Source organism: Pseudomonas sp. GW822-FHT06B12 (assembly GCF_058799675.1).
In genome coordinates this window covers 1-57671 of sequence record NZ_JBXALR010000009.1, presented here as the reverse complement: position 1 = coordinate 57671, position 57671 = coordinate 1, and the positions used below count along the sequence as shown (strand labels likewise).

Here is a 57671-nt window from a genome sequence, read left to right as displayed (position 1 = left end):
AAGTAAGGAAAACCACAAACAGGCATGGACGACTTATCAACAGGCAACTTCCTACACGTCCTACAGACGTACGTTGCCCGTGATGTTAGTCCCTGATGGAAAGACGGCTGACCGCGCGTGTTGCAGTCAGCCGTTGTCACTCAGAAAGTAGCTGGATCGATCTGCGAGAAGCTGCTGACGCTCAGATGCCCGGCGAGCTCACCACCTTCGCGTACCAGTCCGCAAGTGGCCATACCGGCCTCACGGGCGGCATCCAGCTCCTGAACGATGTCGGACAGAAACAGAATCTGCGCAGACTCGCAGCCAATCGCTTGAGTAATGCGCTGATAGGACTGCGCCTCGCGCTTGGGCCCCGAGGTGGTGTCGAAGTAGCCGCTGAACAATGGCGTCAGGTCACCGGCCTCGGAACAACCGAAGATCAGCTTCTGGGCCTGGATCGAACCGGACGAGTAAACAAACAGTTGATAACCGGCCTGATGCCAGTGTTTCAACGCGTCGACTGCGTCCGGATAAACATGGCCCTTCAACTGCCCGGCCTGATAACCCTGCTCCCAGACCATCCCTTGCAGGGCCTTGAGTGGCGTGGCCTTGCGGTCTTCGGCAATCCAGCCCAGGAGGATTTCAATCACCCGTTCAACGTCAGCGCCAGGTTCGGCGCTGTCCTGGCGAACCGCGTCGATCTGCCGGGCAACGTCGGCCCGTTGCGCCTGCTGACGGACAAAGTCCGGCAGATGTTGGGCGGCGTAGGGAAACAGCACGTCGAACACAAAACTCACCGCGCTGGTGGTGCCTTCAATGTCGGTGAGAATGGCTTTGATGGTCATGCCCTCAATCCTCAAGACGCGGGAAGTGGCTGGCGATGTCTTCGCCGGTGAAGTTGGCCACCCAGCCTTCTGGATTGTTGAACAGTCGGATCGCCACAAAGTGTGGATGCTCACCCATGTCAAACCAGTGTGCCGTACCCGCCGGCACCGAAATCAGGTCGTTTTTCTCGCAGAGCACGGCGTATACGTAGTCGTCGATATGCAAGGTAAACAGGCCACGCCCAGCGACGAAAAATCGTACTTCGTCTTCAGCGTGACGGTGCTCATCGAGGAACTTGGCGCGCAATTCGGCTTTTTGCGGGTGATCGCTGTTGAGGCTGACCACGTCGACGGTGATGTAACCGCGCTCGGTCATCAACTGGTCGATCTGCACCTGATAAGCGGCAATCACTTCTTCCTGACTGGCGCCTGGCTGGATCTTCGCCGCCGCTTGCCAACGGTCGAAGCGCACACCTTTTTCGGCCAGGGTCGAGGCAATATCCTCGAAGTGGGTCAGGACCTTGTTTGGCAGGTCCGGGCTTGAAACGTGGTAAACGGACAGGCTGCTCATGTTGGCAATTCCTCGTTAGCGGCGGCGCCGTCCGGCTTTTACAGGCCGGTCAGGCAACGCGTTTCATCAGGCGGTTGGCGACTTCAGGTGAAGTAAGCCTTAACGGTTAATCAACGCGCGCATTTTCAGCTCGCATTCGAACAGGAACTCAAACGCTTCGATCTGCCGCAGTGCATCGCTCATCTTCGGGCCCCAGGTGTAGAGACCATGGCCACGAATCAGATAACCGACACAGTCAGGATGGCTGTCGAGCCATGGCTGCACTTTGGACGCCAGACGCTCGATGTCCTGATCGTTGTCGAAGATCGGTACCCGCACCTTGGACTCATGGGTCGAGATCCCGCTGAAGGCTTTTTGCAGCTCGTAGTCTTCGAACGTGATGACCGGACTCTGCAGCAGCCGCGACAACACCGTGGCATTCACCGAATGGGTGTGCAACACCGCACCGATGTCGGCCCGCCAATTATATAACTGGGTGTGCAGCAGGGTTTCGGCAGACGGCTTCTTGCCCGGCTCCAGGCTGTTGCCCGACATATCCGTGGCCAGCACGTCATCAATCCCCAACTGACCTTTGTGTTTACCGGAAACGGTCAACAAGGCTTCGGTGGCCGACAGTCGCGCCGAATAGTTGCTGCTGGTGGCGGGCGACCAGCCACGGCCATACAAAAAACGCCCGGCGTCGATGATTTGCTGGGCGAGCTGTTCACGGGTAAGGCTCATGGCCTGTCCTCTTGCATACGTGTGGCAATGATAACGGCTGCAGCAAAAGCTGCGAGGCTGGCAATACTAAAGGTCAATGTAGCGCCCAGGGCATTCCAGCTGTAGCCGGAATACAACGCGCCCAACGCGCCGCCGGTGCCGGCCAGTGCTGCGTACAACGCCTGGCCCTGCCCTTGCTGGCGTGCGCCGAAGCTACGTTGCACGAAATGGATGGCAGCGGCGTGAAAGCTGCCGAAGGTCGCCGCGTGCAGAATCTGCGCGAACAGCAGCACCCACAGGAATTCGGCAAACGAGCCGAGCAGCAACCAGCGCAACGCTGCCAGCAGGAAGCTCGCCATCAACACCCGGCGCACCGAGAAGCGCGCAAGGATCTTGCTCATGAGCAAAAACATCACCACTTCAGCCACCACCCCCAACGCCCAGAGCATGCCGATCACGCCGCGGCTATAACCCAGGCGCTCAAGGTGCAGGGTCAGAAAGGTGTAATACGGCCCATGGCTCATCTGCATCAGTGCCACGCAGGCGTAAAACGCCAATACCCCGGGGCTACGCAGTTGCTTGAGAAAGCCCTCGCCCGCCAGCCGATTGCCTTGCGCCGGCTGGGCGTTCGGCACCCAGAGACTGCTGATGACTATTCCGCCCATGATCACCACCAGCGTCACCGGGTAAATGTCCAGGCTCAACCATTCGAACAACCGCCCCAAGGCAACCACGGTGATGATGAAGCCGATCGATCCCCACAAGCGGATCTGGCTGTAGCGCGAAGTCTGACCCTGTAAATGCGCGAGGGTGATGACCTCGAACTGCGGCAAGACCGCGTGCCAGAAAAACGCGTGCAGCGCCATGACCATCGCCAGCCAGGCGTAGCTTTTGCTGACGAAAATCAGCGAAAAGGTCAGCAGCGTGCAGATCGCGCCGAAGCGCACGATGGCCAGGCGCCGGCCGGTGTAGTCACCGAGCCAGCCCCAGATATTCGGTGCGACGCAACGCATCAGCATCGGGATCGCCACCAGTTCGCCAATGCGCGCGCTGGAAAAACCCAAGTGATCGAAATACAGCGCCAGGAACGGCGCGGTCGAACCGAGCAAGGCGAAATAGAACAGATAGAAGCTGGATAACCGCCAGTACGGTAGCGCCGCCACGGCCGTCAGACCGCAGCGACATCAGAGCATGACTTCACAGCTGGCCCAGCACCGGGGTACTGACGCGCACGTCGGCATTTTGCCCACGATTGCGCAGCAGATGATCCATCAACACGATGGCCATCATCGCTTCGGCAATCGGCGTGGCGCGGATGCCGACGCAAGGGTCATGACGGCCCTTGGTAATGACCTCCACCGGATTGCCGTGGATATCGATCGAACGGCCCGGAGTGGTGATGCTCGACGTCGGCTTGAGAGCCAGGTGCGCAATGATCGGTTGACCCGAGGAGATGCCGCCCAGAATGCCGCCAGCGTTGTTGCTGAGGAAACCTTCTGGAGTCATTTCGTCACGGTGCTCGGTACCGCGTTGGGCGACGCTGGCGAAACCGGCGCCGATTTCCACGCCTTTCACCGCGTTGATGCTCATCAGCGCATGTGCCAGTTCCGCATCAAGGCGGTCGAAGATCGGCTCGCCAAGACCCGGTTTCACGCCTTCGGCGACCACGGTGATCTTCGCGCCGACCGAATCCTGATCGCGACGCAGCTGATCCATGTAGGCCTCAAGCTCTGGCACTTTGTCCGGATCCGGGCTGAAGAAGGCGTTTTGCTCGACCGAGTCCCAAGTCTTAAACGGGATTTCGATAGGGCCAAGCTGGCTCATGTAACCGCGAATGACGATGCCCTGAGTGGCCAGGTACTTTTTCGCAATCGCCCCGGCCGCCACGCGCATGGCAGTTTCCCGCGCCGAGCTGCGACCACCGCCGCGGTAATCGCGCTCACCGTATTTGTGGTGATAGGTGTAATCGGCGTGGGCCGGGCGGAACAGGTCCTTGATTGCCGAGTAGTCCTTGGACTTCTGGTCGGTATTGCGAATCAGCAGACCAATCGCGCAACCGGTAGTGCGGCCTTCGAACACGCCCGAGAGGATTTCGACTTCGTCGGCTTCCTGACGCTGGGTGGTGTGGCGACTGGTGCCGGGCTTGCGGCGGTCCAGATCACGCTGCAAGTCTTCCAGAGACAGCTCAAGGCCCGGCGGGCAGCCGTCGACAATGGCGACCAACGCCGGACCATGGCTTTCGCCCGCGGTGGTGACAGTGAACAGCTTGCCGTAGGTATTGCCGGACATGCAGGGCGCTCCGTGAATTCGCTGAGTGACTCAACCTGAAAATGTAATGCGGCGAGTATACGCAGGCTATCCAACTAGTTCATCCTCGAACCTTATCGGTGCCTGCTAGTCCAACCGACACCTTGTGAATGATGGCGTGATGATGCTGCGAGTTATTGCCTTGAGCCTTACCCTGTTTACCGGCCTGCTTTCGAATATGGTCCAGGCCTCTGTTCTGCAACGTCCGGTCAGTCTGGATACCGGCAGCGGCGAGCTTTTTGGCTCGATGTTGCTGCCAAAGTCCGACAGCCCGGTGCCGGTAGTGCTGATCATTTCTGGCTCGGGTCCTACGGATCGCAACGGCAATAACCCGGACGGCGGCAACAACGACAGCCTCAAGCGCCTGGCGTGGGTACTGGCCAAACACAACATCGCCAGCGTGCGTTACGACAAACGCGGCGTGGCGGCCAGCCTCGCGGCGACTCCGGATGAACGCAATCTGACCCTTGAGGCCTACGTTGCCGATGCGGTGGCCTGGGGCCAGAAGCTCAAATCCGACCCGCGTATGGGGCCATTGATTTTGCTCGGCCATAGCGAAGGTGCGCTGGTGGCTACGCTCGCCGCCCCGCAAGTCGATGCTGCCGCGGTGATTTCCCTGTCTGGCACCGCGCGCCCGGTGGATCAGGTCTTGCGTCAACAATTGAGCAATCGAATGCCACCCGATCTGCTGCTGCGCAGCAATGAGCTTCTGGACAGTCTCAAGGCCGGGCATGTCGACGAAAACGTCCCGACACCGTTGCAGGTGATCTTCCGTCCCAGCGTGCAGCCGTATCTGATTAGCCTGTTTCGCCAGGACCCGGCAGCGGCCTTCGCCAAGTTGAAAATGCCGGCGCTGATCATCCAGGGCAGCAACGACATGCAGGTCGGTGTCGGTGATGCGCGGATGCTCAAAGCCGCGAAACCGGATGCCCAGCTGGCGCTGATCGAAGGCATGAACCACGTGATGCGCATCGTGCCCAACGACATCAAGCGTCAAATGGCCTCCTACAAAGACCCGCAACTGCCCCTCGCTGCTGAACTCGGTTCCAGGATACTGAGCTTTATTGACGGACTTAGCCCCAGTTAAGCCGGTGTTACCCTCCAGTCCTGGAAAAAACGGCCGATAAGCCTGTGTCGGCAGCCCATTGGCTGCCGCCAAGCAGGGCTTGGACAGGATCTCGCCGTTATGACTGATACCCAGAATTCACCCGACACCGCGCCAGAAACCACCGCCACGGAAGCGGTCGATCTGCCGTGGGCGGACGTCACTGCCGAGCACCACAAGATGCTTCGCCTGGCGCCGCTGAAAACCGATCGAGCGACCGGCGGACGGCCATTGCGTTTTGTCGAGTTCGGCTATGCCGAGCGCAACAACAAAGAACGCAGCCTGCTGCGCATGAGCATTTCGCTGCCCGGCCAACGGGTGCGCAAAGAACAGAACCACCTGGATGTCTGGGTCGACCATGAGACCCGTCGCGTGCACTTCGGACCCGACAGCGGTTTGCAGATTGAACCGATGAACCGTGGTATTGGCCGTTTTCTGGCCGCTCAAGGCATTACGTGGGCGAAGAAAAAGTGGTCGAGCTACACCGTCGACGGCGCGGACCTGAACAACAAGGACGCCCTCAACGAAGACACCCGCCTGCGCCGCGATCACTTCCTGCGGGTGCATGGTTTTGACGTGGTCTACGCCGACGCCCAGCATTTGAAGGGCAGCGTCAAAGAAGTAAAGGTCGGCGATCTGCTGGGCGACTGGAACAGCGAAAAGCTGCAGTTCGTGGAAATCCTCGAAGCCGCGCAGATGCTGCAGCAAGCCGAGCAGAATCTGGCAGAGCAGGAAGTCAAACTGCAAAAGCAGGAAGAGAAAGTCAGCCAATACAAACGTGAGGACACCGGGCTACGCTTCACCATCAGTTGTCTGGTGGCGTTTGCGGTGTTCCAGGCGGGGCTGCTGATCTGGATCGCTACGCACCGCTGAGGCTCTTGTGGCGAGGGAGCTTGCTCCCGCTGGGCTGCGCAGCAGCCCCCCGACCTTTTATCTCAACAATGAGGTAACAGGATTGCGACCGCTTCGCGCTCGAGCGGGAGCAAGCTCCCTCGCCACGTTGACCGCATTAAACCCTGGCAGCAAACAACACCTGATGCTGACGGCATTGCTCGGCGCTCAGCATGAACACGCCGTGACCGCCGCGCTCGAACTCCAGCCAGGCGAAATCGACTTCCGGGTACAACGCCTCGACGTGCACCTGGCTGTTGCCGACTTCAATGATCAGCAAGCCCTTCTCGGTCAGGTGATCCGCCGCTTGCGCGAGCATCCGCCGTACCAGGTTCAATCCATCCTCACCACAGGCCAGGCCCAGCTCCGGTTCATGCTGGTACTCGTCCGGCATGTCGGCAAAATCTTCGGCGTCCACGTAAGGCGGGTTGGACACGATCAAGTCGAAACGCTGCCCCGGCAAACCGTCGAAGCCATCGCCCTGAACGGTGAACACCCGCTCATCGACGCCATGGCGCTCGATGTTCTGATTGGCCACTTCCAGCGCTTCAAAGGACAGATCAGCCAACACTACCTCAGCGTTCTGGAACTCGTAGGCGCAGGCAATACCGATGCAACCGGAACCGGTGCACAGGTCAAGAATCCGTGCAGGCTCGGTGCCGAGCCACGGTGCGAAACGTTTTTCGATCAGTTCGCCAATCGGTGAGCGCGGGATCAATACACGCTCGTCAACGATGAACGACAGGCCACAAAACCAGGCTTCGCCCAACAGGTAAGCCGTCGGGATGCGCTCCTCGATTCGACGCTTGAGCAAGCGCTGCAAGTTCACCAGTTCGTCGTCTTCAAGACGGCAGTCCAGGTAGCTATCAGCGATTTCCCACGGCAGGTGCAACGCCCCCAACACCAGTTGGCGGGCTTCGTCCCAGGCGTTGTCGGTCCCATGGCCGAAAAACAGATCCTCCCCATGAAAACGGCTGACAGCCCAACGAATGTGGTCGCGCAAGGTGCGCAGGCGGGAAGTGATCACGGGGCAAACTCCTGAAAAATCGACTGGCGATTCTAACAGCCTAAACCCGCCCCGACGACGCAAGAAAAATCACCGGACGAACGTAGGAATGATCCTGATTTTCAGCTTTTGATTGAACATCTGCTCAGCTCTTGACAGGCTGCAGGCCAGCAACGACGGTGCCTACGATGGTAGCGATTCACAGAAGCGCTCAGCCAGAGGACAATGTCGCAAAAGCCCCACTCGAAGGAGCCCCAGAATGTCCGTTCCAAAAACGATGTTTCAACTCAGCGGTCGTGGTTACGCGCCGGCCAATCTGGCCCATGCGACGCTGGTGATCATCGATGCCCAGAAAGAATACTTGAGCGGCCCCCTGGCCCTTTCCGGCATGGACGCCGCCGTCGACAACATCAAGCAATTGCTCACGGCTGCCCGCAAGGCTGGCCGGCCGATCGTCCATGTACGCCACCTCGGCACCGTCGGTGGCCTGTTCGACCCACAAGGCGAACGCGGTGAATTCATCCCGGGCCTTGAGCCACTGGCTGACGAAACCATCATTGGCAAATTGCTGCCCAGCGCTTTCCACGGCACCCCGTTGGAAAAACGCCTGCAAGACCTCGGCTCGCTGGACCTGATCGTCTGCGGTTTCATGAGTCACTCCAGCGTCAGCACCACCGTGCGCGCCGCGAAGAACCTGGGCTTTCGCTGCACCCTGGTCGAAGACGCCTGCGCCACGCGGGACCTGCCTTACAAAGGTGGAATCCTTAGCGCCGAACACGTCCAGCAGACTGAAATGGCGATCATGGCCGACAACTTCGCCACCCTCGCCCAGACCCAGGAACTGATCTGATCGAGCGCTTGATGAGCGGCCAATGCAGCCGCTCATCCGCAAAAACCTCTCATTCCCCGCAATTGCCTTAGCCTCAGGAACCACCCGGTCAACTCCCGGTCGAAGGGCCGATACCCATTGAGGAAGGTCGGAATGAAGATATCCGATGGTTTTGACGCTCGCCGCTTGCGGCCCAAAGGCCCACGCAACTGGCGTTATCGCTTTGGCGCGGCATTTTCCGCGCTGCTGGCGGCCCTCGGCGTGCTGCTGGCGATGGCCGGTGCCGCCAGCCTGTTGGGCCACCCGCCGGCTCTCGGCGAGCTGAACGCCAGCCCGGCTGGCGCGGCGGTGGTCCTGGCGATTGGCCTGTTGCTGCTGTATGTCGGTGTTTCACTATGGCGTCGCTGCCGCCGCCGGATGCGCCAACCCCGCGAGCTGAACCTGGCTCCGCATTTGATGAAAAAACATGACTGAGTGGCGCGCGTTGCGTTTTGACGCGCCCGATTCACCTCGACTTGGGTAAACTGGCCGCCCTTCGCGGAGGCTGACATGCAAGACGACGATTTTTCCCTGTTCAAAAGCGCGATCCAAGGCGTCAAGCCGATCAAGCACGATCGCGCTGAAACCGGCAAACCCAAAGCTGACCGCGCGCACATCGCCAAGCTGCGTCAGGCCGCCACCGTGCGCACCGATGCCACCACCGTTGATGGTCTGTCCGATCAGTTCGTGATCGATGTCGGTCCGGAAGACGAGTTGATGTGGGCGCGTGACGGTGTGCAGGAAAGCCAGATGCGCAAGCTGAAGATCGGGCAGATCCCGTTCGAAGGCAGCCTCGACCTGCACGGCATGAACGTCGAAAAAGCCCGCGAGACGCTGTGGGCTTTTCTCGCCGAAGCGACAAAATTCGAAATCCGCTGCGTACGCGTGACTCATGGCAAGGCTGTGCGCCTGGACGGCAAGCGGCCGATGATCAAGAGTCACGTCAACACGTGGCTGCGTCAGCATCCACAGGTGCTCGGCTTCACCTCGTGCCAGCCAAAACATGGCGGCGCCGGAGCGGTTTACGTGATGCTCAAACGGACCATGATGGAAGGTCGCGACGAGTAAAGCTGATGCGCTACGCTTGCAGCGCCGTGTCCGCCACCGTACCCTTGTCCTTTGCGTAAAATCCCACAGGTAGTTTCATGTCCCTGGAACAGAATTACACGGCGATCCTCGGCCAGCTTGGCGAAGACGCCACCCGCGAAGGTCTGCTCGACACGCCAAAGCGTGCCGCCAAAGCCATGCAGTACCTTTGCCGCGGTTATGAACAGACGCTCGAAGAAGTCACCAACGGTGCCTTGTTCAGCTCCGACAACAGCGAAATGGTGCTGGTCAAGAACATCGAGCTCTACTCGTTGTGCGAACACCATTTGCTGCCGTTCATCGGCAAGGCCCACGTGGCCTATATCCCGAGCGGCAAGGTGCTGGGGTTGTCGAAAGTCGCGCGGATCGTCGATATGTACGCCCGCCGCCTGCAGATCCAGGAAAACCTCAGCCGGCAGATCGCCGAAGCGGTCCAGCAAGTGACTGGCGCTCTGGGCGTGGCCGTGGTGATCGAAGCCCAGCACATGTGCATGATGATGCGCGGTGTAGAGAAACAGAACTCGTCGATGATCACCTCGGTGATGCTCGGTGAGTTCCGCGAAAACGCGGCAACCCGCAGCGAGTTTCTCAGCCTGATCAAGTAATCTGCTGCACGAAGAAAACCGGCATTCATCGCCGGTTTTTTTTCGCCTGCGAAAAATCAGGTAAGCTGCGCGCCTTTCTTCATTCGCCCGTGAGGCTTATACCGTGTTAGTAAAAGCGCTTCGTGTCGGCCTCGGCCAGCTGATCATCTTCATCGATTTCATCACCCGCCCGAGCAAAAAGAAGCGCCCCGCTGCCGCTCAGGCCCAGGTCGAAAACGCAGCGAAAGGCCTGACGCTGTATCAGTTCCACGCCTGCCCGTTCTGCGTGAAAACCCGCCGCACCCTGCGCCGCCTGAATGTGCCCGTGGCCCTGCGTGATGCGAAGAACAGCGAACAGGATCGCCAAGCCCTGCTGGAGCAAGGCGGCAAAATCAAAGTGCCGTGCCTGCGCATCGAAGAGAATGGCCAGACCACCTGGATGTATGAGTCCAAGGTGATCATCGATTATCTGGACAAGCGTTTTGCCGCGGCCTGATGGTTTTGTGGTGTTCTGACTGACGCCATCGCGAGCAGGCTCGCTCCCACAGTGGTTTTGTGTTGTGGATAAGATTTGTGTCCAAAACAAATCCCAGTGTAGGAGCGAGCCTGCTCGCGATCAGGCCAGCACAATCAGCGCAAAACCCAGACAAAAATAAACCGGCCCATTCGCCGGTTTATTAGTTTTTACCCTTCCCTCACACCGCCTTCGCTGCCTGAGCCTGACACACGACGCCGGCACACAGTTCGAGGAGTCGCTACGGCGTGAGCAGATGTCCGGGCGACGATCCAACGATGGCGTCTAAAACGGCGATATATCCCAATTGCCGATCCTTTCGTCTACAAAACCAAAAACATTATTTGCTTTATTTGTATACAAAAGCATAATTCGCTTCGTGCGAGTTCCTGACCAACAGGTCAACAAACTCGCAAGTACCTCAAAGAGCCGCTGCCCACCTCATGTGTCCGGCTCTGGAAATAACAATAAAACTCTTGAGGAGTACTCGCTGTGGAAAGCCGCAAATCCGAAGCCTCGACGCTGGAACTCTCGCCGCCATTACGCAATGGCTGGCTGGAGCGCATTTTTAAACTCAGCTTGCATGGCACCACGGTGAGGACCGAGCTGATTGCAGGTATTACAACCTTCATCACCATGGCCTACATCATCTTCGTCAACCCCAACATCATGGCGGACGCCGGGATCGATCACGGCGCAGCGTTCGTTGCGACCTGCATCGCCGCGGCACTCGGTTGCCTGTTGATGGGTCTGTACGCCAACTGGCCGGTTGGCCTCGCGCCAGGCATGGGCCTGAACGCCTTCTTTACCTACACCGTGGTCGGCACCATGGGCTACCACTGGGAAGCAGCGCTGGGTGCGGTGTTCATTTCCGGCGTGCTGTTCATGTTCCTGACCCTGTCACGCGTTCGGGAATGGCTACTCAACAGCATTCCAGTGAGTTTGCGCTTCGCCATGGGCGCAGGCGTTGGCTTGTTCCTGGGGATCATCGGTCTGAAAACCGCCGGCATCATCGTCGCCAGCCCAGCCACGCTGATCAAACTGGGCAATCTGCGTGACCCTGGTCCGCTGTTGGCCGCCGTCTGCTTCCTGATGATTGCGGTACTCAGTTACCACCGCGTGTTCGGCGCGATCCTGATCAGCATCATCACCGTGACCCTCGCCGGTTGGGGCCTGGGCCTGGTGCACTACAGCGGCATCATGTCGACACCGCCGAGCCTGGCACCGACCTGGATGGCCATGGACATCGCCGGCGTGTTCAACATCAGCATGATCAGCGTGGTGCTGGCGTTCCTCTTCGTGCACATGTTCGACACCGCCGGGACCCTGATGGGCGTGGCGCAACGGGCAGGTCTGGTCGGCGAAGACGGGAAGATCGAAAACCTCTCCCGCGCACTGAAAGCCGACAGTGCTTCGAGCGTGTTCGGTGCGATGGTCGGTGTACCGCCCGTCACCAGTTATGTGGAAAGTGCTGCCGGCGTGGCCGCCGGCGGTCGTACCGGTCTTACCGCAGTGACCGTAGGTGTGCTATTTATTGCCGCGATGTTCTTCGCCCCGCTGGCTGGCATGATCCCCGCTTACGCCACTGCCGGTGCGCTGATTTATGTGGCCATGCTGATGATGAGCGGCCTGGAGCACATCAAATGGAGCGAAGCCACTGACAGCATTCCGGCGATCGTCACGGCCATCATGATGCCGCTGACCTTCTCGGTTGCCGACGGCATCGCACTGGGCTTTATCACCTACGTGGTGCTCAAGGCCGGTACGGGTAAACACAAGGAAATTTCCATCAGTCTTTGGGTGCTGTGCGCGATCTTTATCGCCAAGTTCATTTTCTTGTAAGCGATTCAAGCGTCACCCAGCCTCACCCCGTCGGGTGGGGCTTTTGCACATTAGGAGGAAAGTGATGAGTCTGGAAACCTGGCTGCTGTTCAGCGGCGCTGCCCTGGTGGTCATCCTGATCCCGGGCCCCTTGTCGTTGTTGATGATCAGCAACAGCCTGAACTACGGTTTGCGCCGTTCGTACCCAGCGTTTCTCGGCGGAGTGACTGCCTCGATCTGCCTGTTGAGCGCTTCGGCATTGGGTCTGGGCGCCCTGCTGCTGGCTTCGGAGCAACTCTTCAGCGCGCTGAAGATTGTCGGCGCGCTGTACCTGTTCTACCTCGCCTGGCAAAGCTGGCAGCAATCGCGTCAGCCATCGGTAGGCGCCGAAGTGCCCCAGGCCGCGCCGGTACCACGCTTTCGTGCTCTGTTCGGGCGCGCGTTCGTTCTGGGTGCCAGCAACCCGAAAGACATTCTGTTCTTCGCCGCCTTCCTGCCGCAATTTTTGAGCGCACAGCAACCCTTTCTGCCGCAGCTGCTGATCATGATCGCCACCTGGACCCTGCTCGACCTGTGCTGCAAGCTGGCTTACGGCCTCGGCGCGCATGGTGCTGCGCGTTACCTGCGCAGCGGCAAGGGTCAGAGCTGGTTCAACCGGATCAGCGCCGGGTTGTTCGGTGGCGCGGGTGCAGCATCGCTGTTGAGCCGCTAAGAGCATCGCGAGCAAGCTCGCTCCCACATTTAATCTTCGTTGCACTGAAGACCAGTGTGGGAGCGAGCTTGCTCGCGATGGCGTCGGCACAGACACCACATTTCTCAAGACGAAAAAAAGCCCGCAGTGTGAGCGGGCGAAAGACCAAAGAAGCTATATGCGCAGTCGCTTCTGAGAAAGATAGCTTGGGGGAGTCCTAGCTTCCTCTGTAGGTCGAATAGCTGTAGGGCGAAATCAACAACGGCACATGGTAGTGATCCTGCTCTGCCGAGATACCGAACCGCAGCACCACCACATCCAGAAAGGCCGGCTCCGGCAGCTGTACACCGCGCGCACGGTAGTAATCGCCGGCATGAAACTGCAGCTGATAAACCCCGGAGCGGTAGTCATCGCCTTGCAACAAGGGCGCGTCGCAACGGCCGTCGCTGTTGGTCAGTGCACTGGCAACCAATTCCAGTTGCGAACCCTCAACGCGGTACAACTCGACCTTGATCGAGCTGCCCGGGCAACCGTGTGCTGCGTCCAAAACGTGTGTAGTCAAACGTCCCATTGATTCTGCGCGCCTGCCTGCGTTTGCAGCAGTCAGGCCTCGCGCCTCCCGGAGTCAGTTAAAAAGGAGACCGCACCTTTTCGGAGCACGAAAAGCGGCGGCGAGCGACTGATTAAGACACTTTTCAAAAAAATTGTACACAATAAAAACGACATTTTTACCACTACCTCTGCCACTCAACGATTCTCGGCGAATCTGACGCCGAACCATAAGATCAGTGGACCTTCCATCCATTAGCTGACCACTCAGGCAGGTTTCTTGCAGTCCCCTCGAAAGATGACAGTTGATGAAAAATGCAAAAAATCAGGCTTACAAAGTGAATATAAAGTTGTATACAATCAGTCCATCGCTGTGACGCCAGCCTGTCACCTCACCTTCAGGCCGCCACACCACCCTTATCGCGAATAAGTAACCCCGAATAAGAAGGAAGACTGCAGTGAGCGCTGACTACCCACGCGACCTGATCGGTTACGGCAGTAACCCTCCCCACCCACACTGGCCGGGCAATGCCCGCATCGCCTTGTCCTTCGTGCTCAATTACGAGGAAGGCGGCGAGCGCAACATCCTGCACGGCGATAAGGAGTCGGAAGCCTTCCTCTCGGAAATGGTCTCGGCGCAGCCGCTGCAAGGCGAGCGCAACATGAGCATGGAATCGCTGTACGAGTATGGCAGCCGTGCCGGCGTCTGGCGGATCCTCAAGCTGTTCAAGGAATTCGACATCCCGCTGACCATCTTCGCCGTGGCCATGGCCGCCCAGCGCCATCCGGACGTGATCCGCGCCATGGTTCAAGCCGGCCACGAGATTTGCAGCCACGGCTATCGCTGGATCGACTACCAGCACATGGACGAAGCGCAAGAGCGCGAGCACATGCTCGAAGCCATCCGCATCCTCACCGAAATCAGCGGCGAGCGCCCACTGGGCTGGTACACCGGCCGCACCGGACCGAACACTCGTCGGCTGGTGATGGAAGAAGGCGGTTTCCTGTACGACTGCGACACCTACGACGACGACCTACCGTACTGGGAACCGAACAACCCGACCGGCAAACCGCACCTGGTGATCCCGTACACTCTGGACACCAACGACATGCGCTTCACCCAGGTTCAGGGGTTCAACAAGGGCGACGATTTCTACCAGTACCTCAAGGACGCGTTCGACGTGCTCTACGCCGAAGGTGCCGAATCGCCAAAAATGCTTTCCATCGGTTTGCACTGCCGCCTGATCGGCCGCCCTGCCCGTCTGGCCGCACTGAAGCGTTTTATCGAATACGCTAAAAGTCATGAACAGGTCTGGTTCAGCCGTCGCGTCGACATCGCCCGCCACTGGCATGAAACCCACCCATACCAAGGGGCGTCGAAATGACTACCTTCCAGACCTTGACGCCATCGACCTTGAGCCGCGACGCCTTCGTCAAAGCCTTTGCCGACATCTACGAACATTCGCCATGGGTCGCCGAAAAGGCTTTTGACCTGGGCCAGGACGCAGCGATCAACGAGATCGCAACCCTGCACCAGCGCATGAGCGACATCCTGTTGAGTGCCGATCACGAAAGCCAACTGGCCCTGATCAACGCTCACCCGGACCTGGCCGGCAAAGCCGCCGTCCAGGGCCAACTGACCGAAGCCAGCACGAATGAGCAGGCTGGCGCCGGTATTCACCAATGCTCGAGCGAAGAGTTTCAGCGCTTCACCGAGCTGAACGACGCCTACAAAGCCAAGTTCAAGTTTCCCTTCATCATGGCGGTAAAAGGCAGCAACCGGCATCAGATCCTCGCAGCGTTCGAAACGCGCATTCACCACTCGGTAGACACCGAATTCAAATGCGCGCTGGCGGAGATCAACAAGATCGCCCTGTTCCGATTACTGACTCTTTAGCGAACCTGGCTCGAGCGTAAATGAACGTAAAAAACGCCCAGGGCCCTGCAAGCATCCCAAGCCACTTTATTAAAGGCAGACTAGAAGAATGAAAGCTTACGCCGTACCTTTCGAGAAGTTCGTCAACCTGGCCGATGCCCGTCTGGGCACCAAAATCATCTCGGTCACCGATGACTGGTTCGCTGATGCCAACCGCCTGTTCCAGCCGACCCCGGCCGTCTGGAAAGAAGGCGTGTTCGATGACAACGGCAAGTGGATGGATGGCTGGGAGTCGCGCCGCAAGCGCTTCGAAGGCTACGACAGTGCGGTGATCCGTCTGGGCGTGCCTGGCTCGATCAAAGGCGTGGACATCGACACCTCATTCTTCACCGGCAACTTCCCGCCGTCTGCGTCCCTGGAAGCCTGCTTCGTGGCCTCCGGCGAGCCAACTGAAAACACCCAGTGGGTTGAAGTGCTGTCGGCCGTCGAGCTGCAAGGCAACAGCCACCACTTCCACGAAATCAATAACGACCAGGCCTTCAGCCACCTGCGTTTCAACATCTACCCGGACGGCGGTGTTGCCCGTCTGCGCGTGTACGGCATTCCGTTCCGCGACTGGTCGGCGGTTGGCGACAACGAGCAAGTTGACCTGGCCGCAGCCCTGAACGGCGGTCGCGCCCTGGCCTGCTCCGACGAACACTTCGGTCGCATGAGCAACATCCTCAACCCGGGCCGTGGCATCAACATGGGCGACGGCTGGGAAACCGCACGTCGTCGCACCCCGGGCAATGACTGGGTGATCGTCGCGCTGGGTCACCCGGGCGTGATCGAAAAAGTCATCGTCGACACCCTGCACTTCAAAGGCAACTACCCGGATACCTGCTCGATCCAGGGCGCGTTCGTCAAGGGCGGCACCGATAGCCAGATCGAAACCCAATCGCTGTTCTGGCGCGAACTGCTGCCAGCCCAGAAACTGGAAATGCACGCCGAACACACCTTCGCCGAGCAAATCAAAGCCCTGGGCCCGATCACCCACATCCGTCTGAACGTGTTCCCGGACGGTGGCGTGAGCCGCTTGCGTGTATTGGGCAAGGTCGCGAAATAAGCGGTGAGGCCAATCGCGAGCAGGCTCGCTCCCACATTGAATTGTGGCGTTCACAAAACCTGTGGGAGCGAGCTTGCTCGCGATAGCAATAGACCAGACAACAACGAACTCGAGATAAGAAGACCAGCATGCGCACATTGACGATTGAACCGCTGACCAAAGAAGCCTTCGCCCCTTTCGGTGACGTGATCGAAACCGATGGCAGCGATCACTTCATGATCAACAACGGTTCGACCATGCGCTTTCACAAACTGGCGACGGTGGAAACCGCCACGCCAGAAGACAAGGCGATCATCAGCATCTTCCGCGCCGACGCGCAGGACATGCCGCTGACCGTCAGCATGCTGGAGCGCCATCCGCTGGGCAGCCAGGCTTTCATTCCGCTGCTCGGCAACCCCTTTCTGATCGTGGTCGCGCCACTTGGCGATGAACCTGTATCAGGCTTGGTCCGCGCCTTCGTCACCAACGGCAGGCAGGGCATTAATTACCATCGCGGCGTTTGGCACCACCCGGTGCTGACGATCGAAAAGCGGGATGACTTCCTGGTGGTTGATCGCAGTGGCACAGGCAATAACTGCGATGAGCATTTTTTCAAAGAGGATGAGCGTTTGATCCTCGCCCCCCACCAATAAGAGAAGGTCTGATCACTCGACAACAGAGTGACAGGCGAGAGGTAAAGACTGTGGAAGCACATCTGTTGGAATGGCTGAACCTGAGCATACGCTGGGTTCATATGATCACTGGCGTGGCCTGGATCGGCGCGTCGTTCTACTTTGTCTGGCTGGAAAACAACCTCAATCGGGTCAACCCGAAAAACGGTCTGGCCGGCGATCTCTGGGCGATTCACGGTGGCGGGATCTACCACCTGGAGAAATACAAACTGGCCCCACCGACCATGCCGGACAACCTGCACTGGTTCAAATGGGAAGCCTACTTCACCTGGATGTCGGGGATCGCGCTGCTGTGCGTGGTGTTCTACTCCAACCCGACGCTGTACCTGCTGGCACCGGGCAGCACCCTGAGCGGACCTGAAGGCGTGGCCATCGGTCTCGGATCGCTGTTCATCGGCTGGTTCATCTACTCATTCCTGTGCGACTCGGCCCTGGGCAAACGCCCCGCCCTGCTCGGCGTCATCCTGTTCGTGCTGATCATTGGCGCCGCTTACGGCTTCAGTAAAGTGTTCAGCGGTCGCGGTGCTTACCTGCACGTGGGCGCCATCATCGGCACCATCATGGTCGGTAACGTGTTCCGCATCATCATGCCGGCCCAACGGGCACTGGTAGCGGCCATCGCCGAGAACCGCACGCCGGATCCGGCGCTGCCAGCCAAGGGCTTGCTGCGTTCGCGTCACAACAACTACTTCACCTTACCGGTGCTGTTCATCATGATCAGCAACCACTTCCCGAGCACCTACGGCAGCCAGTACAACTGGTTGATCCTGGCCGGGATCGCGGTACTGGCGGTATTGGTGCGTCACTACTTCAACACCCGTCACGAAAGCCACAAGTTCGCCTGGACCTTGCCCGTCGCGGCAGTGGGCATGATCTGCCTGGCCTACGTCACCGGCCCGGCACCGATGAACACCCCGGAAGTGGCCAAGGCTCCGGCGAAGATCGAGTACCAACCGTTGCCGGAAACCGCCCTCGGTGGTGGCGCCAAACCCGCTGAAGCAGCGCCTGCTGCCCCAGTCGCCCCTGCTGCACCGGCGCAAGCCTCGACAGCCAGTGGTCCGGACTTCAGCAAGGTGCACAGCGTGATTCAGGAACGTTGCGCGGTCTGCCATTCGGCCAAACCGACCAGCCCCCTGTTCAGCGCAGCACCCGCCGGCGTGATGTTCGATACCCCCGAACAGATCCGCCAAAACGCCCCGCGCATCCAGGCTCAAGCCGTCGCCAGCCAGATCATGCCCTTGGGCAACATCACGCAGATGACCCAGCAGGAACGTGACCTGATCGGCGCCTGGATTGTTCAGGGAGCCCGGACCAATTAAGTAGTTGAAAGCATCGTCGGAACGCCGCCCGGAGCAAGCTCGCTCCCACAGGATTTGTGTTGCCTGTGTGGGAGCGAGCTTGCTCGCGATCAACCGCGAAGCGGTTGCCTGATGTAAAAAATCACAAGAATAAAAAAGATCCGAGGTGTTGCATGTCCGTGTCATCCGAAACACGCATCCCCGACGCACCCGCGATTCAACGACTGCCGCTGTTGCAACTGATTCTGGTCGGTCTGCAACACGTTCTGCTGATGTACGGCGGGGCCATTGCGGTGCCGCTGATCATCGGACAGGCCGCCGGCCTGAGTCGTGAAGAAATCGCCTTCCTGATCAACGCCGACCTGCTGGTCGCCGGCATTGCAACCGTCGTGCAATCACTGGGCATCGGTCCCATGGGCATTCGCATGCCGGTGATGATGGGCGCCAGTTTCGCGGCGGTCGGCAGCATGGTGGCCATGGCTGGAATGCCCGGCATCGGCCTGCAAGGGATTTTCGGCGCAACTATCGCCGCCGGGTTCTTCGGCATGCTCATCGCGCCGTTCATGTCCAAGGTGGTGCGCTTCTTCCCGCCGCTGGTGACCGGCACTGTCATCACCTCGATCGGCTTGTCGCTGTTTCCCGTGGCCGTGAACTGGGCCGGCGGTGGCAACGGCGCGGCACAATTCGGATCACCTGTTTACCTGACCATCGCCGCTCTGGTGCTCGGCACCATCCTGCTGATCCACCGCTTCATGCGCGGTTTCTGGGTCAATATTTCGGTGCTGATCGGCATGGGCCTGGGTTACATCCTGTGTGGCCTGATCGGCATGGTCGACCTCAGCGGCATGGCGCAGGCGCCGTGGGTGCAAATCGTCACCCCGCTGCACTTCGGCATGCCGCAATTCCATCTCGCGCCGATCCTTTCAATGTGCCTGGTGGTGGTGATTATCTTCGTCGAGTCCACCGGAATGTTTCTCGCCCTGGGCAAGATCACCGGCCAGGAAGTCTGCCCACGGATGCTCCGTCGCGGTTTGTTGTGTGATGCCGGCGCATCGTTTTTCGCCGGGTTCTTCAACACCTTCACCCATTCCTCGTTTGCCCAGAACATCGGTCTGGTGCAGATGACCGGCGTGCGCTGCCGCTCGGTGACTATCGTTGCCGGCGGTTTGCTGGTGGTGTTGAGCCTGCTGCCCAAAGCGGCCTTTCTGGTGGCCTCGATTCCACCGGCGGTACTCGGCGGCGCGGCGATTGCCATGTTCGGGATGGTCGCGGCCACCGGGATCAAGATACTCCAGGAAGCCGACATCGCCGACCGGCGCAACCAGTTGCTGGTCGCGGTGAGTATCGGCATGGGTCTGATCCCGGTGGTTCGTCCGGAATTTTTTGCCCACCTGCCGTTGTGGATGAGCCCGATCACCCACAGCGGCATTGCCATGGCGACCCTCAGCGCCCTCTCGTTGAACCTGCTGTTCAACATTCTCGGCGGCGCAGAACGGGCCGCCAACAATGACTGCCACGCTCATCAGCACTGACGGATAAGCGGACGGTCCGCCCGTCCTTCCATCGTTATCCGGTTTCACCCGTGACACGAAATACCCGTATGACAGGCCGACCGGCGATACGACCGGTCGCTGTCAGCGGCTGTCTGCGCCTTAACAATAAGAACAATCGAGGAGCAATACGATGACTGACTTGATAGCAGCGCTCCATTGCGGGGCGCTTGAGCCATGGCGCGGGAGCCAGTATTCTCCGCGGCCGCCTGAATCGGGTCTAAAAAAAAGCCCGGATTTAATTCCTGACCAGATAGCCAACTTATCCCGGCTCTGGACGGTCACAAGGCACACCCCAATAAAAACCGAATGGACGCTTGATCGACTGTTTTCCAGCAGCCGAATGGGCGTTTTTTTGCTTTTTAAAAGCCTTGGCTCTGCTTGCTGGAGCTCTGGAACTGACCGGTTGGATGATTTTTACAGCAACGAAAAAAGGCGCCACACCAGAGCGCCGACTCAAAAAAAACGTGGAACCACTTACTTTGGGAGCAACCGAATGAAACGTACGTGCACTAGCCTGATGCTCGCTGGATCCTTGCTGGCGGGGGGCCAGGCAATGGCCGGCGATCTGCTGCAATGGCAAAACAACAGCCTGACCTATCTCTACGGCAAAGACTTTAAAGTCAACCCGAGCATCCAGCAAACCGTGACCTTCGAGCACGCCGATGCCTGGAAATACGGGGACAACTTCCTGTTCATCGACAAGACGTTCTACAACGGCAAACCTGACGCCTTCGTCGGCAAAAACACTTACTACGGTGAATTCAGCCCGCGTCTGTCGTTCGGCAAGATCTTCGACCAGAAACTCGAATTCGGCCCGATCAAGGACGTCCTCCTGGCCATGACCTACGAGACCGGTGAAGGCGATGTCAACTCCTACCTGATCGGTCCGGGCTTCGACCTGGCCATTCCCGGTTTCGATTACTTCCAGCTGAACTTCTACAATCGCCACACCGACGACAAACGACCGGGTAACAACATCTGGCAGATCACTCCGGTCTGGTCTTACACCATCCCGGTGGGCAGCTCCAGCGTGCTGATCGACGGTTACATGGACTGGGTGGTCGACAACGACAAGAACAGCCAAGGCACCTACCACGCCAACCTGCACTTCAACCCACAGATCAAGTACGACTTGGGCAAAGCCTTGCACTGGGGCGAGAAGCAGCTGTACGTCGGTGTCGAGTACGATTACTGGAAGAACAAGTACGCCATCGAAGACACGCGGGAATTCACCACCAATCAAAGCGCCACGAGCTTGCTGGTGAAGTACCACTTCTGATCCAAAGTCAAAAGATCGCAGCCTGCGGCAGCTCCTACGGGCGTACACAATCTCGGCGTAGGAGCTGCAGGCTGCGATCCCTTGATCGTCAGCCAACACATCGAACATCCCGATTAAACCCCCGCAAAATTCGCAACCATTGATCAATCCGTCTGGCATAGGATGGCGCCATTCCACTCTGATCAAGGAGTTGCACCAATGACTCAATTTCGCAAAGTGCTGAGCCTGCATACCGGCCAACCTGCGTCCGATGGCGCCGGAGTCAAGCTGACCCGGGTATTTGGTGGCGCAGGTGTCGAACGCTTCGACCCGTTCCTGATGCTCGACGAGTTTGGTTCGGAAAATCCCGACGACTACATCGCCGGCTTCCCGCCACACCCGCACCGCGGCTTCGAAACCGTGACCTACATGCTCGAAGGCCGCATGCGCCATGAAGACCATCTGGGTAACGTCGGTTTGCTGGAGGGCGGTGGTGTGCAATGGATGACCGCCGCCAAGGGCATCATCCACAGCGAAATGCCGGAGCAGGAAGAAGGCGTGATGCGCGGCTTCCAGCTGTGGCTGAACCTGCCGGGCAAGCACAAACTCGATCCGGCCAGTTATCGGGACATTCAGCCAGCGGACATTCCACGACTGAAAACCGCTCAAGGCGTCGAGGTGGTGGTGATTGCCGGTCTATTCGATGACGGCATGGTTAAACAGGTTGGCGCAGTGCAACGGCCGGATACCGAACCGCATTACTTCGACTTCCATCTGCCGGCCGGCACTAGCATCACGCCGTTACTGCCGGACGGACATCGGGCACTACTCTACGTGTATGACGGCAGCGTGGAGTTGCCGGGGCAGACCCAGAGCGTCGGCAGCAGCAAACTGGTCCGTTTGTCGGATGAAGGTGAGCTGCAGCTGAGCAGCGAGTCCGGGGCCAGGGTGTTGTTGATCGCTGGTAAACCGCTGGGTGAGCCGATCGTGCAGTACGGGCCGTTCGTGATGAACACCCGGGAGGAGATCGAACAGGCATTGCGTGATTTTCGCGATGATCGGTTGACGGCGTAGTTGTTTATCGCCTGAACGTACGCCATCGCGAGCAAGCTCGCTCCCACACTCGATTTGTGTAACGCCGCAAATAATCGGCACGACATAGATTAAATGTGGGAGCGAGCTTGCTCGCGATGGCCGCGCCACAGTCCTCAAGCCAGGACTGCAGGCTCTTCCAACCCCAGAAACCGGCACAACTCTTCGCGCTTGGCCAACGCATCGCGACGGCCAAGCTCGATCAACTCGCTGCAGTACCCCGCCTCGAACAGCAAATAACTCAACACCCCGGCACCGCTGGTCTTGGTTGCACCCGGCCCGCGCAGGAACAGTCGCAATGCTGCCGGTAGCTCTTGCCGATGCCGCGCGGCGATTTCGTCGATCGGCTGACTCGGCGCAATCACCAACACCTCCACTGGCGCCACGCCCAGGCTGCGAGCCATGGTACTGGCCGGCAACAAGTGACTGAACTGGTTCAAGCGTTGCAACAGCTCGATGTCGCTCTCCAGGCTGTCAATGAACGTACTGTTGAGCATGTGCCCGCCGATCTGGGCGAGCGACGGCTGCTGACCGGTGTAGGTGCGCTGCAAAGGGTTCTCGGGATCAACACCGCGCGGGTTGCCGCTGACGCCCACCACCAGCACCCGGCTCGCCCCCAGGTGCAGGGCCGGGCTGATCGGCGCTGACTGTCGCACTGCGCCATCACCGAAGTACTCGTTGTCGATCTTCACCGGCGCAAACAACAGCGGGATCGCCGAACTGGCGAGCAAATGGTCGACCGTCAATTGAGTCGGCACGCCAATACGTCGATGGCGCAGCCAGGCATCGATGCTGCGGCCGCCCTGATAGAAGGTCACGGCTTGCCCGGACTCATAACCGAATGCGGTGACGGCCACGGCGTGCAGTTGTTTTTGCGCAATGGCTTCATTGATTCCGGACAGGTGCAGCTTGTCGCTCAACAGATCGCGCAACGGTGAGCTGTTCAGCAGCGCCACTGGCACTTTGGCGCCTATCCCCAACAGGCTGTGGCTGACAAACCGAGTGGCCTGGCTGATGACTCCCGGCCAATCGCTGCGTAACACCAGGTCGCTGCGAAAGCCCTGCCAGAACGCGGTCAACCGCTGGATGGCGGCGGTAAAGTCCATCGCTCCGCTGGCCAGGCTCACCGCATTGATCGCCCCGGCCGAGGTACCGACGATCACCGGAAACGGATTGGCAGAACCTGCCGGCAGCAGCTCGGCAATCGCCGCCAGTACCCCGACCTGATACGCCGCCCGAGCCCCGCCGCCGGAAAGAATCAAACCTGTAACCGGCTCAGCTGAACTCATCGCAACGCTCCATGGTGCTTGGGCCTTCAATCTAGTCTGACGAAATGGATTCAACCACGCTTGGGATACAATTTCGGCTCGCCGGGTGGACGGCTCTTGAAGCGGCGATGGGTCCAGAGGTACTGCTCAGGGCAATCGCGCACGCATTCTTCGACCCACTGGTTGATCCGCAGACAGTCAACCTCGTCGCTTTCACCCGGGAAATCGCTCAGCGGCGCATGGATCACCAGACGGTAGCCACTGCCATCGGCCAGGCGTTGCTGGGTGAACGGCACCACCAGCGCCTTACCCAACTTGGCAAACTTGCTGGTAGCGGGCACGGTCGCGGCCAGAATGCCGAACAACGGCACGAAGATACTTTGCTTGGCGCCGTAGTCCTGATCCGGTGCGTACCAGATCGCCCGGCCTGCACGCAGCAACTTGAGCATGCCGCGTACGTCGTCGCGCTCCACCGCCAGCGAATCGAGGTTATGCCGCTCACGACCGCGCCGCTGTATGTAATCGAACAGCTGGTTTTTGTGTTCGCGGTACATGCCGTCGATGGTGTGCTGCTGGCCGAGCAACGCCGCGCCGATTTCCAGCGTGGTGAAGTGCAATGCCATCAGGATCACGCCCTTGCCGTCGCGCTGAGCCTGTTTGAGGTGCTCCAGCCCTTCGACATGGGCCAGGCGCGCCAGACGCGCCCGGGACCACCACCAGCTCATGGCCATCTCGAAGAAGGCAATACCGGTCGAGGCGAAGTTTTCCTTGAGCAGACGCTTGCGCTCGGCAGGCGTTTTTTCCGGAAAACACAATTCCAGGTTGCGCTTGGCAATGCGCCGACGGTCGGTGGCGACCCGATACATGCCAGCACCCAGCGCACGACCAATGCGCAGCAGCACCGGATACGGCAACTGAACGACCAGCCACAGCAGCCCTAGACCGCACCATAGCGGCCAAAACCGTGGAAGAAAAAATGCAGCTCTGAATTGCGGGCGATCCATTAACGATTCCGGACAGACAACAAGGCCGCGCATTCTACATCGGTTCGACCCGGCTTGCGGCTCGCGAGCGTTCTCGTTATAAGTCTCGGCACTTTTAGTGACAAGCCGCTTTATGCCGACCATGAGCCAAACCGAACCGCTAGACCAAGATCCCGTGTTCCAGTTGAAGGGCAGCATGCTCGCCATTACGGTGCTGGAACTGGCGCGCAATGACCTCGAAAACCTCGACCGACAACTGGCTGCGAAGGTCGCCCTGGCACCTAATTTTTTCAGCAATGCACCGCTGGTGCTGGCCCTGGACAAACTTCCGGCCACTGAAGGCGCGGTCGACCTGCCTGCACTGATGCGCGTTTGCCGCCACCATGGCTTGCGCACGCTGGCCATCCGCGCCAGCCGCATCGAAGACATTGCCGCCGCTATTGCCGTCGATCTGCCGGTGCTGCCGCCTTCTGGCGCGCGTGAGCGGGCAATCGACCCGCACGAAGGCGAAGTCAGGAAAAAACCGGAAAAACCGCCTGAACCGACCATCAAACCGACCCGGATAATCACTTCGCCCATTCGCGGTGGCCAACAGATTTATGCCCAAGGTGGCGATTTGGTAGTAGTTTCCTCGGTCAGTCCGGGGGCGGAACTTCTCGCCGATGGCAACATCCATGTATACGGGCCGATGCGCGGTCGTGCGTTGGCCGGCGTAAAAGGTGACACCAAGGCACGGATTTTCTGTCAGCAATTGAGCGCTGAACTACTCTCCATCGCCGGTCATTACAAGGTTTCCGAGGATTTGCGCCGCGACCCACTGTGGGGTTCTGGCGTACAAGTCAGCCTGTCGGGCGACGTGTTGAACATCATTCGGCTTTAACGGATACTGCCGCATTTTCCAAGCATCTCTAAAACGTAGCGAAAACGGCTCAAACGAAGTAGGAAAAAGGCACAAGGCAGTGTTTACCCGAGGTAAACCCCGCCCAAAGCCGGATTCCAGCCAAGGCTGTCCGACTGCAGTAGTTTTCAAGAGATGTTTTTCAGGGGCTAAAAGTCCTTTTTCCTTAGGGGTGAAACACCTTGGCCAAGATTCTCGTGGTTACATCCGGCAAGGGTGGTGTGGGTAAGACCACCACCAGCGCCGCTATCGGTACCGGCCTCGCTTTGCGCGGTCACAAAACAGTCATCGTCGACTTCGACGTCGGCCTGCGTAACCTCGACCTGATCATGGGTTGCGAGCGTCGCGTGGTGTATGACTTCGTCAACGTGGTCAACGGCGAAGCCAACCTGCAGCAAGCCCTGATCAAAGACAAGCGCCTGGAAAACCTCTACGTCCTGGCCGCCAGTCAGACGCGCGATAAAGACGCACTGACCGTAGAAGGCGTGGAAAAAGTGCTCATGGCACTTAAAGAAGACTTCGAGTTCGTGGTCTGCGACTCTCCGGCGGGCATCGAGAAAGGCGCTCACCTGGCCATGTACTTCGCTGACGAAGCGATCGTCGTGACCAACCCGGAAGTCTCCTCGGTACGTGACTCGGACCGCATGCTGGGCCTGCTGGCGAGCAAGTCGCGTCGCGCCGAAAACGGCGAAGACCCGATCAAGGAACACCTGCTGCTGACCCGCTACAACCCAGAGCGCGTAAGCAACGGCGAAATGCTCGGCGTCGAAGACGTCAAAGAGATTCTGGCGGTCACCCTGCTGGGCGTGATTCCGGAATCGCAAGCCGTACTCAAGGCTTCCAACCAAGGCGTACCAGTGATTCTCGACGACCAGAGCGACGCCGGTCAGGCGTACAGCGATGCCGTCGATCGTCTGCTGGGCAAAACCGTGCAGCACCGGTTCCTTGACGTTGAGAAGAAGGGATTCTTCGAGCGCCTGTTTGGAGGTAGATAATGAATCTTTTTGACTTCTTTCGTGCCAACAAAAAAGTAAGCACCGCGTCGGTAGCGAAAGAGCGTCTACAGATCATCGTGGCGCATGAACGCGGCCAGCGCAGTACCCCTGATTACCTGCCAGCCTTGCAGAAGGAACTGGTCGAGGTGATCCGCAAGTACGTCAATATCGGGTCCGATGACGTGCACGTCGCACTGGAAAACCAGGGCAGCTGCTCGATTCTGGAACTCAATATCACCCTGCCAGATCGCTGAGTCGATCCGGCTGGAGCCACGGCGGCTCAGGTCCTTCAGTCTCCTACATTGGACATTGAGGGTTCTGAGTCGCCGTTGGCGTTTGTTACGAGGCTGTTTAATGCCGCTGTCGAATATCCGCATCATCCACCAGGACGCCGCCGTACTGGTGGTGGACAAGCCCACCCTGCTGCTCTCCGTGCCCGGTCGCGCCGATGACAACAAGGACTGCCTGATCACCCGGCTGCAAGAAAATGGCTACCCGGAAGCCCGCATCGTCCATCGACTGGACTGGGAAACCTCCGGGATCATCCTGCTGGCTCGCGACCCGGATACCCATCGCGAACTGTCTCGGCAGTTTCACGACCGCGAAACCGAAAAAGCCTACACCGCACTGTGCTGGGGCCAGCCGGAACTGGACAGCGGCAGCATCGACTTACCGCTGCGCTACGACCCGCCGACCAAACCCCGCCACGTGGTGGACCATGAATTCGGCAAACATGCGCTGACCTTCTGGCGCGTACTGGAACGTTGCGGCGACTGGTGCCGGGTCGAACTGACACCGATCACCGGTCGCTCGCACCAGTTGCGCGTGCACATGTTGTCCATCGGTCATCCGCTGCTGGGCGACGGGCTTTACGCTCACCCGCAAGCCCTGGCCGCCTGGCCACGCTTGTGCCTGCACGCCAGCATGCTCAGCTTCACCCACCCACAGAGTGGCGAACGCCTGCGCTTCGAGTGCCCGGCACCGTTCTGAGCCATCCTCCGTACCTGTACCGGGAGCTGCCAAAGGCTGCGATCTTTACCCTCGGCACTTCGATTCTCTGTGGCTGCCTGAAAGCGCAAGATCAACAGATCGTCCGAACGCGGCCCGAACCTTCGGCAGCTCCTACAAATTTCCGTGCAACGCCAAACCTGCGATCAATACGTTAAACTCGCGGCACTGCTGTCTGGAGCTACTTATGCGCGAAGAGTTGAACCAAGGCCTGATCGACTTCCTCAAGGCCTCCCCTACCCCATTCCATGCCACCGCCAGCCTTGTTCAGCGTCTGGAAGCGGCGGGTTATCAGCGCCTTGACGAGCGCGAGCCCTGGACCACCGAAGCCAACGGTCGCTACTACGTCACGCGCAACGACTCCTCGATCGTCGCCATCAAGATGGGGCGCAACTCCCCATTGCACGACGGCATCCGTCTGGTCGGCGCCCATACCGACAGTCCGTGCCTGCGGGTCAAGCCACAACCTGAACTGCAACGTCAGGGTTTCTGGCAGTTGGGCGTCGAAGTCTATGGCGGCGCACTGCTCGCCCCCTGGTTTGACCGTGACCTGTCGCTGGCGGGCCGCGTGACCTTCCGTCGCGACGGCAAGGTCGAAAGCCAACTGATCGACTTCAAGGCACCGATCGCCACCATTCCCAACCTGGCCATTCACCTCAACCGTGAAGCCAACATGGGCTGGGCGATCAATGCACAGACCGAGCTGCCACCGATCCTTGCGCAATTTGCCGGTGACGAGCGCGTGGACTTCCGCGCCGTGCTCACTGATCAGCTGGCCCGGGAACACGGCTTGAATGCCGACGTGGTACTCGATTACGAGTTGAGCTTCTACGACACCCAAAGCGCCGCCATCATCGGCCTGCACGGCGACTTCATTGCCGGTGCGCGCCTGGACAATCTGCTGTCGTGCTACGCCGGCCTGCAAGCCTTGTTGACGGCTGAAACCGATGAAACCTGCGTGCTGGTGTGCAACGACCACGAAGAAGTCGGCTCATGTTCGGCGTGCGGTGCCGACGGCCCGATGCTTGAGCAGACCCTGCGTCGTCTGCTGCCTGAAGGTGACGAGTTCGTCCGCACCATTCAGAAGTCGCTGCTGGTCTCGGCCGACAACGCCCACGGCGTGCACCCCAACTACGCCGACAAGCACGACGCCAACCACGGCCCGAAACTCAATGCCGGCCCGGTGATCAAGGTCAACAGCAACCAGCGCTACGCCACCAATAGCGAAACCGCCGGGTTCTTCCGTCATCTGTGCATGGCCGAAGAAGTCCCGGTGCAAAGCTTTGTGGTGCGCAGCGACATGGGCTGTGGCTCGACCATCGGCCCGATCACCGCCAGCCATCTGGGCGTGCGCACCGTGGACATCGGCCTGCCAACATTTGCCATGCACTCGATCCGTGAACTGTGCGGCAGCCATGACCTGGCGCACCTGGTCAAAGTGTTGAGCGCGTTCTACGCCTGCCGCGAGTTGCCGTGACCGTTTAAAAGATCGCAGCCTGCGGCAGCTCCTACGAAAACAAGCCCCGCAGGCTGCGATCTTTTCAAAATCACCACCAAGTCATTTCTGATACACATCAACCCGGTTCGCCCAAAAGCCACCTAGACTTACATCACCTCTGCGGACAAGGCTGTCGCCATGATCTCGATGTCGGTTTTCAACTCCATGCTCATTCCAATACTCTCGGGAATGATCCTGCTGGCCATCGGCTTCAACTTTCGCGACAAGAACGCCGGGGTGTTCTCGATGTGGATCGGCATGCTGCTGATCCTCGCTACCGTGATTTACAAAATCCTCGCAAAACTGAACGAATAAAAGCGCTGACTACGCTCGCATTGGTTTTGCCCCGCTCGTACACTCGCTCGACCTGCACCTGTTGAGGTTGACCGCCTAGTGTTCGCTCGTCTTTTCGCCCTGCCGTCTACGTTGTTCATCTGCCTGTTGATGCTGCTTCCCATGGCCCCTGCTCAGGCCGTCGGCCTGCCGAGCCTGCTCAACGGCTCATCAAAAGCCCAGCCGGAAGCGACCGAACCGCTGGGGCAATCGCTGGACGAAGTGATCAAATCGCTGGAAAACGATCAGCAACGAGGCAGGTTGCTGGCCGATCTGAAGAAACTGCGCGACGTCAGCAAAAAAGCCCAGACGCCCACCGAAGAAGGCGTGCTCGGCTTGATCGGCGGCACCCTGGCCAGCCTGGAAAAACAGTTTTCCGGTGTCGACAGTCCGCTCACTCGCTGGTCCGACGAGTTCGACCTGGCCAAGGACGAACTGCGCGCGCTGATGCTGCCGGTCAGCGAATGGCTGCCGATGCTCTTTGCCTTCGCCTTGATTCTGATGCTCTGGAGCCTGCTCGCCGCCGCGCTGATCTGGCTCGGTCATCGCGTACGAACGCGCTTCGGCCTTACTGAAGAATTGCCGCAACACCCCAAGACCTGGGACATGTTGCGCTTTGCCCTGCGCAAACTCGGCCCCTGGCTGATCGCCCTGCTGATTACCGTCTACATGAGCTATGCCCTGCCGTCATCGCTGGGTAAATACCTGGCCATGGTGCTGGCTTATGCACTGGTGGTCGGCACCTGCTTCTCGGCGATCTGCGTGATCGCGTTTTCCGTGCTCGACGGTCCGCATCGGCATCGCGCCCTGTACATCCTGCGGCACCAGGCCTTCCGCCCGCTGTGGCTGATCGGCAGTTTTGCAGCCTTCGGTGAAGGCTTGAACGACCCACGACTGGTCGCCGGTCTCGGCATTCACCTGGCCCACACCACCGCGACCATCGCCAATGTGCTGGCAGCGATTTTCACCGGCCTGTTCATCCTGCGATTCCGTCGGCCCATCGCCCACCTGATCCGCAACCAGCCATTGTCACGGCGTCTGACCCGTCGTGCACTGAGCGACACCATCGAAATTCTCGGGACCTTCTGGTATTTGCCGGCATTGGTGCTGGTAGCGATCTCGCTGTTCGCCACCTTCGTCTCCGCCGGCGACACCAGCACCGCACTGCGCCAATCGTTGATCTGCACCGTGCTGCTGGTGTTGTGCATGGTCATCAACGGACTGGTCCGCCGCCATGCACTCAAACCGCAACGCGGGGCAAAGCGTCACGCGCTGTATTCGGACCGCCTCAAGAGCTTCTTCTATACCCTTGCGCACCTGACGGTGTGGCTGGCGTTCATCGAACTCGGCTTGCGGGTCTGGGGCATGTCGATGATCCGCTTCACCGAAGGCGAAGGCCATGAAGTCAGCGTCAAACTGTTCAGCCTGGGCGGTACGCTGATCTTCGCCTGGCTGATCTGGATCCTCAGCGACACCGCCGTGCACCACGCCCTCACCCGCTCACGCAAAGGCCTGGCCAACGCGCGCGCGCAGACCATGATGCCGCTTATCCGCAATGTGCTGTTCGTGGCGATTTTCATCATTGCGCTGATTGTCGCCCTGGCCAACATGGGCATGAACGTCACGCCGCTGCTGGCAGGTGCCGGCGTGATCGGTCTGGCCATCGGTTTCGGTGCACAGTCGCTGGTCTCCGACCTGATCACCGGGCTGTTCATCATCATCGAAGACTCCCTGGCCATCGACGACTACGTGGATGTCGGCGGCCACCTGGGTACCGTCGAGGGCCTGACCATCCGCACCGTGCGGCTACGGGACATTGACGGCATCGTGCACACCATCCCGTTCAGTGAAATAAAAAGCATCAAGAACTACTCGCGGGAATTCGGCTACGCGATCTTCCGGGTGGCGGTGCCGTACAACATGGAAATCGATGACGCGATCAAACTGATGCGCGAAGTCGGCCAGAAAATGCGCACCGACCCAATACAACGCCGCAACATCTGGTCGCCACTGGAGATTCAGGGCGTTGAAAGTTTTGAATCCGGCAGCGCAATCCTTCGCGCCCGGTTCAAGACCGCACCGATCAAGCAATGGGAGGTCTCAAGAGCGTTCAACCTGTCGCTCAAACGCCATCTGGATGAAGCCGGACTGGATCTGGCGACACCGAGGATGAGTATTCAGGTGGTGACGGCAGGTGGTGGGTTGGAGAAGGAATAACGGACCAAGGCAGCTCGGGAGGTGCCCGAACTGCCTTGACTTCAAAATTGGTTGATGTCAGAAACGCAGATTGCGATGAAAAACCCGACTACCTGCTTTAACGATTACTGGATATTCAATTTGATCCGCACTGGCGTGGCTGAATAAGGCTCATCGGCTGGATATGCCACCCATCCCCCATCCCCCGCCGGCACTAAATAAACATTATCATCACGATACTTATTCTCACGCTTAACTTTCCGCGCGACCATCAAGTAGTTATAGACCTGTTCCACATCGTCAGGCTTGTCATCCTCAAACTGTATAACCGCCGCCCTATCGGTTGCAAACATACGAACGTCCACCTCGTGCCGCAGATTATACCTCCGCGAGAACCATTCTTCTTTGAAATCCAACAGCAAGAACACTTCAGGCCTATCCTTAATACAAAGGAACCCTCTTTTGTCCAAACCAATATATTGCCTGCCCTCTAGTTCTCCAGCAGTGATAATAAAACCTTCTCCATTCCCACTCCAGTAAAAACCGAACTCCAGCGGTTCACCGCGCCCCCGCCGAGTGCAAATCCGACCCGATGAGACTGTAATCGGGCGCCCTGAAATAGTCATCTTCGCATAAAACGCAATATCGTAATCAGACATACTAATTTCCTTATATAAGCTATAGTCCAAAGCCGTAAAAACGACTTGCGACAACCTTACATAAGACTCAAAGAGCAAGCCAGAGAAATAGCAACCCAACCATTTCACTGTATTTAGTTCACCCACTTAACTGTTGCACCTTCTTTATCAGCTATTGCTCATTGCAAACCAATCTCAGGCCACATCCACCCGACATGACACGATCAAACTGATGCGCGACTTCGGCCAGAAAACGCACACTGACCCAATACAACGCCGCAACATCTGATCGCCACTGGAAATTCAGGGCGTTGAAAGTTTCGAGTCCGGTCGCCCGATTCTTCGGGCCCGGTTCAAGACCGCACCGATCAAGCAATGGGAAGTTTCAAGAGCGTTCAACCTCTCACTCAAACGCTATCTGGATGAAGCCGGGCTGGATCTGGCGACACCGAGGATGAGTATTCAGGTGGTGACGGCAGGTGGTGGGTTGGAGAAGGAATAACGCAAGAAAGCAGACGCGAAGCGTGGGACCAATCAAAAGCCATACAAGTCCCAACCACTCAGGCCGCCGTGCTTTGCTTTTGATCTACCCGCCCCTATATCGGGAGGCCGAGCGCAGGTGTTCAGCAGGGGGTTGGCGCGCAGCGCCGTACGGCGCAGCCGGACACATCGAGAGGAGGTCGTCGCGAAGCAGACCGTAGGCGATGCCCCCTGATGGACACCGGAGCGAGGTGCCGTACGCTTGGGGCGAAGACCTTTGCTTCCTTTGGGGCGTTTGCCAAAGGGAGTCGCCGTCAGGGCGAAACCGCCAGCCGCCGTTACCGCAGCAACGGATATGTACACCTGCAAAAGACGGGTCGACTGTCAGGCCGCCATCGCGAGCAGGCTCGCTCCCACAGTTGAACTGTGTACATCTGCGAAAGACAGGTCGGCTATCAGGCCGCCATCGCGAGCAAGCTCAGCGCCTACAAGACATCCACCCCGACATGAATCGCATCATGCCGCCAGAACTCCAGGTCACAATCGATCAGCCGCTCGTGCTGATCATAATTGACCCGGGCAATCCGCAGGCCCGGGCTACCAACAGACACCCGTAAAGCCGCCGCCGCATCCACCGACAACGAAGTCGGCACAATCTCGAACCGCACCCGCCCGTAGTGCAAATCGTAATGCCGCGCATACAACTCGGTAATCGACTGATTGAGATCGAACTCCAGAATCCCCGGGAAAAACTGCGGATTCAAATAGTGCTCGACATACAAAACCAACCGCCCATCGATGCGTCGCGAACGGCGGATCTGAATCACACTCGACAACGCCGGCAACTGCAACCATGCGCAAACCGCCGCAGACGCCGGTTGCAACCGTGCCGAAATCACCTCGGTCGACGGCACCCGCCCTTGCGCACTGACCATCGCGTGAAAGTGACTGCGCTGCATCAGGTTGTAGGCCAGGCGCGGTGGCGAGACGAACCAGCCGCGCCGCTCTTCGCGGTAAATCTGCCCCTGGGCTTCGAGCTGCAACAACGCCTCACGCACGGTGATCCGTGTGGTATTGAACAGCTCACTGAGTTTGCGCTCGGCCGGCAGCTTGCTCGCGGGCGCCAGCAGACCGTGGTCGATCTGCTCCTGCAGCACTTGACCGATGGCTGTCACCGCCTTGATTGCCTCATCGCGCATCAATGTTACCTATCTGGACTAGGCCAGCACTGTTTCGGGGCAGGATCGCGCCAAAAAACGCGTCCTGATACGTATTGCAAGCCTAGGCAATCCATATGACTGATCGATGACAAAGGCGCCGAACGGTTGATCCAGACCTTTGCAAATAAGCGGCCAAGTCCTTGCAAACCGGCCATCTGCCCATGGTCTACGCTTACCTCGCAGCCCTCACTACCGAGCGAAATAAATGCGAGCGCGCCTGATACCGACATCAAAGTGTCATCCAGCTCACCTAAATTGGCTCAGGTATTGCTGACCTAGACCAACCCAACCGCAAACGTAGATAAAAGCGCAGCGTTGAATACGCCCAAAGGAGCTTCGGATGAAACAGCTTTTCCTGGCATCACTGTTAGGCTCGACCATTGCCATGTGCACCGCAGCCATGGCGGCTGATACCGATTTAAAAGCCTTGGAAGCCGCTGCGAAAGCGGAAGGTGCCGTCAACAGTGTCGGCATGCCCGATGACTGGGCCAACTGGAAAGGTACCTGGGAAGACCTGGCCAAGAACTACGGCCTCAAGCACATCGACACCGACATGAGCTCGGCCCAGGAAGTGGCCAAGTTCGCCGCCGAAAAAGACAACGCCAGTGCTGATATCGGCGACGTCGGCGCCGCCTTCGGCCCGATCGCGGTCAAGCAAGGCGTGGTGCAACCGTACAAGCCAAGCACCTGGGCGCAGGTTCCGGACTGGGCCAAGGACAAGGACGGTAACTGGGCGCTGGCCTACACCGGCACCATCGCGTTCATCGTCAACAAGAAGCTGCTGCACGGTTCCCAAGCCCCGACAAAGTGGGCTGACCTGAAAACCGGTAAATACAAGGTGTCCATCGGTGACGTGAGCACCGCCGCCCAAGCCGCCAACGGTGTATTGGCCGCCGCCATCGCCAACGGTGGCGATGAAAAGAACATTCAGCCATCACTGCTGATGTTCGCCGAAATCGCCAAGCAAGGTCGCCTGTCGCTGGCCAACCCGACGATCTCCACCATGGAAAAAGGTGAAGTCGAAGTCGGTGTGGTCTGGGACTTCAACGGTCTGAGCTATAAAGCCAAGATGGCCAACCCGGATGACTACGTCGTACTGATCCCGTCCGATGGTTCGGTGAAGTCCGGTTACACCACCATCATCAACAAATACGCCAAGCACCCGAACGCCGCCAAACTGGCCCGCGAGTACATCTTCAGCGATGCCGGCCAAATCAACCTGGCGCGCGGTAACGCCCGTCCGATTCGTGCTGAAACGGGTCTGAAACTGCCGGCTGATGTCGCGAAAAACCTGATCCCGGCAGCGCAATACGAAGCCGCCAAACCCAAACCGATCACAGATGCCGACGCATGGGAAAAAACCTCCAAGGCTCTGCCGCAGAAGTGGCAGGAAGAAGTCATCATCAATATGCAATAACGCTGTAGCTCCCACATTGGATCTCTGATGGAAATCCCTGTGGGAGCGAGCTTGCTCGCGATAGCGCAAGGTCAATCAACATCACTGTTGAAGGTAAGTCCGCCATCGCGAGCAAGCTCGCTCCCACACTGGTTCGAGTTGAGTTTGAGTTTTCTGAATTCCTGTTTTTCGGAGTCCCCTCCCCCATGAAGCACAACGTCATCCTTGTCGTGCTCGACGGCCTCAATTACGAGGTCGCCCGCCACGCCATGGGGCATCTTCAGGCTTACGTCGGTGCAGAACGCGCCGCCCTCTACAAACTCGAATGCGAACTGCCGTCGCTGTCGCGCCCGCTCTACGAATGCATTCTGACCGGCGTAACGCCGATCGACAGCGGCATCGTCCACAACAACGTGTCGCGCCTGTCCAACCAGCGCAGCGTGTTCCACTACGCCAGCGCCGCCGGGCTCAGCACCGCCGCTGCGGCCTACCATTGGGTCAGCGAGCTGTATAACCGTTCGCCGTTCATGGCTGCCCGCGACCGCCACACCGACAACACCGAACTGCCGATACAGCACGCGCACTTCTACTGGTCCGATCACTACCCCGATTCGCACCTGTTCGCCGACGCCGAGAACCTGCGTCTGCGCCATGCGCCGAATTTTCTGCTGGTTCACCCCATGAACATCGACGACGCCGGGCACAAGCACGGCCTCGACACTGCGCAATACCGCAACAGCGCCCGCTCGGCCGACATCATCCTCGCCGACTACCTGCAAGGCTGGCTCGACGCCGGGTATCAGGTGCTGGTGACCGCTGACCACGGCATGAACAACGATCGCTCCCACAACGGCCTGCTCGCCGAAGAACGTGAAGTACCGCTGTTCGTCATCGGTGATGCCTTCAGCTTCAATCCCGACGCTGCCCCCAAACAAACCGAGCTGTGCGGCACAGTCTGCGAGTTGCTGGGTGTGGCCCACGACAAACCTGTGTGCCGGGAGCTGCTCAAGTGAATTCAATCACCCGTGGCAAATGGCTGGCGGCGTTGTGCCTGGTGCCCTTCGCCATTTTCTTCATCGTGTTTCAGATTGCCCCGCTGTGCTGGGTGCTGATCAACAGTGTGCAATCGGAAGAGTTCGGTTGGGGCCTGGCCAACTTCAACAAGATCTTCAGCTCGAAGTTCTATATGCAGGCGATCCAGTACAGCCTTGAGATCAGCTTCTGGTCCAGCGTGTTCGGCATCGTCATTGCGATCCTTGGCAGCTATTCGCTGCGTCGGGTCGACTCGAAGCTGCGCAACTTCGTCAACGCCTTCGCCAATATGACCAGCAACTTCGCCGGCGTACCGCTGGCCTTTGCGTTCATCATCCTGCTGGGGTTCAACGGCAGCTTCACTATCATGCTCAAGCAGGCCGGGATCATTCAGGACTTCAACCTGTACTCGAAAACCGGGCTGATCATCCTCTACACCTACTTCCAGATCCCCCTTGGCGTGCTGCTGCTTTACCCGGCATTCGACGCCCTGCGTGAAGACTGGCGCGAATCGGCGGCCCTGCTCGGCGCCAACGGCTGGCAGTTCTGGCGGCACATCGGCTTGCCGGTGCTGACTCCGGCCTTGCTCGGCACCTTTGTAATCCTGCTGGCCAACGCCCTCGGCGCCTACGCCACGGTCTATGCCCTGACCACCGGCAACTTCAACGTGTTGCCGATCCGCATCGCGGCGATGGTCTCGGGCGACATTTCCCTGGACCCGAACATGGCCAGCGCCCTGGCCGTTGTGCTGGTGGCGTTGATGACCCTGGTGACGGTGGTCCATCAGTTGCTGTTGAAGAGGAGCTACCATGTCTCGCGCTGAACTGGGTCCCACCGGTGTCTACCACCGGGTAGTGGTTTACCTGCTGTTTGCCATACTGTTGCTGCCGCTGGCCGGAACGCTGATCTATTCGATCGCCAGCAGCTGGTCGGCAACCGTTCTGCCCAGCGGCTTTACCTTCAAGTGGTACATCCAGCTGTGGAGTGACCCGCGCTTTCTCGGCGCCTTTGGCCAGTCGCTGCTGGTCTGCGTCGGTGCGCTGATTTTGTCGGTGGTGCTGATTCTGCCGCTGCTGTTCGTGGTGCATTACCACTTCCCGAAACTCGATGCGCTGATGAACATCCTGATCCTGCTGCCGTTCGCAGTGCCGCCCGTGGTGTCTTCCGTGGGGCTGTTGCAGCTCTATGGTTCGGGACCGTTCGCGATGGTCGGTACACCGTGGATTCTGGTCGGTTGCTACTTCACCGTGGCGCTGCCGTTCATGTACCGGGCGATCACCAACAACCTGCAGGCGATCAACCTGAGCGACCTGATGGACTCCGCCCAACTGCTCGGTGCCAGCACCTGGCAAGCGGCGTTCCTGGTAGTGCTGCCGAACCTGCGCAAGGGTTTGATGGTCGCGTTGCTGCTGTCGTTCTCGTTCCTCTTCGGTGAGTTCGTGTTCGCCAACATCCTTGTCGGCACGCGCTACGAAACCCTGCAGGTCTACCTCAACAACATGCGTAACAGCAGCGGTCACTTCACCAGCGCGCTGGTGATTTCCTACTTTTTCTTTGTGCTGGTTCTGACCTGGGCTGCCAATATCTTGAACAAGGACAAAAGCCAATGAGCTACGTCAGCGTCCAACACCTGCAAAAAAGCTATTCACAAACAGGCTCCGCCGGCACCCCGGTGTTCAGCGACATCAACTGCGAAATCCAGAAAGGCGAATTCGTCACCCTGCTCGGCCCGTCCGGTTGCGGCAAGTCCACACTGCTGCGCTGCATCGCCGGGCTGACGGCTGTGGATGCAGGCAAGATCCTGCTCGACGGCCAGGACCTGGTGCCGCTGAGCCCGCAAAAACGCGGGATCGGCATGGTATTCCAAAGCTACGCGCTGTTCCCCAACATGACCGTGGAGCAGAACGTCGCCTTCGGTTTGCGCATGCAAAAGGTCAACGCCGACGACAGCCGCAAGCGCGTGCTCGAAGTGTTGCAACTGGTGGAACTGCACGACTTCGCCAACCGTTACCCGCATCAACTGTCTGGCGGCCAATGCCAACGGGGTGCCCTCGCCCGCTCGCTGGTGACCCGACCGCGCCTGCTGCTGCTCGATGAACCGCTGTCGGCGCTGGACGCGCGGATCCGCAAACACCTGCGCGAGCAAATCCGGCAAATTCAGCGCGAGCTGGGGCTGACCACGATTTTCGTGACTCACGATCAGGAAGAAGCCCTGACCATGTCCGACCGGATCTTCCTGATGAACCAGGGCAGGATCGTCCAGAGCGGCGACGCTGAAACCCTCTACACCGCACCGGTCGATGTGTTTGCCGCCGGCTTCATCGGCAACTACAACCTGCTCGACGCCGCCAGTGCCAGCAAGCTGCTGCAACGGCCAATCAACGGTCGCATCGCGATTCGCCCGGAAGCCATCGAACTGAGCCGCAATGGCGAGCCGGATGCGCTGATCCGCAGCCACAGCCTGCTGGGCAACGTGATTCGCTATCGGGTCGAAGCTCGCGGCGTAGAACTGGTGGTGGACGTGCTGAACCGTTCGGCGGCTGACCTGCATGCCGATGGTCAACGTCTGGCACTTTCCATCGATCCGACAGCCCTGTGTGAGGTAGCTTGAAGACAGCGGCAAGCTGCAAGCCGCGAGCTTCAAGTTGTAGACTGCTGACCACCTAAATCCACTCTTGCAGCTTGAAGCTTGCCGCTTGAAGCTGTTCTCGAAGAGAATCCTACTGATGGCCTTGGCAATTTTTGATCTGGATGAAACCCTGATCCACGGCGACTGCGCCTCGCTGTGGAGCGAGCAGATGGTCCGCCTCGGTTGGGTCGACAGCGAATCCTTCCTGCGTCGCGACAAGGAATTGATGGACTCCTACGGCAGGGGCCACCTGGCCATGGAGGACTACATGGCCTTCAGCCTGGAACCGATGGCCGGACGCACCCCGGAAGAAGTCGAGCACCTTGTGGCGCCGTGGGTCGAGGACGTGATCGAACCGATCATCTTCAGCGACGCCTGCAAAGCCATCGCCGAGCATCGCAAGGCTGGCGACCGGATTCTGGTGATCTCCGCCTCAGGCACGCACCTGGTCAAACCCATCGCCGAACGCCTGGGCATCGATGAGATTCTTGGCATCGAGCTGGAAGTGAAGCATGGGGTTTATAGCGGCAATACGGTCGGTACCCTGACCTACCGCGAAGGCAAGATCACTCGCTTGCTGGAGTGGCTCGACGCCGAAGAGGAGAACCTTGAAGGCGCGAGTTTCTATTCGGACTCACGTAACGATTTGCCATTGCTGATCAAAGTCGACCATCCACATGTGGTCAACCCGGATCCGGTACTGCGTGAACACGCCGAAAAGGCCGGCTGGCCGATTCACCTCTGGAAGTAACCGAGATCCATTGTGGGAGCGGGCTTGCTCGCGAAGGCGGTGTGTCATTCAACATTCATGTCGACTGACACACCGCCTTCGCGAGCAAGCCCGCTCCCACAGGGGTCAAACCAGGCTTTCGTCGATCACCAGCACCAACTTGCCCGACACCTGATTGGTCGCAAGCTCGGCAAACGCCGCTTCGGCGTCCTTGATCGGGAAGGTCCTGGCCAACTGCGGGCTCAGGCGTCCCTCTGCGAACAACGGCCAGACGTGTTGGCTCAGATCACTGAACAGATCGGCCTTGAACTGCTCGTCGCGACTGCGCAGGGTCGAACCCAGCAGCTGAATCCGCTTGGCCAGCATTTGCGCCAGATCCAACTGCGCTTCACGACCGCCCATCAGGCCGATCAACACCCAACGACCATCACGCGCCAGCAACTTCAGGTTCAACGCGGCATAGTTGGCGCCGACCGGATCGAGGATCACATCGAACGGTCCCAGGTCACTCAAACCGTCCAGCCCATCAGTGCGCACCACCCCGCCTTGCGCGCCCAGCGCCTCGCAATACGCCAGCCGGTCCGCCGAACCGACGCTGACCCAGCACAGGTTGCCGAACGCTTTACACAGCTGAATGGCGGCTGAACCCACTCCACTTGCCCCGGCGTGCAGGAGAACTTTCTCACCCGGTTTGAGCGCAGCCAGTTGAAACAAATTCAGCCAGGCGGTGCTGTAAACCTCGGGCAATGCTGCCGCTTCGACCAGCGACAAACCCTCTGGAACCGGCAACACATGCCGACCGTCGACCACCACCTCCTCTGCCATCCCGCCGCCGGCCAGCAACGCGCAAACGCGATCGCCAATCTGCCAGGACGACCCCGCGCCGACCTCGCTGATCACACCTGAACACTCCAGACCCAGCACCTGACTGGCTCCCGGTGGCGGCGGATAGAGCCCTGCCTTTTGCAACAAATCGGCTCGATTGAGGCCCGCTGCCGCCACTCGAATGCGAACTTGTCCTACGTCACACGTCGGACGCTGCTCTTCAACCCACTCCACTTGACCTTCAACGCCTTGCAATGCTTTCACAGTGCCTCCATAGTGAGTCTGGACTGAGCCCGAAGCTGTAGAGCCGGGCTTTTTGCATTATGCGACCGGCCCTTGTGGAACCGGCGACTTCAAAGACGGCCTAATATGCGTTATCAATTGCCCCCGCGTCGAATCAGCATGAAGCATTTGTTCCCCAGCACCGCACTCGCTCTTTTCATTGGCCTGGGCAGCTTGTCGCTGTCGCCCACTACGTTCGCAGCCAATAGCTGGGACAACCTTCAGCCTGATCGTGACGAGGTGATTGCCAGCCTGAACGTCGTCGAGCTGCTCAAGCGCCACCATTACAGCAAGCCGCCGCTCGATGACGCGCGCTCCGCGATCATCTACGACAGCTACCTGAAGCTGCTGGACCCGGCGCGCAGTTATTTTCTGGCCAGCGACATTGCCGAATTCGACAAATGGAAAACCCAATTTGACGACTTCCTCAAAAGCGGCGACCTGAATGCCGGGTTCACCATCTACAAGCGCTATCTGGACCGCGTCAAAGCGCGTCTGGACTTTGCCTTGGCCGAGCTGAACAAAGGCGTCGACAAGATGGACTTCACCACCAAGGAAACCTTGCTGATCGATCGCAAGGACGCCCCGTGGCTCAAGACCAGTGCCGAGCTCGATGACCTGTGGCGCAAACGCGTCAAGGACGAAGTGCTGCGCCTGAAGATCGCCGGCAAAGAACCCAAGGCCATTCAAGAGCTGCTGACCAAGCGCTACAAGAATCAGTTGTCGCGTCTGGACCAGACCCGTCCGGAAGACATTTTCCAGGCGTACATCAACAACTTCGCCATGTCCTACGACCCGCACACCAACTATCTGTCGCCGGATAGCGCGGAAAACTTCGACATCAACATGAGCCTGTCGCTGGAAGGCATCGGCGCCGTGTTGCAGAGCGATAACGACCAGGTGAAAGTCGTGCGTCTGGTGCCAGCAGGCCCGGCGGACAAGACCAAGCAGGTTGCACCGGCTGACAAGATCATCGGCGTTGCCCAAGGCAATAAAGAAATGGTCGACGTCGTCGGTTGGCGCCTGGACGAAGTGGTCAAGCTGATCCGTGGACCGAAAGGCACGGTGGTGCGCCTGGAAGTGATCCCGGCCAGCAATGCGCCAAACGACCAGACCACCAAGATCGTGCAGATCACCCGCGAAGCGGTGAAGCTTGAAGATCAGGCGGTGAAGAAGTCGATCCTCAACCTGAAGCAGGACGGTAAGGACTACAAGCTCGGGGTGATTGAGATCCCGGCCTTCTACCTTGACTTCAAGGCCTTCCGCGCCGGTGATCCGGATTACAAGAGCACCACCCGCGACGTCAAGAAACTGCTGACCGAACTGCAAAAAGACAAGGTCGACGGCGTGGTCATCGACTTGCGCAACAACGGCGGCGGCTCCTTGCAGGAAGCCACCGAGCTGACCAGTCTGTTCATCGACAAAGGTCCGACCGTGCTGGTACGTAATGCCGACGGCCGGGTCGATGTACTGGAAGACGAAAGCCCGGGCGCCTTCTACAAAGGCCCGATGGCATTGCTGGTCAACCGCCTGTCTGCTTCGGCTTCGGAGATTTTTGCCGGCGCCATGCAGGACTACCACCGCGCATTGATCATCGGTGGCCAGACCTTCGGTAAAGGTACCGTGCAGACCATCCAGCCGCTGAACCATGGCGAGCTGAAACTGACGCTGGCCAAGTTCTACCGGGTTTCCGGGCAGAGCACCCAGCATCAGGGCGTGCTGCCGGATGTCGATTTCCCGTCGATCATCGACACCAAGGAAATCGGCGAAAGCGCCCTGCCGGAATCCATGCCGTGGGACACCATTCGCGCGGCCATCAAGCCGGCAGTCGACCCGTTCAAACCGTACCTGGCACAGCTCAAGTCCGAGCATGACGCCCGCTCGGCCAAGGACGCGGAGTTTGTGTTCATTCGCGACAAACTGGCACTGGCCCAGAAGCTGATGGCGGAAAAAACCGTCAGCCTCAACGAAGCCGAACGTCGCGCACAACACGCCGACATCGACGCCAAGCAACTGGCGATGGAAAACATCCGCCGCAAGGCCAAGGGCGAAGACCCGCTCAAAGAGCTGAAGAAAGAAGACGAAGACGCCATCGCGGCCGAGCCAGAAAAGACCAAACCGGAAGACGATGCCTACCTGAGCGAAGCCGGGCGGATTCTGCTGGATTACTTGAAGCTGAACACCGCGGTCGCCAGCAACAAAAAATGATGGCAATTTAATGCTGACGCTCCCCGGAGCGTCATCAAACAGTCATCATTCTGTCGTGAAATACAGGACTGGGCGTGCTCTCTAACAAAGAGCGCGCCCAGTCCTTTTTTTATCGCCAGAGATCGCCATGACCACGACCGAACAGCTGAGTGCCTTGAGTTCAATCCTGGCTCAAAGTGGTTTGCACAGTCTGTTCCAGCCGATCGTTTCACTGTCCGAACGACGCATCCTCGGTTACGAAGCCCTCAGTCGCGGTCCCTCCAACAGCCCTCTGCACTCCCCCATCGCGTTGTTCGCCGTGGCCCGCCAGGCAGGCCGTCTCAGCGAACTGGAAATGGCTTGCCGGCACAGCGCCTGCCGTCGTTTCAATGAACAACAGTTACCGGGAAAACTCTTTCTCAACGTCTCCCCCGAATCACTGCTCGAAGCCGGCCACCAACCCGGTAGAACCCTGCAAATGCTCCAGGACTTCGGCATCCCGCCGAGTCAGGTAGTGATCGAGCTTACCGAGCAAACCCCGACCGACGATTTTCAGCTGCTGCAAAACGCTCTGCATCACTATCGGGCCATGGGCTTTTCGATTGCATTGGATGACCTGGGTGCCGGTTATTCGAGCCTGCGACTCTGGTCGGAGTTGCGTCCAGACTATGTGAAGATCGACCGGCACTTCATCGACGGCATTCATCAGGACGCGCTAAAACGCGAATTCGTCGGCTCGATCCTGCAGATCGCCAAAGCCTCGCGTGCGCAAGTCATCGCCGAAGGTATCGAACTGCCGGAAGAACTCGCGGTGTTGACCGAGATGGGGGTCGACCTGGTGCAGGGCTATCTGTTGTGCCGTCCGCAAGAGCATCCGCCACGGGACGCCCGGACGATGATGCCCAAGCACGACAGCAGCGCAGTGGTGCTCAACGATGAAGGCAGTGACCTCAGCGCCCTGCTCAACGAACATCCGGCCGTGGACCGCGATACGCCTACCGCCGACGTGCTGGAAGCCTTCCGTCGTCAGGCCAACCTGAACTCACTGGCGGTACTCGACGAGCTCGGCCATCCCTGCGGCATCGTCCACCGCCATTCACTGTCTGATGCGCTGCTCAAGCCGTTTGCCACCGACCTGTTCGCACGCAAGCCCATCAGCCGTCTGATGAGCGACAACTTCCTCGCCGTCGAGCTGAGCCAGTCACTGCAACAGGTCAGCCGGCTGATCACCAGCCGCGCCCGGCAACGTATCGAAGAAGATTTCATCATCACCCTCAACGGCGGCTATCTGGGCCTGGGTCGGGTGATCGACGTGCTGAAACTGATCACCGAACTGAAAATCCAGCAGGCCCGCTACGCCAATCCGCTGACCCTGTTGCCGGGCAACGTACCGATCCAGCAGTGCTTGACCCGACTGCTGCAACAGAGCCGCGAATCGGTGATCTGCTATGTCGACATCGACAGTTTCAAACCCTTCAACGATATCTACGGCTACGGTCGTGGTGACGAAGTCCTGCTGTGTCTGGCGCAATGCCTGAACGACCGCGTCGACCCCAGCCGCGATTTTGTCGGCCATATCGGCGGCGATGATTTCCTGCTGGTCCTCGGCCCGGAAGACTGGCGCAAGCGCCTGAACCAACTGCTCGAGGACTTTCACAGCCAATGCCGACGCTTCTACCGCAGCGAACACCTGGAAGCCGGCTGCTTCATCGCCCCCAACCGCCAGGGCGTCCGTCAGGAATTTCCGCTGCTGTCGCTGTCGATTGGCGTGGTGCATTTACACCCCGAGGCCTGTGGACAACTCGACGCCAGCCAACTCGCGGAAATGGCTTCACAGGCCAAGCATCATGCGAAGAATGTGCAGGGGTATAGTATTCATGTGATTGATAGTTTGGGGTTGGTGGGGGAGCAATTGGTCAGTGGACACCGGTGACTGAGCTGATGGTTTAGCCGGCAACCGCGATCCAATGTGGGATTGAGGCTTGTCCGCGATCAAGCGCGAAGCGCTCGTAAAACTTGCAATTCGAATCAAACAAATAACCCCGCCCTCCTTTAGTCAACTCCCCACTAATCAATGTGAGCTCCACCAGCGCTTATAAAACGCCACTTGCTCTCGTGGGTTACTGGCAATATCAACGTCTTCATAATCAAATATCTTAACAATTTGATTAAATGTAGCCGACTGCCTCATCACCAATTCATATGCTACATACCCACCACTCATCTGAGAGCACATAGTTGAGGGCATCACATTTATTTTTGCCCCCTTGCAAAGAAACACCACATCCGGAAAACCCTCACGAATCTTTGCGAAGCACCGATAAAGATCATGGTCTTCATAACTTTCAACAAAACCATTGGCCATTGAGAACGTGATACCCCCCATCCAGTCATGACTAATAGTCGCCACCTCCCGTTCCCCTCCGACTATAATATTTATGCTCACAACCTCTACATCACCCTTCAACTCTGGCTCCTCTCCTAACATAACCCACCCTATCGAGACTAAAATATTAGTAGTTAAAGCGAGCTTATCCAGCGCCGATAATACTCATGCTGCTCTTCTATATTGTTCGTCAGATCATTTTCTTCGTAGTCAAAAATATTTACCAAATCTTCCCCCTCGGTTGACTTACCCCAACGAAGCTCATACGCCACTAACCCGCTCGACATTTGTGAAGACATAGAAGAAGTATGCACATTGAGTTTTGCTCCCTTACATAAGAATTTTACGCTTGAAAACTCTGCCCTTACCTGACCGAGGCAGACGTATAAATCGTATGCAGAGTAAGTCTTTCTGAATCCATTCAGCATAGAAAATATTAGTTCGGGTCCGTCCCTATCCAAGTCCACCGCAGCTATTTCAACAACTCCGTCGACAACTAGATAAATCTCTTTGCAAATCACAAATAAATCTACCCCACTCCGCAATTCACCTTTTACTAAAAATCCGTCAATCCGATTTTAGTGACTTTAACCACTTCAAGAAAAACTCATCCTGCATCTTCGGATCATTAACAATACCTTCATCATCATAATCAAAAATATTAACCAGACTTTTTCTTGACGCACGGACACCTAAAACATGCTCATACGCCATAACTCCAGACGTCATCTGGGATGACATGCTGGACGGCCTGACATTTAATTTGGCACCTTTGCATAGAAATTTAACCTCAGAAAATTCCTTTAACAATTTGCCTAAACACTCATACACATCCTGCCCCGAGACTTCTTTCATCTCTCCGCTTTGAAATGTTATTTTCATAGAGGGACTATCCCTATCATAGTCCAACATCGCACTTTGCCTCTGACCATCAACAACAATAAAAACCTTTTGAATAGGCATAGTTCACTTCCTAAACGGATTGAGAATGGAGTGCCCCACATAGCTTCCATCCTTTTTAAGCGGTGTAGCTCCAAAAATGTCTTCCGTTCTAATTCGATCAGGCACTGCAATTTCAGCCTCATAGCTGTACGGAACATCTTCGGCCTTCAGTTCCTTATTTACATCACGACCATCGATTTTTCTAATGGTATATACATAGCCTTTTTTTGTTCTGTAATCTGTTCCAAAATCGATACCCACCTCTCGAGAAACCGAAGTACTAACAAAATTGCTAGGAGGCTCCCTATTGTTCCAAGCATGAAGCAATAGATCAGTACTTTCACCTCGACTTACGAATCCTTTCTGGAAGATCTCAGCCGGACCTCGAAGATCTCCCCTATAAAGATAGTCACTTTCACTTTTAGGTGCAGGAGGTACTCCTCCTCCCTCATCAACCCCCGCCTTCCCCGCCGGATCTTCCGCCTCCCCCGGCTTCTTGCACTTACCTGCACCTGGGCAGTCATTCAACCCCAACGGATCCATCCACCCCGTCGGGTTCCGGGTGTACTGATACCCGTTAATCCCACCGGCGAGTTTGCTCGGATCCGGCGTCAGGTACCGGCCAATATCCGGATTGTAGTAGCGATGCCGGTTGTAATGCAGGCCTGATTCAGCATCGAAATACTGCCCCTGAAACCGCAACGGTTGTTCAAGTTGCTCCTCGCCAAACTGCTGGAGGCTGGCGAGTTTTCCGTAGGCCTTGTAGGTCGCGGACCAGACGATTTCGCCGCTGTAGTCGGTGAGTTCTTGCGGGGTGCCGAGGTGATCGAGTTGGTAGTAGAACGGACAAGCTTTGCGCGGGCCGTAGCCATCGAGCATCGCTAACGGGCGAAAGCTGCCGGGCTCGTAGACGTAGCTGCGGTGATGCTCACGGCTGTTTTCGGCGATCAGTTGCTCGCCTTGCCAGAAAAACTCGGTTGTGTGGCTGGCGACGGTTTTCGCAGTGCGGCGGCCGAAGGCGTCGTAGCGGTAGGTTGCGCTGCTGCCGTCGGGCAGGGTCACAGCGATTAAGCGGTGCTGACAGTCGTAGCGGTATTCGGTGACCAGTTTCTGCGCAGTGCCGCGACGTTCGCGGATCAGGTTGCCGAAGGCGTCGTAGTCGTAATGGCGGTCGCCTTGCAGCAGCAGGCGATTGCCTTTGATCGTTGCCCTGCCTGGGCGATCGTGCATTTGCAGGTTACCGGCCGGGTCGTGGCCGAAGCTTTCCGGCTGTGGATCGCGTGAATGACGGACGCGAACCAGGCGGTTCAGCGGATCGTAGTGATAGTTGCGCTGGCCATGACGACTGTCGGCGATGAAGTCGAGGTTGCCGTTGGCGCTGTAGGCGTAATCGCGGCGATAGCGTGGTTGTTCAGCGTGGGAGACGGCGTGGGCGTGCAGACGGCCCTGTTCGTCGTAGTGGTATTGGCTGAGCAGTTGACCTTGTTGGCGCTGTTGTTCGCGCCCTGCGTCAAAGACGTGAGTGGTCAGCCGCGCGCCGTTGAGGTCGATGGCGGTCAGCGCGCCGCCTTTGGCGTGGTGGTAGTCGAGTGTGCTGTTGTCCGGCAGACGCAGGTGATTGAGCTGACCACAAGCGTCGTAGCGATAACGCAAGGTGCCCCAGCCTTGATGCTCGGTAATCAGCCGGTCTTGCGCGTCGTATTCGAACTCCAGCGGCCAGTCATTGCCGTCGTCGACGCAGACCAGCCGGCCCAATGCGTCGTAGTGATAATTGACCTTGCTGCCATCGGCCAGGGTTTTGACCAACAGACGTCCGGCGGTATCGCGTTGATAACCGGTAATCAGCCGCGAACCGTCATCACCAAACTCGGTTTTTTCCAGCAGATTACCGGTGAGATCATAGCTGTACCCGGTACGCCGGCCGTCGAAACCGGTCTCCTGACGGATCAACCCGCTCGGGCCGTACTCCAGCTGATACTTCTCGCCAGATTCGTTTTCGATCTCGCTGAGCAGCAGCCGCGCGTTGTCATAGCGATAGCGCAGCTGGGTACCATCGGGGTTGATCCGCCGGCTGACCAGGTGCAGATCGTCGGCGTATTCGTAGCGCGTGACCTGCCCCACTTCATCGCGTTCAGCGATGACCTTGCCATAGGCGTTGTAGCTGAAAGCGCGGGTCGCGCCGCCGGGCAACGTCGTTTGAATCAGCCGACCGACGACATCCCATTGATACTGGGTGAGCGCACCGTGTGCGTCCTGACGGCGGATTTGCCGGCCCAAGGCGTCGTAAGCGAAACACCGCCGACCACCGTCCGGCAACTGCTCCTCAGTCAGTTGCCCGAGGCTGTTCCAGGTGAGGACGTGACAGCTGTTATCCGGGTAGCGGATCGACAGCAGTCGACCCCGATCATCGTAGTGGTAATGGGTGATGTGGCCATCAGGATCGATCTGTTCGGTGATGTCGCCTTGAGTGTTTCGCTGGTACTTCCAACGCGCCCGGCCCCGACGCATCACCCGAACAAAACCGTTGTGATACTCGTAGTGGGTCGGTTCGTCCTCTGGCGGGATGACCGCAAGCAACCGCCCGGCTTCGTTATAGATGTATTGGGTGACGCCACCGAGGGGATCTTTCTCGGCCACCAACTGACCGTTATCGTCGTAAGCCTTCAGGTATATAGCACCGCCCGGCTCGACCTTGCGCACCAGGCGTGCCTGCTGGTCGTGGGCGTAAATCTCTTCGCTGCCATCGGCGTTATGCACCGTGACACTGCCGTTATCGTCCCAGACGTAGCGTGAATCCATCTGCGCGAAACTCGCCCAGTGGCGCACGCAGCGAGCGGCCTTGCCTTCGCGCTCCCATTCCCAGAAAAAACTCGCGCCACCAGCCAGTTGCCGCTGGAGAATCACCGCCTGACCGTCGTAGTCGTAACGCTCGCTTTCGCCCGCCGCGTTGGTGGCTTCGATCAAGCGATTGCGTTCGTCATAGCGATAGGCGACCAGGATTTGCTCGGTCTGCCAGGCCTCATTGGAATTGGCGTTCGGGCGATAGACCTGATAGTCGACAGCGATCAGATGTCGTCGGTCATAACGCATCAGCAAGGCGTGACCGGCACCATTGTCGAGCCGTTTGATCCGGTCGGACCGGTCACGGCTGATGCGCAGACGGTTGTCGTACCCGTCACTGATGACCGTGAGGTGGCCGTCGCGGAAGTGATAAAACCGTGGTGTTTCGCCGGCCTGGGCGAGGATCAGCTCATCGGCGTCGTCGCCCAGATAAATCGCTGCACGGGACAAGCGGTTGTGAATCGCCGGACGTTCGGCGCTGGGCTTTGGAAAGCGCGTGCGGCGGTTTTCGTGGTCGATCCAGACGACGTCATCGCCATCGATTTCCAGGCGATGCGCCAACGAGTGGCTCCAGCCAAACCCCAGCCCGCTATCGAGTTCCACCGCGCTGGTGCGGTACAACCGGGTGAAAGCAAATGGCAGCACACCGCACAGTTCGCCGTCGGTGAGGGTCAGCAGTTCTTCGCCGGTGACCATCGACACCGGGCAGTTGTGGGTGGCGGTTTTGTCTGCCGTGTCGGCGCTGGCACCGTTGGGGTTTTTCGCCTGATCCGGGGCGTTGTCGTGATGCTCCTGTTTGCTCAGGCGGGTCTTGGGCCCAGACTTGTCACGGGCGATGGCCGCCGGATTCTTCACGTAAAGGGTTGGCGCTTCGCCGGGGGTAATCTTCAGCGGCCCTCGGGGTGTGGGCGCCAGCGACGCCTTCTGGGCACTCACCATCAGCGGTTTGAGCGCATCGGCGTGACTGTTGAAACGCTGGTTGCTCGACACCAGCGCCAACCGGATGCTCAAAGCTGCCAGCCACTTTCGAGCACGCTGCGACTTGATCTTCCCCAGCACTTTGGTTCCTACACCGGCCCCAAGTCCCATCGGCCCAGTCACGCAGGCCAGCAGCAATCCGATCAACACGCCAGTGCGAATTTCAGCCATCACTTCGGCTTCGTATTGCGGCGGCAGCATCCGCAGCCAACTGGTGATGGCCGACAGATAGATGAACAGCAACGGTTCATCGCTGAGCACCAGCAAGCCATTGGCAATCGCTTCTGCGGAAGCAGTGAGCAGGGTCTCGAGCTCGGCCTGAGTCAGGTATTCAAGGAGTTTTTCACTGTTGGCTTGCAGGTCGGCCAACAGGTGATAGAGCTGCTGAACGTCATCCCAAAGGTCGAGCAAGGCGCGTTCAACGCCCCGTTGATCAGCCTGCTGCAAGGCGTTGTAGCGCTCGATAAAACCGCTTTGAGAAAAGCTCGCCCACAACGGCTGGAACTCGTTCGTCCACTCGCTTTGCAGCCAGTCTTCAAGCTCTGCAATCGTGGTTTGATAAGAGGTGTAGAGCGCCTTGACGTGGTCTTGAGAGACGTTGGGGTAAAAGGTGATTCGGTGACGCTGGCCACGCCAGCATTCGGGGACTTCAAGGATGCCGCTGGGGCCGATAGTTGCGTGAATCGGCTCGCCGTCCACCTCCTCCCCACCAGGCCCGTCGATCAATGCTTCGAGCATCACCGGGGTATTTCCGATCGGCACGAAACGCGCAGCCTCGAACATGTGCACCAGAGTCAGCGATCCACCGGCCGGACAGGACGCAACGGTGGCGCTGATCGGCGTGGTCGAGTTCTTCGGTGCGCTGAGGCTGACTTCGTTGCCGACCTTGAACACCTGCTCGACATCCAGTGCTGCGCCCGTCCAGAAACTTTCTGCCCAGGACTCGTAGTCACTGAGGCAATTGCGGAAATCATTGAAGACGGCCGCAATGTCCGGGCTTTTCGGGTTCAGCGCTGCAATGACCAGATGGCCGATGGCGGTGTTCAGGGCCTGAAGCTTTTCTGGATCGAGCATTCACAAATCTTCGCGCGGTCGTTGTGGGACGCGAGACTTTGCGGGGATTACGTAGGGAAAGAAGTCAGGACAATATGAGGATGATGTAGGGCGTTTCGTTAAAACGAAGGGAACGGGTCAATCAATTAGAACGGGCACTGCTTCATGGGCGAATACTTCACAAACGCCTGTAGGAGAGTGGCTTACCCGCGATCGCGGGCAAACCAGCGGCCGTTAAGCGTTGCGCGACGCCAGCTCCTTGAGCTTGATCTCGGCCAACGGATGTCCGGCCTTGGCCGCCATCTGCCACCAGCGCGCCGCCTCCGCAGCGTCAGGGGCCTTGCTCGGCGTGCCGGCAAGGCTGATCACACCGACCTGATAGGCGGCTTTGCCGTCCCCCGCCAACGCTGCAAGACGCAACAAACGTACGCCCTCTTCGCGGGCACCGAGGCCTTGACCACGGAATGCCAGGATGTGGCCATAGAAGCTTTGTGCACCGACATCACCCAGATTCGCCATTCGCGCAAACTGGCCTTCGAGCCAACTCCAGCCGCGTGGCTGGCGGACCAACCATGACCAATGAAACAACCGGCGTGCCAGCCAGTAACCGGCACGGGCTTTAAGTCGCCAGAGCATTCAGGCCTCCGCTGATTCGGGGTATTCGTACTCAAACACCCGCACCACTTCCGATGCATGCCACGACGCGGCGGCTACACCATCGGATGGACCTGAGAATCGCCCCAGTCGCTCGACACATTCGAAGAACCCGGTGCGCGGCAAACGACTTGCCCCCTGGCTGATCACCAGCGAGCTGCGCAGCGGCTGCTCGGCCTTCGCGTCCAGCGCGGCCAGATGTTCAAGTGCAGCGGTCAGGGTTTGCATAGCCGGCGTTGGCAGCTGCAAACGCTCAAGCAAAGCGCGATAAGTCAGAAGATGACGCTGGCGGCGGGCCTGATCCAGCTCGCCGATTAAACCGTCCCAATGTTGACGACTGATGCGTACGCTCACGATTCATCCCTCCATCCCGGCACCGTCAATTCCCAGGCCAGACTGCGGCGAATCGCAGCGTCAGGTTGACGCTCGCCACTTTCGATCAAGGCCAGGTAAGACGGGCTGATGCCTACCGTGCGGGCCAGCGCCTCGATGGCGATGCCCTTCCCTTCGCGCAAACTGCGTAGTTGATCCAGACCCGGCAGAACCTGGTCTGCTGCGGCCGCGTGACGGACTGTAGCTTCACGCGGTGGTTGTTCAGTGACGCCTGCTGCTTTCAATAACGCTTGATACTGAGCCCACGGCAAAACCGCATATTCGGGTTCCCCATCGCGTGCAATTATCTGAATATCCATGACTACCCCGTAGGACAACAACACTTAGCGAGTCGGCACTTTTCCTTAGAAGTGTAATCCTAACAGCCGCCAAGGTCGCGAGGGGCGATCAATCTGTGGAGAGACCTGAATCAACTCAGGTTTTTTTCGGGCCTTGCAGTTGCAATTGCTCTGGCGTATCGGGCAGACGCTCCACGACCGCGAGCTTTTCCGGAGGCTGACGGTCGCGCCAGGCACGGAAAGCGCTCAGTTCGTCATCGAGGGTTTTCATCACCCAGGCCAGCACCGCGATGTCATCGAGCATGCCGAATACCGGGATGAAATCCGGAATGGCGTCGAGCGGGCTGAGGAAGTACATCAACCCCGCCACCACCGTCAGCATCGATTTGCGACTGATGTCCCGATACTCGCCGCGCCAGTACGCCAGGCACAATGCCTGCAGCAATCGCAGGTCGTCTTTAAGCTTGCCCAAACGGTTGCCCTGGCTCGCACCTTTTCTGGCTACGGCGAACAACAGGGCCGGCAAACGCCCACGACTGATCAGCCTTCCTGCCAATGGCAGGAAACGAGCAAAATTCCAGGGTGCTTTCATTACTTCTCCCGCTGAAATGTTATCCACACAAATTGTGGATAACCTTGTGAACAGAGCCGCTTTTCACCCCTGAAAGCCCCGTTTTACAAGGGCTCAACTCAGATCGGGCGTTTTTTACTCACATAAAAAAACCCAATATTTCATTGACTTGGCAGCGTACTGCGTTTTGCCGCGGCACCCTCAATGCCATGACTCTACTCCACGACGTCCGTTCGCTTGAATTGTCGGCCACTGAACGCCAGATGCAACAACGCCCCGTATGAACGGGGCGTTGTTTTTATAACAGACGCTGATTACTTGGCGGCGTCTTGTTTTGCCGGATCTTTGATCGCCAGCAGTTCCAAATCGAATACCAGCACCGAGTTGGCCGGGATTGCCGGGCTAGGGCTTTGCGCGCCGTAGGCCAGATCGCTAGGGATGTACAGTTTGTACTTCTCGCCTACGTGCATCAGTTGCAGACCTTCGACCCAACCCGGAATCACGCCGCTAACCGGCAGATCGATCGGGCTGCCACGCTCGACGGAGCTGTCGAAAACGGTGCCATTGGTCAGAGTGCCGGTGTAGTGAACAGTCACTACGTCGGTTGGCTTGGGCTGAGGGCCGTCGGCCTTCTTGATCACTTCGTACTGCAGGCCGGAAGCGGTGGTAGTGACACCGGCTTTCTTGGCGTTCTCTTCGAGGAATTTCTTGCCGGCAGTTGCCGACTCTTCGCTCATCTTGGCCAGACGCTCTTCAGCGCGCTTTTGCAGCGCAGCGAAAGCTTCGACCAGTTCATCATCCTTCAGTTTCTGTTCTTTCTTGCCAACGGCATCTTCGATGCCTTGGGCTACGGCTTTGGAATCCAGGTCATCCATGCCTTCCTGAGCCAGGCTCTTGCCCATGTTCAGGCCGATACCGTAGGAAGCTTTTTGCGCCGGGGTTTTCAGCTCAACGCTGGTCTGCGAGTCACAACCCGCAAGTACCAGGCTAACCAGGGCCACCGCCGCCGCCAACCGATGCTGTTTCATGCTATTTCCTTGTTCATGCGCCTAAAGGGCAATCGAGTAAAGCCGCGAGCTTATCAGGCCGCCACGACCAATGGCTACCGGCATGAGAGCAGGAAACATCTGATAAGTTCAGGTCTTTTAACGCATTTTGCGAGGGACGGTCGTGAAGCTTCTGTCAGCTTCTTCTCAGTACAGCAAACGCCAGTTCCTACAATGCCTGACGTAATGGCCACTTGCCGCGCAGCTGGGGCTGAGGCATAACAAGGCTACAAATCGACAAGGATGTTTATCTTGCGCCTCTTGATCCGTGTTCTGTTGCTGATACTCGCCCTGCTGGCTGTCGCCCTGACGGTGGTCCTGTATTACGTCGCCAACCCGAAACTGCCGGTCTATACGCCAGTCGAACAGGTGCATTACCTCGAGCAGTGGAACGCCGCCGACCGCCAGACCTACTACTTCACGCCACAGGGTACGCAGGTCAAAGGCCTGCGCTACGACTGGTTCACAGCACTTGAACTGCCGTTCTCGGAACAACGCTTTGCAGCACCCGAATACCTGGCACGCTTCGGCTTTCTGGTGGATCCCGCCCAGAAAGCCACGCTGAACAACCCAGGCAACCTGCCAGTGGGTTTCGCCCACCATCAGAATCCAGGCAGCAAAGAAGAGTTTCTGGATGTTACCTGTGCCGCCTGCCACACCGGTGAACTGCACTTTAAAGGCCAGGCTGTACGCATCGACGGCGGCGCGGCACAGCATGTATTGCCGTCCAGCGTACCGACTCTGCGCGGTGGCAGTTTCGGTCAGGCATTGGTCGCAAGCCTCGCCTCGACCTACTACAACCCCTGGAAATTCGAACGCTTCGCACGCAACGTGCTGGGTCAGGACTACGACGCCCAACACTCACAACTGCGCCAGGACTTCAAAACTTCGCTGGATACCTTCCTACACGTTGCCTGGAACGACACCCACCGCGGCCTCTATCCCACCGAAGAAGGTCCTGGCCGCACCGACGCTTTCGGACGCATTGCCAACGCCAGTTTCGGCGACGCCATTTCGCCGAATAACTATCGGGTGGCCAATGCGCCGGTGGACTACCCGCAGTTGTGGGATATCTGGACCTTCGACTGGGTGCAGTGGAACGGCTCAGCCCAGCAACCCATGGCGCGCAACATCGGTGAAGCCCTGGGCGTCGGCGCAACGCTGAACTTCTTCGATGCTGCCGGTCAGCCGCTCAAGGGCGATGATCGTTACCCCTCCAGCGTTCGCGTACGTGACCTGCAACTGATCGAAGAGACCCTGCAGCGACTCAAACCTCCGGCCTGGCCCGAAGCGTTGCTCGGCAACATCGACAAACTGCTGGCCGCCAAGGGTCGCACGCTGTTCGCCGAAAATTGCGCCGGTTGCCATGTACCGAACGTGACGACGGCCAACGGTCGGCCAGAGCAGAAATTGAAGATGTTACCGGTGGACGTCATTGGCACCGACCCGGGTGCCGCCAACAATATTGCCGACCACCGTTTCGACCTGAGCGCGCTCAAGTGGGATGTGGCCGAGTTGGCGAAACTTGACGTAAAACTGCACCCGACGCCTACGAAACCACTGGATCCGAGCAAGCTCTCGGTCGCCAAAGGACTGGCCTACGTGACCGCTTTCGTTGAGAACCGCGCGTACCGTGACGCCAATATCACACCTCAAGAGCGTCCCGGCATGGATGGTTTTGGCCTGCCGATTGGCGTTCGTGAGCTACGCGCCTACAAGGCCCGTCCGCTGGCAGGCGTCTGGGCGACCCCCCCCTTTCTGCACAATGGTTCAGTGCCGAACATCTACCAACTGCTCTCGCCGCAGGATGAGCGTGCAACCACCTTCTATAAAGGCACGTTCGAATACGATCCGCAGCACCTGGGTTATCACACTGACGCCTTCACCAACGGTTTTGTGTTCGACACGCGAATCACCGGCAATCACAACAGCGGCCACGAATTTCGTGCAGGCGAACGTGGCAATGGGGTCATTGGCCGCTTGCTGCAACCACAAGAACGCTGGGCGTTACTCGAATACCTGAAGGTGCTCGGTGGCCCGCTGGAATCGCAACTGCCATGACCATCGCCCGCGCAAAAAGGACTCGAGCATGTTGATCACTCTTTGGCTGCGCATCGGCGTATTGCTCGGCAAGACCCTGCTGTTCCTGTTGGGCCTCGGCTTGCTGGGCTGGGCCGTAGCGACGGCCTGGTTCGCCTGGCATCACAGCGGACCGGTCTCTGCCAAAGAGCGCATCCCGGCCGATGAAGCGGCAATGACGCAGGACATCATCCAGACCGCCGTGCGCATCGTCGACCAACACCGCGAAAACACTCGCTACCTGCGCGATGCACATGCCAAGGCGCATGGCTGCGTAAAGGCAGAAGTTCAGGTGCTGGCCGATTTGGCGCCCGAACTGCGCCAAGGCGTTTTCGCCGAAGCAGGCAAGACCTGGCAAGCCACCGTGCGACTGTCCAACGGCAATGCCTATCCGCAATTCGACAGCGTCCGCGATGCCCGAGGCATGGCGATCAAACTGCTTGATGTGCCGGGAACGCAATTGCTCAAGGATCAGCAGAGCCGTGGTGAGCAGGATTTCGTGATGTTCAGCCATCCGAATTTCTTCGTCAGCAATGTCGCCGAGTACCGTCAGAACGTCGCTGCCCAGGCCGACGGCAAGCAGGTCATGGCGTTCTTCCCGAGTTGGGATCCACGTAGCTGGCAAGTTCGCCACCTGTTCATTGCCTTGGCGACCCTGGCGCCAGCACCGGCCAGCCCGACCCAGACCACTTACTTTTCTGTCTCGCCATACAAGTTCGGTACGGCCAACGCCAAGTTTCGCGTCGCGCCAGACCCAGATAGCTGCCCCAGCTACACCCTGCCTGCGCAGAATCAAGCGCTGCCAAATTTCTTGCGCAGTGCACTCAATCAACAGCTGTCGACGGATCGGATACCAGCGTGTTTTGTCTTGCAGATCCAGCGCCAGGACCCGACCAGGTACATGCCGATCGAAGACACCAGCATCGAATGGCGTGAAAGCGATGCGCCATTCGAAACCGTGGCGCGAATCAAGATCCCCGCCCAGGACTTCGATACGCCAGCGCTGAATCTGCAATGCGACAACCAGTCCTTCAACCCCTGGTTTGGCCTGGAAGCTCATCGCCCTATCGGCGGCATCAATCGGCTACGCAAAGCGGTGTACGAAGCGATCAGCGATTACCGGCACGCGCGTAATGCTGAGCAATAGCCCAGAAACGAGAAAAGCGACTCAAGGGTTAATGCCAGTCAGTTAAGCGAAATCCATGTGGGAGCGAGCCTGCTCGCGATGACGGCATCACATTCAACATCAACGTTGACTGACCCACCGCTATCGCGAGCAGGCTCGCTCCCACAGGTTTGAGCCTTAACTGATCGGCATTAACCCGAAGGTCGCTTTTTGTTGAGGTCATTGGCAATGCCAAACCCCAGACAGCAAAAAGCCCGCGTTAGCGGGCTTTCTGTGGTGACCTGGCGTTCAGCGTTCCAGATTACCGAATATGGCGCAGCGGACGGGACTCGAACCCGCGACCCCCGGCGTGACAGGCCGGTATTCTAACCGACTGAA

General features: G+C 58.5%; 55 protein-coding genes and 1 pseudogene. 36 read left to right on the top strand and 20 right to left on the bottom strand.

The genetic code is table 11. The features are described 5' to 3' along the window. Positions 1-140: 140 nt before the first annotated feature. The 5 genes from mtnC to aroC all read right to left on the bottom strand — a co-directional run bounded on the left by mtnC (position 141) and on the right by aroC (position 4362). A complete protein-coding gene (mtnC, locus tag AC1RKH_RS19900) occupies positions 141-824 on the bottom strand; it encodes an acireductone synthase (RefSeq protein WP_493063316.1) in 684 nt (227 codons plus the stop codon). A gap of 4 nt (positions 825-828) precedes the next feature. Then, complete coding sequence (locus tag AC1RKH_RS19895; RefSeq protein ID WP_493063317.1) at positions 829-1374, bottom strand: 1,2-dihydroxy-3-keto-5-methylthiopentene dioxygenase; 546 nt, start codon at positions 1372-1374, stop codon at positions 829-831. 99 nt (positions 1375-1473) lie between these two features. After that, positions 1474-2094, bottom strand: coding sequence for a methylthioribulose 1-phosphate dehydratase (locus AC1RKH_RS19890; protein WP_493063318.1), 621 nt, complete (start codon positions 2092-2094; stop codon positions 1474-1476). Next, a complete protein-coding gene (locus AC1RKH_RS19885) occupies positions 2091-3236 on the bottom strand; it encodes an MFS transporter (protein WP_493063319.1) in 1146 nt (381 codons plus the stop codon). Before AC1RKH_RS19885 ends, AC1RKH_RS19890 begins: the two co-directional genes overlap by 4 nt. Positions 3237-3270: 34 nt before the next feature. Continuing rightward, positions 3271-4362: a chorismate synthase gene (gene aroC / locus AC1RKH_RS19880; RefSeq protein ID WP_493063320.1), complete on the bottom strand. Its 1092-nt coding sequence runs from the start codon at positions 4360-4362 to the stop codon at positions 3271-3273. 139 nt (positions 4363-4501) lie between these two features. Between aroC and AC1RKH_RS19875 the strand changes: the two genes are divergently transcribed. Then, positions 4502-5467 (top strand): alpha/beta hydrolase, encoded by a 966-nt coding sequence (locus AC1RKH_RS19875; RefSeq protein WP_123426917.1) that lies wholly within the window; start codon positions 4502-4504, stop codon positions 5465-5467. A gap of 99 nt (positions 5468-5566) precedes the next feature. After that, positions 5567-6358, top strand: coding sequence for a hypothetical protein (locus AC1RKH_RS19870; RefSeq protein WP_493063321.1), 792 nt, complete (start codon positions 5567-5569; stop codon positions 6356-6358). Positions 6359-6494: 136 nt separating this feature from the next. Here the strand turns inward: AC1RKH_RS19870 and prmB are convergent, their stop codons facing one another. Beyond that, the gene (gene prmB, locus AC1RKH_RS19865) at positions 6495-7403 is read right to left on the bottom strand and encodes a 50S ribosomal protein L3 N(5)-glutamine methyltransferase (protein ID WP_493063322.1); all 909 of its coding nucleotides are present in this window, start codon (positions 7401-7403) and stop codon (positions 6495-6497) included. 238 nt (positions 7404-7641) lie between these two features. Between prmB and AC1RKH_RS19860 the strand changes: the two genes are divergently transcribed. From AC1RKH_RS19860 to AC1RKH_RS19830, 7 genes are all read left to right on the top strand, one after another. Further along, complete coding sequence (locus tag AC1RKH_RS19860) at positions 7642-8232, top strand: cysteine hydrolase family protein (RefSeq protein ID WP_493063323.1); 591 nt, start codon at positions 7642-7644, stop codon at positions 8230-8232. Between the two features lie 132 nt (positions 8233-8364). Continuing rightward, positions 8365-8685 (top strand): hypothetical protein, encoded by a 321-nt coding sequence (locus AC1RKH_RS19855; RefSeq protein WP_123426913.1) that lies wholly within the window; start codon positions 8365-8367, stop codon positions 8683-8685. A 75-nt stretch (positions 8686-8760) separates the two neighbouring features. Beyond that, positions 8761-9318, top strand: coding sequence for a Smr/MutS family protein (locus AC1RKH_RS19850; RefSeq protein WP_123426912.1), 558 nt, complete (start codon positions 8761-8763; stop codon positions 9316-9318). A gap of 77 nt (positions 9319-9395) precedes the next feature. Continuing rightward, positions 9396-9941, top strand: a complete 546-nt coding sequence (gene folE / locus AC1RKH_RS19845; protein ID WP_019693029.1) for a GTP cyclohydrolase I FolE — start codon at positions 9396-9398, stop codon at positions 9939-9941. Between the two features lie 103 nt (positions 9942-10044). After that, positions 10045-10416 (top strand): glutathione S-transferase N-terminal domain-containing protein, encoded by a 372-nt coding sequence (locus AC1RKH_RS19840; protein ID WP_493063324.1) that lies wholly within the window; start codon positions 10045-10047, stop codon positions 10414-10416. Positions 10417-10926: 510 nt separating this feature from the next. Beyond that, positions 10927-12276, top strand: a complete 1350-nt coding sequence (locus AC1RKH_RS19835) for an NCS2 family permease (RefSeq protein ID WP_123426909.1) — start codon at positions 10927-10929, stop codon at positions 12274-12276. 64 nt (positions 12277-12340) lie between these two features. Next, complete coding sequence (locus AC1RKH_RS19830; RefSeq protein WP_123426908.1) at positions 12341-12967, top strand: LysE family translocator; 627 nt, start codon at positions 12341-12343, stop codon at positions 12965-12967. A gap of 196 nt (positions 12968-13163) precedes the next feature. On the opposite strand, the gene uraH is transcribed toward AC1RKH_RS19830, so the two are convergent. Beyond that, complete coding sequence (gene uraH, locus AC1RKH_RS19825) at positions 13164-13517, bottom strand: hydroxyisourate hydrolase (RefSeq protein WP_095078352.1); 354 nt, start codon at positions 13515-13517, stop codon at positions 13164-13166. Positions 13518-13953: 436 nt separating this feature from the next. Between uraH and puuE the strand changes: the two genes are divergently transcribed. The 9 genes from puuE (at position 13954) to AC1RKH_RS19780 (ending at position 22330) form a co-directional block, all read left to right on the top strand. Further along, positions 13954-14880 (top strand): allantoinase PuuE, encoded by a 927-nt coding sequence (gene puuE / locus AC1RKH_RS19820; RefSeq protein ID WP_493063325.1) that lies wholly within the window; start codon positions 13954-13956, stop codon positions 14878-14880. Continuing rightward, positions 14877-15392 (top strand): 2-oxo-4-hydroxy-4-carboxy-5-ureidoimidazoline decarboxylase, encoded by a 516-nt coding sequence (uraD, locus tag AC1RKH_RS19815; RefSeq protein WP_493063326.1) that lies wholly within the window; start codon positions 14877-14879, stop codon positions 15390-15392. The genes puuE and uraD overlap by 4 nt, the downstream gene beginning before the upstream one ends. 88 nt (positions 15393-15480) lie before the next feature. Beyond that, positions 15481-16476 (top strand): allantoicase, encoded by a 996-nt coding sequence (alc, locus tag AC1RKH_RS19810; protein WP_493063327.1) that lies wholly within the window; start codon positions 15481-15483, stop codon positions 16474-16476. A 128-nt stretch (positions 16477-16604) separates the two neighbouring features. Further along, on the top strand, positions 16605-17108 hold the full coding sequence (locus tag AC1RKH_RS19805; protein ID WP_007988150.1) for an ureidoglycolate lyase: 504 nt from the start codon (positions 16605-16607) through the stop codon (positions 17106-17108). A 50-nt stretch (positions 17109-17158) separates the two neighbouring features. Continuing rightward, entirely contained in the window at positions 17159-18466 is a 1308-nt protein-coding gene (locus tag AC1RKH_RS19800; RefSeq protein WP_493063328.1) for a urate hydroxylase PuuD, read from the top strand. 152 nt (positions 18467-18618) lie between these two features. After that, positions 18619-19977 carry a nucleobase:cation symporter-2 family protein gene (locus tag AC1RKH_RS19795; protein WP_493063329.1) on the top strand — a complete coding sequence of 453 codons (1359 nt, stop codon included), beginning with the start codon at positions 18619-18621 and terminating at the stop codon, positions 19975-19977. Between the two features lie 335 nt (positions 19978-20312). Then, entirely contained in the window at positions 20313-20495 is a 183-nt protein-coding gene (locus AC1RKH_RS19790; protein WP_493063330.1) for a hypothetical protein, read from the top strand. After that, a complete protein-coding gene (locus AC1RKH_RS19785) occupies positions 20492-21277 on the top strand; it encodes an outer membrane protein OmpK (protein ID WP_493063331.1) in 786 nt (261 codons plus the stop codon). Before AC1RKH_RS19790 ends, AC1RKH_RS19785 begins: the two co-directional genes overlap by 4 nt. Before the next feature lie 198 nt (positions 21278-21475). Further along, positions 21476-22330, top strand: coding sequence for a pirin family protein (locus AC1RKH_RS19780; RefSeq protein ID WP_493063332.1), 855 nt, complete (start codon positions 21476-21478; stop codon positions 22328-22330). 134 nt (positions 22331-22464) lie between these two features. Here AC1RKH_RS19780 and AC1RKH_RS19775 read toward each other — a convergent pair whose 3' ends face one another. Together AC1RKH_RS19775 and AC1RKH_RS19770 are read right to left on the bottom strand one after the other, a co-directional pair. Next, positions 22465-23637 carry a patatin-like phospholipase family protein gene (locus AC1RKH_RS19775; protein WP_493063333.1) on the bottom strand — a complete coding sequence of 391 codons (1173 nt, stop codon included), beginning with the start codon at positions 23635-23637 and terminating at the stop codon, positions 22465-22467. A 50-nt stretch (positions 23638-23687) separates the two neighbouring features. Next, positions 23688-24620 carry a lipid A biosynthesis lauroyl acyltransferase gene (locus AC1RKH_RS19770; RefSeq protein ID WP_493063334.1) on the bottom strand — a complete coding sequence of 311 codons (933 nt, stop codon included), beginning with the start codon at positions 24618-24620 and terminating at the stop codon, positions 23688-23690. Positions 24621-24741: 121 nt separating this feature from the next. On the opposite strand from AC1RKH_RS19770, the gene minC reads away from it, so the two are divergent. The 7 genes from minC to AC1RKH_RS19735 all read left to right on the top strand — a co-directional run bounded on the left by minC (position 24742) and on the right by AC1RKH_RS19735 (position 31548). Next, positions 24742-25479, top strand: coding sequence for a septum site-determining protein MinC (minC, locus tag AC1RKH_RS19765; protein WP_493063350.1), 738 nt, complete (start codon positions 24742-24744; stop codon positions 25477-25479). Positions 25480-25679: 200 nt separating this feature from the next. After that, positions 25680-26492: a septum site-determining protein MinD gene (minD, locus tag AC1RKH_RS19760; RefSeq protein WP_054593514.1), complete on the top strand. Its 813-nt coding sequence runs from the start codon at positions 25680-25682 to the stop codon at positions 26490-26492. Then, positions 26492-26746: a cell division topological specificity factor MinE gene (gene minE, locus AC1RKH_RS19755; protein WP_019693048.1), complete on the top strand. Its 255-nt coding sequence runs from the start codon at positions 26492-26494 to the stop codon at positions 26744-26746. Before minD ends, minE begins: the two co-directional genes overlap by 1 nt. Positions 26747-26846: 100 nt before the next feature. Beyond that, positions 26847-27482: an RluA family pseudouridine synthase gene (locus AC1RKH_RS19750; RefSeq protein WP_007940846.1), complete on the top strand. Its 636-nt coding sequence runs from the start codon at positions 26847-26849 to the stop codon at positions 27480-27482. Between the two features lie 205 nt (positions 27483-27687). Then, the gene (locus AC1RKH_RS19745) at positions 27688-28977 is read left to right on the top strand and encodes a M18 family aminopeptidase (protein ID WP_123426895.1); all 1290 of its coding nucleotides are present in this window, start codon (positions 27688-27690) and stop codon (positions 28975-28977) included. A gap of 186 nt (positions 28978-29163) precedes the next feature. Beyond that, positions 29164-29313, top strand: a complete 150-nt coding sequence (locus AC1RKH_RS19740; protein ID WP_185015439.1) for a hypothetical protein — start codon at positions 29164-29166, stop codon at positions 29311-29313. A 78-nt stretch (positions 29314-29391) separates the two neighbouring features. Beyond that, complete coding sequence (locus tag AC1RKH_RS19735) at positions 29392-31548, top strand: mechanosensitive ion channel family protein (RefSeq protein WP_493063335.1); 2157 nt, start codon at positions 29392-29394, stop codon at positions 31546-31548. Between the two features lie 104 nt (positions 31549-31652). Here AC1RKH_RS19735 and AC1RKH_RS19730 read toward each other — a convergent pair whose 3' ends face one another. Continuing rightward, the gene (locus AC1RKH_RS19730) at positions 31653-32186 is read right to left on the bottom strand and encodes a hypothetical protein (RefSeq protein WP_493063336.1); all 534 of its coding nucleotides are present in this window, start codon (positions 32184-32186) and stop codon (positions 31653-31655) included. Between the two features lie 196 nt (positions 32187-32382). Here AC1RKH_RS19730 and AC1RKH_RS19725 point away from each other — a divergent pair. Continuing rightward, positions 32383-32667, top strand: a pseudogene (locus tag AC1RKH_RS19725) (mechanosensitive ion channel family protein); the annotation flags it as partial. 463 nt (positions 32668-33130) lie between these two features. Here the strand turns inward: AC1RKH_RS19725 and phnR are convergent. Next, a complete protein-coding gene (phnR, locus tag AC1RKH_RS19720) occupies positions 33131-33844 on the bottom strand; it encodes a phosphonate utilization transcriptional regulator PhnR (RefSeq protein ID WP_493063337.1) in 714 nt (237 codons plus the stop codon). 361 nt (positions 33845-34205) lie between these two features. On the opposite strand from phnR, the gene AC1RKH_RS19715 reads away from it, so the two are divergent. The 6 genes from AC1RKH_RS19715 (at position 34206) to AC1RKH_RS19690 (ending at position 39673) form a co-directional block, all read left to right on the top strand. Further along, positions 34206-35282, top strand: coding sequence for an ABC transporter substrate-binding protein (locus AC1RKH_RS19715; RefSeq protein ID WP_493063338.1), 1077 nt, complete (start codon positions 34206-34208; stop codon positions 35280-35282). A gap of 185 nt (positions 35283-35467) precedes the next feature. Then, complete coding sequence (locus AC1RKH_RS19710; RefSeq protein ID WP_493063339.1) at positions 35468-36274, top strand: alkaline phosphatase family protein; 807 nt, start codon at positions 35468-35470, stop codon at positions 36272-36274. Beyond that, positions 36271-37116: an ABC transporter permease gene (locus tag AC1RKH_RS19705; RefSeq protein ID WP_071553975.1), complete on the top strand. Its 846-nt coding sequence runs from the start codon at positions 36271-36273 to the stop codon at positions 37114-37116. The genes AC1RKH_RS19710 and AC1RKH_RS19705 overlap by 4 nt, the downstream gene beginning before the upstream one ends. Next, positions 37103-37903 (top strand): ABC transporter permease, encoded by an 801-nt coding sequence (locus AC1RKH_RS19700; protein WP_123426890.1) that lies wholly within the window; start codon positions 37103-37105, stop codon positions 37901-37903. The genes AC1RKH_RS19705 and AC1RKH_RS19700 overlap by 14 nt, the downstream gene beginning before the upstream one ends. Next, positions 37900-38904: an ABC transporter ATP-binding protein gene (locus AC1RKH_RS19695; protein WP_493063340.1), complete on the top strand. Its 1005-nt coding sequence runs from the start codon at positions 37900-37902 to the stop codon at positions 38902-38904. The genes AC1RKH_RS19700 and AC1RKH_RS19695 overlap by 4 nt, the downstream gene beginning before the upstream one ends. Before the next feature lie 115 nt (positions 38905-39019). Further along, positions 39020-39673, top strand: a complete 654-nt coding sequence (locus AC1RKH_RS19690; RefSeq protein ID WP_493063341.1) for an HAD family hydrolase — start codon at positions 39020-39022, stop codon at positions 39671-39673. A gap of 105 nt (positions 39674-39778) precedes the next feature. Here the strand turns inward: AC1RKH_RS19690 and AC1RKH_RS19685 are convergent, their stop codons facing one another. Continuing rightward, a complete protein-coding gene (locus tag AC1RKH_RS19685; protein WP_493064608.1) occupies positions 39779-40741 on the bottom strand; it encodes a zinc-binding dehydrogenase in 963 nt (320 codons plus the stop codon). A gap of 138 nt (positions 40742-40879) precedes the next feature. Between AC1RKH_RS19685 and AC1RKH_RS19680 the strand changes: the two genes are divergently transcribed. Further along, positions 40880-42967, top strand: a complete 2088-nt coding sequence (locus AC1RKH_RS19680; protein ID WP_493064609.1) for a carboxy terminal-processing peptidase — start codon at positions 40880-40882, stop codon at positions 42965-42967. 127 nt (positions 42968-43094) lie between these two features. Then, positions 43095-44879, top strand: a complete 1785-nt coding sequence (locus AC1RKH_RS19675; RefSeq protein WP_493064610.1) for a bifunctional diguanylate cyclase/phosphodiesterase — start codon at positions 43095-43097, stop codon at positions 44877-44879. Between the two features lie 138 nt (positions 44880-45017). On the opposite strand, the gene AC1RKH_RS19670 is transcribed toward AC1RKH_RS19675, so the two are convergent. The 8 genes from AC1RKH_RS19670 to bamJ form a co-directional block, all read right to left on the bottom strand. After that, positions 45018-45413: a hypothetical protein gene (locus tag AC1RKH_RS19670; protein ID WP_493064611.1), complete on the bottom strand. Its 396-nt coding sequence runs from the start codon at positions 45411-45413 to the stop codon at positions 45018-45020. A 486-nt stretch (positions 45414-45899) separates the two neighbouring features. Beyond that, positions 45900-46295, bottom strand: a complete 396-nt coding sequence (locus tag AC1RKH_RS19665; RefSeq protein ID WP_493064612.1) for a hypothetical protein — start codon at positions 46293-46295, stop codon at positions 45900-45902. A 3-nt stretch (positions 46296-46298) separates the two neighbouring features. Beyond that, complete coding sequence (locus AC1RKH_RS19660) at positions 46299-51167, bottom strand: RHS repeat-associated core domain-containing protein (RefSeq protein ID WP_493064613.1); 4869 nt, start codon at positions 51165-51167, stop codon at positions 46299-46301. A 213-nt stretch (positions 51168-51380) separates the two neighbouring features. Further along, entirely contained in the window at positions 51381-51782 is a 402-nt protein-coding gene (locus AC1RKH_RS19655; protein ID WP_493064614.1) for an SEL1-like repeat protein, read from the bottom strand. After that, positions 51783-52154 (bottom strand): hypothetical protein, encoded by a 372-nt coding sequence (locus tag AC1RKH_RS19650; RefSeq protein ID WP_154979264.1) that lies wholly within the window; start codon positions 52152-52154, stop codon positions 51783-51785. Beyond that, complete coding sequence (locus AC1RKH_RS19645; protein WP_019693067.1) at positions 52151-52492, bottom strand: helix-turn-helix domain-containing protein; 342 nt, start codon at positions 52490-52492, stop codon at positions 52151-52153. Before AC1RKH_RS19645 ends, AC1RKH_RS19650 begins: the two co-directional genes overlap by 4 nt. A 115-nt stretch (positions 52493-52607) precedes the next feature. Then, a complete protein-coding gene (locus AC1RKH_RS19640) occupies positions 52608-53063 on the bottom strand; it encodes a YkvA family protein (protein WP_493064615.1) in 456 nt (151 codons plus the stop codon). A gap of 293 nt (positions 53064-53356) precedes the next feature. Next, on the bottom strand, positions 53357-54070 hold the full coding sequence (bamJ, locus tag AC1RKH_RS19635; protein ID WP_493064616.1) for a BamJ family beta-barrel-assembly machinery protein: 714 nt from the start codon (positions 54068-54070) through the stop codon (positions 53357-53359). A gap of 270 nt (positions 54071-54340) precedes the next feature. On the opposite strand from bamJ, the gene AC1RKH_RS19630 reads away from it, so the two are divergent. Both AC1RKH_RS19630 and AC1RKH_RS19625 read left to right on the top strand, forming a co-directional pair. Beyond that, positions 54341-56149, top strand: coding sequence for a di-heme-cytochrome C peroxidase (locus tag AC1RKH_RS19630; protein ID WP_493064617.1), 1809 nt, complete (start codon positions 54341-54343; stop codon positions 56147-56149). Positions 56150-56177: 28 nt separating this feature from the next. Beyond that, positions 56178-57314, top strand: a complete 1137-nt coding sequence (locus AC1RKH_RS19625; RefSeq protein WP_493064618.1) for a catalase family protein — start codon at positions 56178-56180, stop codon at positions 57312-57314. Positions 57315-57671: the final 357 nt, after the last annotated feature.

Coding starts and splice junctions, on each gene's coding strand:
- mtnC (WP_493063316.1), bottom strand. CDS start 824: ATGACCATCAAAGCCATTCTCACCGACATTGAAGGCACCACCAGCGCG.
- AC1RKH_RS19895 (WP_493063317.1), bottom strand. CDS start 1,374: ATGAGCAGCCTGTCCGTTTACCACGTTTCAAGCCCGGACCTGCCAAAC.
- AC1RKH_RS19890 (WP_493063318.1), bottom strand. CDS start 2,094: ATGAGCCTTACCCGTGAACAGCTCGCCCAGCAAATCATCGACGCCGGG.
- aroC (WP_493063320.1), bottom strand. CDS start 4,362: ATGTCCGGCAATACCTACGGCAAGCTGTTCACTGTCACCACCGCGGGC.
- AC1RKH_RS19875 (WP_123426917.1), top strand. CDS start 4,502: ATGATGCTGCGAGTTATTGCCTTGAGCCTTACCCTGTTTACCGGCCTG.
- AC1RKH_RS19870 (WP_493063321.1), top strand. CDS start 5,567: ATGACTGATACCCAGAATTCACCCGACACCGCGCCAGAAACCACCGCC.
- AC1RKH_RS19860 (WP_493063323.1), top strand. CDS start 7,642: ATGTCCGTTCCAAAAACGATGTTTCAACTCAGCGGTCGTGGTTACGCG.
- AC1RKH_RS19855 (WP_123426913.1), top strand. CDS start 8,365: ATGAAGATATCCGATGGTTTTGACGCTCGCCGCTTGCGGCCCAAAGGC.
- AC1RKH_RS19850 (WP_123426912.1), top strand. CDS start 8,761: ATGCAAGACGACGATTTTTCCCTGTTCAAAAGCGCGATCCAAGGCGTC.
- folE (WP_019693029.1), top strand. CDS start 9,396: ATGTCCCTGGAACAGAATTACACGGCGATCCTCGGCCAGCTTGGCGAA.
- AC1RKH_RS19830 (WP_123426908.1), top strand. CDS start 12,341: ATGAGTCTGGAAACCTGGCTGCTGTTCAGCGGCGCTGCCCTGGTGGTC.
- uraH (WP_095078352.1), bottom strand. CDS start 13,517: ATGGGACGTTTGACTACACACGTTTTGGACGCAGCACACGGTTGCCCG.
- uraD (WP_493063326.1), top strand. CDS start 14,877: ATGACTACCTTCCAGACCTTGACGCCATCGACCTTGAGCCGCGACGCC.
- alc (WP_493063327.1), top strand. CDS start 15,481: ATGAAAGCTTACGCCGTACCTTTCGAGAAGTTCGTCAACCTGGCCGAT.
- AC1RKH_RS19805 (WP_007988150.1), top strand. CDS start 16,605: ATGCGCACATTGACGATTGAACCGCTGACCAAAGAAGCCTTCGCCCCT.
- AC1RKH_RS19795 (WP_493063329.1), top strand. CDS start 18,619: ATGTCCGTGTCATCCGAAACACGCATCCCCGACGCACCCGCGATTCAA.
- AC1RKH_RS19785 (WP_493063331.1), top strand. CDS start 20,492: ATGAAACGTACGTGCACTAGCCTGATGCTCGCTGGATCCTTGCTGGCG.
- AC1RKH_RS19780 (WP_493063332.1), top strand. CDS start 21,476: ATGACTCAATTTCGCAAAGTGCTGAGCCTGCATACCGGCCAACCTGCG.
- AC1RKH_RS19775 (WP_493063333.1), bottom strand. CDS start 23,637: ATGAGTTCAGCTGAGCCGGTTACAGGTTTGATTCTTTCCGGCGGCGGG.
- AC1RKH_RS19770 (WP_493063334.1), bottom strand. CDS start 24,620: ATGGATCGCCCGCAATTCAGAGCTGCATTTTTTCTTCCACGGTTTTGG.
- minC (WP_493063350.1), top strand. CDS start 24,742: ATGAGCCAAACCGAACCGCTAGACCAAGATCCCGTGTTCCAGTTGAAG.
- minE (WP_019693048.1), top strand. CDS start 26,492: ATGAATCTTTTTGACTTCTTTCGTGCCAACAAAAAAGTAAGCACCGCG.
- AC1RKH_RS19750 (WP_007940846.1), top strand. CDS start 26,847: ATGCCGCTGTCGAATATCCGCATCATCCACCAGGACGCCGCCGTACTG.
- AC1RKH_RS19745 (WP_123426895.1), top strand. CDS start 27,688: ATGCGCGAAGAGTTGAACCAAGGCCTGATCGACTTCCTCAAGGCCTCC.
- AC1RKH_RS19740 (WP_185015439.1), top strand. CDS start 29,164: ATGCTCATTCCAATACTCTCGGGAATGATCCTGCTGGCCATCGGCTTC.
- AC1RKH_RS19730 (WP_493063336.1), bottom strand. CDS start 32,186: ATGTCTGATTACGATATTGCGTTTTATGCGAAGATGACTATTTCAGGG.
- phnR (WP_493063337.1), bottom strand. CDS start 33,844: ATGCGCGATGAGGCAATCAAGGCGGTGACAGCCATCGGTCAAGTGCTG.
- AC1RKH_RS19715 (WP_493063338.1), top strand. CDS start 34,206: ATGAAACAGCTTTTCCTGGCATCACTGTTAGGCTCGACCATTGCCATG.
- AC1RKH_RS19710 (WP_493063339.1), top strand. CDS start 35,468: ATGAAGCACAACGTCATCCTTGTCGTGCTCGACGGCCTCAATTACGAG.
- AC1RKH_RS19700 (WP_123426890.1), top strand. CDS start 37,103: ATGTCTCGCGCTGAACTGGGTCCCACCGGTGTCTACCACCGGGTAGTG.
- AC1RKH_RS19695 (WP_493063340.1), top strand. CDS start 37,900: ATGAGCTACGTCAGCGTCCAACACCTGCAAAAAAGCTATTCACAAACA.
- AC1RKH_RS19690 (WP_493063341.1), top strand. CDS start 39,020: ATGGCCTTGGCAATTTTTGATCTGGATGAAACCCTGATCCACGGCGAC.
- AC1RKH_RS19680 (WP_493064609.1), top strand. CDS start 40,880: ATGAAGCATTTGTTCCCCAGCACCGCACTCGCTCTTTTCATTGGCCTG.
- AC1RKH_RS19675 (WP_493064610.1), top strand. CDS start 43,095: ATGACCACGACCGAACAGCTGAGTGCCTTGAGTTCAATCCTGGCTCAA.
- AC1RKH_RS19665 (WP_493064612.1), bottom strand. CDS start 46,295: ATGCCTATTCAAAAGGTTTTTATTGTTGTTGATGGTCAGAGGCAAAGT.
- AC1RKH_RS19660 (WP_493064613.1), bottom strand. CDS start 51,167: ATGCTCGATCCAGAAAAGCTTCAGGCCCTGAACACCGCCATCGGCCAT.
- AC1RKH_RS19655 (WP_493064614.1), bottom strand. CDS start 51,782: ATGCTCTGGCGACTTAAAGCCCGTGCCGGTTACTGGCTGGCACGCCGG.
- AC1RKH_RS19645 (WP_019693067.1), bottom strand. CDS start 52,492: ATGGATATTCAGATAATTGCACGCGATGGGGAACCCGAATATGCGGTT.
- AC1RKH_RS19640 (WP_493064615.1), bottom strand. CDS start 53,063: ATGAAAGCACCCTGGAATTTTGCTCGTTTCCTGCCATTGGCAGGAAGG.
- bamJ (WP_493064616.1), bottom strand. CDS start 54,070: ATGAAACAGCATCGGTTGGCGGCGGCGGTGGCCCTGGTTAGCCTGGTA.
- AC1RKH_RS19625 (WP_493064618.1), top strand. CDS start 56,178: ATGTTGATCACTCTTTGGCTGCGCATCGGCGTATTGCTCGGCAAGACC.